A 56,280-nucleotide genomic window follows, 5' to 3' on the forward strand; every position below is an offset into this window, starting at 1 on the left:
AGGCGACCTACGCGCTCGCGTACGGGGCCCGTGTACGGCAGCTCAACGTACGGCCCCGCGGACTCCACTCCAGCCGATACAGCCACCCAACCCCCGGCGCGTCTACCTCACACGACCAGGTTCGACGGCAAAGAAGCCCGAACGACTGGGTTCACTGTCAAACGCCTCGCTTGGATGACAGCGGACAGCCGCTGCCCTTCCACTTGTATGAGGGGCAGCAGCCGGGGCCGTTTCGTCTCTGCCCCAGTTCACCTCATGGTTCTCACGTGCCTAACATGCCTTAACAGTGTGTGGGACGCTGACCTGCGGATCAGCTTGACAGCACTAGCTCCGAATGCCGTCCGAGCGCTCCTTGGCTCCAACCCTGGCCGTGGTGCGTGCCATCAACCAGGGAACCTGACCAAGGGAGGATCGCGGCCGCTGGACGCTGCTGTCCGCCGCCGTAGATATCGGGCCGCGCATGGGAACCTCCGTGGGGCCGGGGTGGCGGGCGAGCACCAGGTTTCCCCGTGAGTCGCACTATCGCGATCCATAGCATTCGATCGGGTGACCAGCGCGGCCACGCGACGCGACAGGCCGGCGTCGAGACTTATCCGGCGAGGCATGCGGGAGCCACGGCTGTGGCTACACCGGCTCGTACTCGAGGGCGGTGTCGGGGCAGGTGGTGGCGAGGTCGCGCAGGGCGTTGCGTTCGGTGTGGTCGACGGTGAGGTTCCATCTGTTGGCGCTCGGTGAAAATCCCCACCCCCTGCTCAGGGCTCCCCAGACCTGCTCCCCTTCCTTCCCCAGCCATGCGGGCTCGAGGTGGAACAAAGCGAGGATCGTGAGGTGAACGCTCGTCGTCAGGATGTTGACTGTCGCGTTGATGACGGTCTCGGGGACTGCGCGTGGCCTCTGGCAATCGGACCTCCGCGAACGGCCCCGACCGTGTCGGCGCGGGAGACAACGGAGGTATGCACTCCGGCCGAGGCCGTGGCGATGACTTCGCCCAGGACGTCGCGGGAGCGGATCAGGTCGGTGATCATTTGATTGATGCGGTCCAGTTCCGCAGTGAGTTCGTTGACCAGCCGTGGCGTGGCGATCTCGTTTGGGGCGCCGTCCGCGTCACGCATGCAAGGGAGCAGCTGCGCGATCTTCTTGCTGTTCAGCCCCGCGGCGTAGAGTGCCTGGATGCGGATGACCCGGTCGACCGCCCACTCGCCGTAGTGCCGTTGGCCACCCGGAGTACGCTCGGCGCTCAACAGCCCCTGCGTCTCGTAATAGCGCAGCGAACGCTCGCTCACCCCGCTGCGCCGAGCCAGTTCACCGATCCGCATTCCCCACCTCGCATGCCGACTCAGGACTTGAACCTGACACTGATGTCAGCTTCTACCGTACAGGCATGACGAACACACCAGTTGACTCCCGCCTCTTCGAACCCGCCCGCCTCGGCGCCCTGCGCCTGCCCAACCGCCTGGTGATGGCGCCAATGACCCGCAACCGCGCCGGGGCCGACGGTGTCCCGCAACCGATCATGGCCACCTACTACGCCCAGCGTGCCTCCGCGGGGCTGATCATCGCCGAGGCTTCCACACCGAACGCCGTGGGACAGACCTACCCCAACATCACCGCGATCTACAACGAGGCACACGTGGCCGGATGGCGACGCGTCACCGACGCCGTGCGCGATGCGGGCGGCCGGATGTTCCTACAGTTGCAGCACGGTGGCCGGGTCGGCCACCCCGACAACAGCGGGTTGACGCCGGTTGCGCCCTCGCCGGTCCCGCTCCCGGAGACGATCTTCACCCCCGGCGGGCACCAGCCCTCCGTCGTGCCGCGTGAGATGACCACCGACGAGATCCACTCCACCGTGGCCGACTTCGCGGCCGCCGCCCGCAACGCCATCGACGCGGGCTTTGCCGGAGTGGAGGTGCACAGCGCCAACGGCTACCTTCTGCACCAGTTCCTGGCGCGGGGAACCAACCACCGCACCGACGCCTACGGCGGCTCGGTGGCCGGCCGCATTCGGTTCACGGTCGAGGTGGTCCAAGCCGTCGCCGACGCGATCGGCCCGGAGCGGGTAGGCGTGCGGATCTCGCCCGGACTCACCGTCAACGGCATAGACGAGGGTGACACCGAGGACATCTACCCGGCGCTCATCGCTGCCCTGGCCGATGCCGGCCTTGCCTACCTGCACGTCGTCTTCGCGGATCCGGACCAGCCCCTCTTCCAGGAGATCCGGAAGACGTGGCCGGGCACGCTGGTCGCCAACCCGGTCCTCGGGAGGGGGAAACCGTTGCCGGCCGATGGCGGAAAGCACGAGGGCGAGCGGCTGCTCGCCGCAGGAGCCGAACTGATCTCGCTCGGCCGCCCGTTCCTTGCCAACCCCGACCTGGTGGAACGACTGCGCATCGGCGCACCGCTCAACCCGGTGCGAGACCAGGGCCTGATGTACACGGGCGGTGAGACCGGGTACACCGACTATCCGGTGCTGGCCGCCGCCGAGCACCGACCCGAGACACCCGAACCCCTCGGAACGTGACCACCGCGCGGTGCATCAGTGGGTTCGGTTGGAGCATGAGGGTGCTGTGCAAGCCGAAGAGCTTCGGCCGTGACATCGGCGTCGATCTGTGCCGGTGTTCTGTCGCTGTATTCGAGGGTGTCGTACTCGTCGTCCAGTTCGGCGAGTCGCTCGGCCAGGGGCAGCTCGTGCCCGAAGTGCTGGTGGGTCCGGAAGGCCAGCTCGCGTGGCGTCAGCTTGCCGGCAAGCATTCGGGCGGCAAGTGCTCGTGTGGCGGCTTCCTGTCCGGCAACGCTGCCCACTGGGTAGAAGGTGAGGCCCAGTTCGTCGAGTGCTGGGGGAAGGAGGTCGGGGACGTCGTACTCCGCCTCCGTGCGGGTGCACGCGGCCAAGATCCGCAGGGCAGGACTGTCGAGGCCGGCAGTGAGTGCATCACAGGCAGCAGTGACGACGTGGGTTGCGTGTGTCTCGCCAATACTCCTGAGAGCGGCACGGTCCTGAAGCTCGCGGGCTGCTGATTCGGTCGACGGCATCTGTCCATGGTCTCGTCACTGAGGTGAGCAGGTCGAGCGGGTTTCACTGCGATACCTGCTGCGACAACCGCTTCGACCTTTTCCAGGACCGCCGCGCCTACGTCTGGGACAACAACGGCGACACCGCCACCCTGCGCAACGACCACCACCGCATCGTCGACACCAAGAGCTGGGGCCGCCATGGCCACTGACCGCTGAACCGCTGGTGAGACCTGGTCACTCCCACCAGCCCTTGGTGCGCCGCAGCCCTGCGTCTGCGGCGCACCGCCATCTCGGGCCAGCTCTCGCCCGCATACGGTGATCGCTGTGACCGCACGTCATGCACGATCACGATCACACCACGGGCCGTCCGGCACCCGGGCGCCGAGCACAGACAGCAACTGCGGCGGCTCAACCGGGTCCGGCAGCGAGCCCAGGTCGGACCACGCGATCCAGGCGTCCGTATCCAGGTTGGTCTGCTCATGGGGAAGCAGGCCAGTCCGCACCAGCGATGGCTGCTCGTCGGTGAATCGAGCGACGAGGAAATGCTCCGTCCCGATGTACCGCTTGCCGTTCCACTGCACATCACGGTCGACTGGTACCGACCGATCAAGGACCGCATCCGGGTCGAGTCCGGTTTCCTCGGCCAGTTCGCATCGTGCCGCCACCAGCGGTGTCTCACCCGGCTCGATGCCGCCGCCGGGCGGCTCCCAGAGCCATGTTCCGTCGAACGGATCACGCCAGTGCAGGAGAAGCAGGCGGTGGGTAGCGTCCAAGCAGATGACCCGGGCGGCCGGCCGGTGCATAGAATCCACCGCCCTGACGCTAGGCGGTGCCCGAAATGTCGATCAAGGCTTTGGCTGTGTCGACCGAACCTCAAACACGACCTGGTACGAGGCACCGCTCAGGGGCAGCAAGAAAAACAGGCTGAGCTGTGGCATTTATATGGTCGGCTGGTTCTGTGGAAGCGATATGGACAAGTCTCGTAGCGGTTGCCGGCACGCTGTTGGGTTCCGTGATCACACATGTCTTCCAGCGGAATGCGTCGCAGCGCAGTGAGCTGTTCGCACGGTCCGAGGCGCTCCGGCAGGAGCGCACAACCGCGTACGGTGCGTTCGCTGCAGCAGCGGAGGACTACCGTTACGGTCAGGCGGCCCGCTGGTACCTCAAGTTGGACGAGCCGGATGGAGAGGCATTCCTCGTCGCCCGGGATGAAGCACACCGACTCCGGACAGTGGCACGGCAAGCGCTCTATCGGGTCAAACTGCTCACCGAGGATGGGGAAGTGACCCGCGCGGCCGAATCGGCCTACCAGTGCACGTGGGATCTGTCGAACGCCCAGGACCGAGCGGAGCGGGACAGACGGGACGCGCAAGCCAGGCTCGCCATCGAGGCGTTCATATCCCAAGCTTCGCTGCTGGTACGTTGAATGGGGAGCACCTGCTGTCACGTGGTCACGCCCTGCCGAGGCGGGGGACGGTGCCTTACATCTCGCACATTGCCTTTGGTCCTGCTCCAGGCGCCCAGCGCTCCTGCGACGTCCGGGGGCCCGTAGCCAGCGGGCCCCCGCCGTGCAGACGGAGTCGCTCAACCTCGATGGTTCAGGTCTAAAACCTTCGCAGAGCGGGAGACCGGAGCCGACGGTTATACCGGTTCGTACTCGAGGTCGGTGTCGGGGCAGGTGGTGGCGAGGTCGCGCAGGGCGTTGCGCTCGGTGTGGTCGATGGTGAGGTCCCAGCGGAGTTTGGTGGCGACCCAGTCGGCGACATAGGTGCAGTGGGCCTCGGCGGCCGGCGGCATCCACTCGGCCGGGTCCTGGTCGGCCTTGGAACGGTTGGTCTTGGCCGTGACCGCGACCAGGCTGCGTTCGGCGTCGAGGTCGTTGGCGTAGGCCGGGCGGCGGGCGGCGGTCCACTGGAAGGCACCCGAGTCCCAGGCCTCGGCCAGCGGCACCATGTGGTCGATGTCGAGGCCCTTGGGGTCGGTGACTGTCTGCTGGTCGGAGTAGCTGAACCATTCGCCGCCCAGGATCTTGCAGCCGGGTCCGATCTCGGCGGGGATACGGGATTCGGCGATAAGGACCTCAGCCCGGGTGTTGCAGCCGTCGCGGTCCGCGTCGACCCAGTGCTTGAACTTGGTGCGTTCATAGCCGTCGCGGCTCTCGGCGGCCTGGGGGAGGGATTCGATCGCATCGTGGAGGCTGAGTACCTGTTTTCTACGCTGGCGTGGTGTCCAAGGGCGCCGGACGGGCCGAGGAGCGGATCTGTCGGGCTTGTGGCGAACGGCTGAGGCCGGGGGTCCGGCCTGATGCCTCGTTCTGTTCCTCGGCGTGTCGTGCCAGGCAGTGGCGCACGGACCGGCGGTTGCCCAAGCGCCTGGCGGCCGTGCAGGACGGTGCGGGCGAGGTCGAGTGTCCCGAGTGCGGGGCCCGGTGGATCGCTGGCGTCGACCGGAGGTCGGCGGCCTTGTACTGCGACGCGGTGCAAGGTGAGGGCCTGGAGGCGCCGGAAGGAAACGTTCGGCGAATGGTCACAGTAACCGCATCGCGAACGCATCCTGAGTCCAATTCCGTCTCCGTCTGATACACCCCGAAATCACCATCGTCTGGGCCGACTCCGCCTATGCCGGAAGGCTCGTGACCTGGGGCAAACAGCACCTGAACCTCACGATCAAAACCGTCAGCCGCCCCAAGGACAGCTCCGGCTTCGTCGTGCTTCCGCGCAGGTGGGTCGTGGAACGGTCGCTCGCCTGGATAATGCACGCCTGCCGGCACGCACGGGACTACGAACGACTCGTCCAGCACTCCGAAACGTTGATCACGTGGGCCGCCATCACGCTCATGACCAGGCGGCTCACCCGCAAGGCAGCCCGTCAGGCCGGACCACCGGCAACCCGGCCAGACCAACTCGCGCGGGCCGCCTGATCTACTCACCGGGATCCTGCCGGGCCCTACCCTCGTGGGACTCTCCCAGCATCCGCCGCGGGAGCTGAGAAGATGACGGCGCCTCACTATCTACGTTGCAGGGAATTCCGTTCCTCTGACCAAGACAATCACGGTGAGAGATCAAATCCACAGGCGGGAGACGACCGGATGGCTGCATCGAGGGCCGCCCTCACTCGGGACAGCCTGCGAATGAAGATCACCGTCCAGCAGGTGCGACTCGGGGACGAGGAATACCGAGTGATCAGCCCATTCAAACCACTAAAGAACGGGGCCCTCTACAAATACAAATCTGACCAATACAACATGTATGTGGACCGGACGGACGGCCGACGCATTGGCGCCCTGTGGCTGCTCGCAGCGCGATCCCCGAGGTCCTTGGTCTACCTTCCGATGCGCACCCCTGCAAAGGAGCTCGGGGGCGTCCACGACGACGAGACGCCGCTCGACCTCGTGCTGGCCCACCGGGCATTACAGTTCCGGCCGTCCCGATGGAAGAAGCTGCGGGCGCACATTCGTGCAGGGAACGCTCCCCGCGACATACGAACCGCAAGGCTGCCCGAGGGAGACCTGCCGGCCGACACCTGCGAGATCAATTACGCGGCACCAAGCGATCCAGAGAACAGGAACCTGCTCCACCAGCACGTCCACGCCGAGACCCTGTTCCTGACAGGCAGTGCGACGGCGTTTCGGGAAGCGGCTCCGCACATATTCACCGTCACGAAGGAAGGCCCTCCCGCTGCCGCTACAGAGCTGTACATTTCAGGCGGATGTAACTACCACGTCTGCCGGAGCATCTACCACTGGCCAGATTTGCATGCACACGGGTGGGAACAAATCCACGTGGAGTTCTGCCCGCCATGGTCGAGATGATCAGACGCGGACTGACCAGGCAGGAAATCCACCCGAGGAGCCCACATTCGGATCGCCTGGTCACATGAAGAACGTCGGCTCGGCCCGGCTGTACCGGCCAGCCGCCGGGGAGGACGACACCTGGCCCCATCTGGCGCCGGTGCTGTCCACCAAGACGATCAACTGGGACCTGATCCGCCAGCAGTACGACCAGATCGTGAAGTACACCACCGCCCTGCGCCTGGGCACCGCCGAGGCCGAGCAGGTCCTGCGCCGCTTCACCCGCGGCGGCCCCAAGCACCCCACCTACCAGGCGATCGAGGAGCTGGGCCGCGCCGCACGCACGGCGTTCCTCTGCGACTACCTCACCGACGCCGACCGGCGGGCCCTGTCCCCGCTGTTCTGGACCCACGTGAACCCCTACGGCCGGTTCGAGCTGGACATGAACTCCCACCGCGACCTCGCCGCCGCCACGGCCACGGTGCCCGGCCCCCGCACCGCGCCCGAGGCGGAAAGCGCACAGTCGGCTGCGGACGGTGCGGCCGGGTCGGCATCCTGAAGCCCCGTCCGCCTGGCGTCGCTCCCTGGGGTGAAACGCCGGGCCGAGGAGGGCTTGGCCATGGGGTGAGGAGGGGATGGGCATGGCGCGTTCGTCAGGAGTGTCGCTGGCCGAGCGAGTGGGAAGGGTGCCGTGCAGGGCGGGGTCGCTGACGAGCACAGTGACGCCTGTACAGCTCCGGTGTCATACGTCGACCCGCTCGAAGATGTGCGGGTACGACACGATGTCGTCGGGGAACTCGGCCGCCATGCGCTGGAACTCCGGGCTGCCGAACGCCGTGGCGAGAGCCTCGGTCGACTCCCAGACCGCGACGTTCATCAGAAGTCGACTGCCCGCCGTTCCCTTGTGCATCTGCAGGGAGACGAATCCCGGCTGAGCCTTCATGAACTCCGCCTGCCTCCGAAAGAGGGTCAGGAACGCCTCGGTCCTCTCCTTCGGAACCAAGAAGGTGTTGGCCAGGACGATGGGCCCGGCCTCCTCCTTGAACTGCGCGAACACCGGCGTATTCGAGTCCAGGCTCTGCAGCTTGGCCATCTTCGGTACTTCCTCTCGCAATCGGTTGTCCCATGGCACCGAGGCCGGCCACCGCCGTACTGGCGGTTCAGGGATCAACGATGGTGGGACGGGGAGGGCCGGGACGGCGTCACACGGTGAAGACGCGCTCGACTTCGTCGCGCTGCGTGTGCAGGGCCCAGTAGAGGGGGGCGACCTCCTCGGCCGAGGCCGCCGGTACTCCGGGCGGGCCATCCGTGCCGATCCACACGCCGATGGCGACGTGCGCGGCCTGGACGCCGGTGTCGGCCAGTTCCTTGTGCAGGCTGAGTACCCAGTTGCGCAGCGCGGCCTGGGCGGCGTTGAGGTTGCCGAGCATCGGAGTGGGGTTGACCGAGCCGGCGCCGTTGGTGTAGAGCAGGGTGCCCGCGCCGGCCTCGCGCATTGCGGGCAGCACGGCCCGTGTGGCGGCGATGGCCCCGTAGAGCAGGAAGTCCATCGCCCACTGCACATCGGACGGGTTGGTCTCGGATGGAGCGGTGAGCGGCGTGGATTCGATGTTCCCGGCTGGGGAGTACTCCAGGACGTCGATGCCGCCGAAGCGGGTGACGGCGTCCTTGAGCGCCTGGGTGAGTGCGTCATGGTCGAGTACGTCCGCGGGGAATGCGGCGGCGGTGATGCCTTCGGCGTCGAGCCGGCCGGCCAGGTCGTTGAGCTTGTCGCGGTTGCGGGCGATGAGAGCGACGTCGAAGCCGCGGGAGCCGAAGGTACGGGCGATGGCCAGGCCCATACCGGGGCCGGCTCCGACGATGGCGATGCTGGGCACAGTGAATCCTTTGCTGGGAAACCCGTTGGGATAGGGGTGGATCGGGCGACGGTGAGCGCGATCTTGCCGAGGGTGCTGGCGCCGAACGTGGTGAACGCCTCGCCAGCCTGTTCCAGGTCGTAGGCGGAGTTCACCAACGCCTTGAGGGCCACTGCGGACGAAGTCGGCCTCCGGACCCGGCTCGGCGGTGGCGATCACGCACGGGAGCAGTTCTACGAGCGCATTCCAGGTAGTGGGGTGGGTCGGGGGCGGGGCGCGTGCCGTTGCCGGTGCCCTCACCGCTCGTGGTCGTCGACGAAGTGGTTGTCGTGGGCTTCGTGGAGCCGGCTCAGGCCCCGCTCGTTCACGGTGGCGAGCTGTGCGAAGTACTTCTCCCGCGGTACGCCTGGCGAGAGTGCCATAAGGAGGGTGGCAGGTTCGGCGCGCTCCTTCCGGAGGGCGTGGACGTCACCCACCGCGGCATGCGTGGTGTCGCCGGGCAGCAGTGTTCGCCAGGCCTGCCCATCGAAGTAGTCGACTTCACCTTCTTCAACGATGAAGGTCTCGCTGAAGGTCGTGTGAAAGTGCGGGGCAGGTCCCCGGCTGGAGGGCGACATGCGCCATCGGTAGATGCTCACGATCCCGTTGGTCTCCGCCGGGCCGGCGAGGACTTCGATGGTCGATCCGCCGGCGCCCAGCCGGATCGTTCGCGTCTGTTGGGCTCGCTGGGGTTGCTTGGAAAACCGGGCTATCGACTCCGTGTCGGTCATGAGCCGAGTCTCGGGGCTTCGCCGTTCTGCTCGCGCTCACTTCGGCGGTGGCCTAACAGTAGTGGAGTGATCCGCTACCGATTGGGCGTTGGTGCTGCGAGCGTGCGCTGGGCGATGTCGCCGATGCACGAAGTGGTCAGTCTTGCCCAGCTCTTGACCGAACCGCAGCGTCACCCGATGTTCCACCCGTGGCTTCGCCGTCGCCATCACCGTCTCTCGCTCCCGGACCTGCGGGCGCTCACGGTCTTCATGGCCGATGGCGCGTATCGACCCGACTTCCTTGACCCATCGCCGATGTCCAGCGAGTCAACGTTCGAGGAAGGCATGGATGCTCTCCTCGCCGCGCCGGCGGACCAGACGTACGCCGAGCTGGTCGACGCTACGAGGGGGCGTGGGGCGGAAATGGGCCGCCGATTGCTCGATGACCCGGACCGAGCCAGGTCCGAGGCCGCCGATGCGCTGCGCCGCCTCTGGAAGGCAGTTGTAGAACCGGAATGGCCGTCCATGCGGCAGGCGCTGCGTGCCGAGATGCTGGATCGGGCCATCCAGGTCAACCGCGAGGGGTTGCGCGCAGTCCTTCCGCGCCTGCACCCTTCCGCTGCGTGCGAGGGCGACACCATCACCGTCGAGAAGACCGTCGACATCGACGTCGACTGCCCTGAGGGACTCATTCTCGTTCCGTCGCTGTTCATCACCGACCGGATGCAGTGCACCACCTCGGACCACTGGACTCCGGCGATCTATTACCCGGCATCCGGGCGGTACCTCTGGGCGGCACCTCCCACTCCGAGGTCGCTTGACCGTCTTCTGGGGGTGACTCGATCGAGGATCCTGGCCGCGCTCGCCACTCCGCTGCAGACGACCGTTGTGGCCAGGCTGGTGAGCGTCACGCCCCCGACGGCCAGCGAACACCTGGCAATCCTGCGAGACGCCGGGTTGATCGACAGTAGCCGGGCCGGTCGCACGGCCACGCACGAGCTCACCAAGGCTGGACGTGCTCTCCTGGACGCGGCCTCGCCGCGGCCATGACACGTCGGGGAGCTGCTGGTGGCCAGTCAAGCGTGGCGCCTGGGGCCTGTCGTCAAACTCCCGCCTGCCCCGCGACGCCTGGCACGCCCGCTCGCTGCGTTGTCGGGCTCGCCCCGATACGCCCAGTATCGGGGCGACCCTCCGCCTTGCGATCGCGCTCGGCATCCGCTGGCTTTGTGGAGCCGAGACGGAGTGAGTGCAGCGAACGCAGTGCACCAGACGCCGCGGGGCCCGCCCTTCGGGCGAACGACGGGAGTTTGACGACAGGCCCTAGCGCAACCAACCCCCTCGGCGGCCCGCACGACGCCGTCGTCGACTGCAAGCCGCTGCCCGCGAAGCCTGAACAGATGACCCCAGCCGTCCCCGCCGACCACTGGTGATCTTCACCGAAGGCGAACAGGGGCCAGGGGTACACCCGGGGCTACTCTCACATCGTCGGGCCTGCGGGGCGGATTAGTGATACTGCGCCCGGTGACCATGGTGTCCGTATCGATTCCCGGGGCCGGGGGGGGGGACCGACCGCTGACCATCTACGCAGAAACCTTCCCCTGTCCAGTCCCGCTGGACCTTGGGGAGTGGGAGGACACTGTGGAGTTCACCCTGACCGGAAACGGGGGGCGGCTCTGGGCGGTGCCGGAGGAGGACTACCGCGGGGAGGAGGATCACGTCATGAGTGCGTTCCTGCCCGATCCGGCGCCCGGATGCCGGTGGCACGTCACAATGCAGACGCGGGGCCGGGACGGCGAGCGTGAGCAGGAAGAGTACCTGGTGAGTGTCTGGCTCGAGGCCTGAGCAGGCTGGCACGAGGGCGTGCCTGAGGCGGGACACAGGCTTCCCAGGGCCGTCCCCTGAGCCCATTGTGGCGTGGCTCCCAAGCGCTCAGGGCGGCATTGCCAACCGGCCGTAGCCGACAGTCCGGTCAGCGCGCTGTCCCGCGCCTGGTGCGCTGACTGTGGGGGCCGAATACACGTACCCCTTCCGGCGCGTCACGGTGCAGAACCGTGCTGTAGGACGTGCGGGGTTCGCTGGCCGTGTGAGATATCCCCCTCCCGTCGTCGTGGCGCTGGTGGTCTGGGGAGGTGACCATGTAGTGATGACCTCCTCGCCCCGCCCGCCGCACGTCGCCGGCCGACCGGATCCGATAGGCGGGACTACCGCACTCGGTGGAGAGCCCGCTCCCGCCCGCGGGTACCTGCTGGACAACGCGCGCGCCGAGGCGGGCGAGCGATTCGTTTGGCTGGCCGAGCTGTTCGACGGTGTGACGCGGGGGCACTTCGATCGACTGGGGGTCAGGGTTGGCTCGCGCTGCTGGGAGGTGGGGGCCGGTGGCCGCAGTATCCCGGAGGCGCTCGCGGCGGCCGTCGGTCCGACCGGGCACGTGCTGGCCACGGACATCAACCCGTCGTGGCTGAAGGCAGGCGGCGGGTACGAGGTGCGCCGGCACGACGTCGCCGCTGATCCGCCCCCGGAGCCGGGGACGTTCGATCTGGTGCACGCCCGGCTCGTGCTGGTCCATGTACCCGACCGGGCTCGGGCGTTGGCCACGATGGCGGCGGCGCTGCGGCCCGGCGGCTGGCTGCTGGTCGAGGACGCCGATACCGCTCTGCAGCCACTGGCATGCCTGGACGACAGCGGCCCGGCGCAGCGGCGGGCCAACCGGCTGCGAGACGCGGTCCGGGAGCTGCTGACGCGCCGCGGCGCGGACCTGCGCTACGGCCGGACACTGCCGCGGGGATTGCGTGAGGCCGGCTTGGTAGATGTCGCCGCGGCGGGCTCTTTCCCGGTCGGCGGGCCGGCCTGCGACCGGCTGGAGGCGGCGACCATCCGGCACGTGCGCGGCGAGCTGCTCGCGGCCGGCCTGGCCGACGACGCCGAGATCGACGCGCACTTGGCTGCCATCCACGCGGGCGAACTCGACCTGACACTAGCGCCGCTGATCTCGGCCTGGGGACGCCGTCCAGCCGAGGACCCGCCGGCACTCGGTTAGGTGCGGATCCAGGCGTTGTCCGACCTGCCCACAGCGCTGTTCGTCGAGGAGATTTTCGGGCCGCAGGAGTAGCCCCTTACTTCTTGATGGGGCCGCCCGTAGCTTCGGGGTCCCGCCGGTATTCCTCCTGGATTGAACGCTAAGGAATCGGGGCTATCCGGGTGCCTTCAGCGGCTGTGGCCGTCTGTTCGTCGTGCTCACGCAGCATCCGCATGACGGTGGCGGGTGAGGGGTGCCGGCCCTTCTTCTTGCCGGTGGTGATGACGAGCCGCTTGGCGATGTCTCGCAGGCTCATCTCCAGCTCGCGCAGGTGGAGGGCCATGGACAGCATGGACTCGTCAGTGACTCCCGCGCCGCCGATCGTCTTGCCGCGCTTGCGGGCGGACTCGTGGCCTTCCAGGGTGCGGTCGCGGATGTACTCACGTTCCATGCCTGACAGGGCGGCCAGCACGGTGAACACGACTCCGGAGGGGTCATGTGAGCCCTGGAGCTCACCGGTGAGAAACTCCAGGCCGACGTCGCTCGCCTTCAGTTCCTCGGCCAGAGTCGCCAGTTCGATGCCGCGGCCGAGCCGCTTGTGCTCGTGGACGACGAGTGTGACGCGCACCCTGGAGGCGCGTAGTTCGCCGGCGAGGGCGACGGCCTTGTCCAGTTCGGGGCGCTGGGTGGCGCGGGTGGAGATCTTCTCGGAGAAGATCCGGGTCACTCCGGCTTCGGTGAGAGAGTCGAGCTGGGAGTCGAGAGACTGCCGGGCCGTGGATGCACGGGCGTACCCCAGGCGGGCGTGCCCGACGGGTTCGGCGCCGGTGTACCTCGGCCGGGGCAGCTCGGCCCAGGCCGAGCCGGGCTTGCGCACGGCGGGGGTCGGTACGTTGAGGGCTTTGGCAAGTTGGGGCACGAGGCGGAAGCGGGCGGTGTGGTACTGGATGGCCACCTTGCCCTTGCCGGTGCGGCATGGCGAGCCCGCGGGGGCGCCGCAGGTGGGCATCGGACAGTCGTGCGATTCCACGCGCTTGAAGGCGTCGCTCACGAGTCCTGACTGGTTCATGAGTTGTTGCAAACTGTCGAGCCGTTAGCAACAACTCATGAAACACGGTTCGACCTGGACGCGTCTGCGCGGTGACGGTGTTTCACAGGCGAACACCTATGAAACGTCGGCTTCGCGCCCCCTGTGGCTGTCAGCTGCCGCGCTGGAACATCGCGGGGACCGTGACGGTGGCTACGTAGGCCTGCCTCACTCCTTAGCGGCGTTGAGCGTCTCCCGCACTCGCGTGACCTCCCACGGGACGTCCTCCACGGGCCAGCTCGTGCTCAGTTCCTCAAGCATGGCGCGATGGTCCTCGATGACCTCGTCCCACATCAGCCCCCATGCCGCAGCGGCTTGAACTTCCACCTCGGTACAGTGCGTCGCCCGGACGAGCGCGTGCACGGAGTTGGTCCCCGGAGACTCGTCCAGCAGTTCCAGTGCCCTGACGCGGTCATTCAACGGCACGCTCTCGTCGCAGGCGACATTCCCAAGCGCCTCGACGAGCCGTAGGTCAGCCTCCTCTGCGCCCTTGAACACCGTTTCCACCGCATCGAGAGCCCGCTCGCGAACGTGATCGCTCGCGGCGGCCTCCACGACCTCGGCCAGCAGGGACGGCTCTTGCGCTGCCACGACGTCCAGCGCCGACAGCGCGGTGAGGTGCTTGGCCTCGGGCCCGTACATGCGGCTGAGCTCGGCCGGTGAGGGGGGCCGCCGCAGAACCTCCCGGATGCGGTCCAGGACGAGTGCCCTCTCAGGTTCACGTGCTTCCTCGCCGCCCCGCTTCACGGCGCCGTCGGGACTCCACCAGTGGTCCAGGGCGATGCCCACGGCTGCTTGGTCGTCGCTTTCGAGCAGCGTGCGAAGCGCCCGGTGATACGACTCGTCCACCGTGGGAGCCCTCAGCCTCTTATGGGCGCGATACAGGTCCGGGTCCGCCAGCCGGTGTCCTTCCCAGTGGACGCTGTGCGGCTTGCCGAAGATCAGCTCAATGGGGTCCTGGCCCCAGGGGCGCTGGGGAGGCCGGTCGCCCCAGCTTTCGGCAACCTCCTCCAGGATGGCGCGGTGCCGATCCAGGCCTCCCGTCCTGACCAGGAAATAGGACGCGTGGGCCTGCACCTTCGGCTCACCCTCGCAAAGCGCCCGCAGGAGAATGCCGTCGGCGTCCGCGCCGAGGCTGTCGGCCAGGATGCGGATCGCTGTCTCCTTCGTGCCGACGGACGGGTTGAAGATCAGGTCGCCCAGGGCGGCGACGAGCCTCTCGTCCTTCACCTCGGCCTCGTCGAGCACGCCGTAGGCCATCCAGATGGCCTCCTCGCGCACCGCGTCCGAGTCCGTGCGCGTGAGAACGTCCAGCAGGAGGTCGGCGTCGCCGGGCTCGGCGTGCCGCTTCCCGATCATGTTCAGGGCGCTCACCTCGGCGGGAGACATCGGCCGCCGGAGCACCTCACGAGCGCGGTCCAGCACCTCGGACAGGTAGGCCTCGGCACGTTCCTCGTCCTCTACCAGGACGTAACGCAGCCCCTCCGAGGACTCGTAATGGTCGAGCGCGATGCCCACGGCGACCGGGTCCTCGCTGCGCAGCAGGGTGGCGAATGCTTGCAGGCATCCCACGTCGCTGAGCGGGAACCTCAGCTCGTCATGGGCCTTCCGGAGTACCGGATCGCCCAACTCGGTGCCTTTCCAATAGGTGCTGTGGAAGCCCTCGAGCGCTTCGCGAATGTGCGCGGCCTCCCAACCCGCGTCCTTGGGCCAGGACTTTGCGAGCCGCCTGACGCGGTCGCGGTGGAGGCGGAGCCGCAGGGGCGTCGCGAGACAGCCCGCTGCGCACACCTGGAGTTCCAGTTCGGACGACGCACTGAGACGGACGATGAGGTCCTCGACCTCCGGGAGATCGAGATCGTCCAGGGCTTGCATGGCGTTCTTGCGATCCCGCACATCGAGGCCCTCGTCCAGCACCATGGTGGTGATCAGCGCGAGCAGTCGCCGGTTCGGCTCCTCGCCCGCCGCGAGGGCGGTGCCGGCCGCGAGAAGCGCATCCTCCCGCACACCAGCGTCCGTGGCGCTTTCGAGGGCGTCGGCGATCAAGCCTGCGTCCTCCTCCTCGGCGAGATGCCACATCACGGTCAGAGCGCTCGCGTGGCTGCGGCCGGACGAAGGTTGCGCGAGGAGCTCTCGGGCGACGAAGCGCACCTCGTTGGCCAGCGGCCAGTAAGGGTTGTCCACGCCCCACCTGGTGGTCGCCTGTGCCGACCGGTAATCGTCCAGAGCCCCGCAGACGACGTCGATGTCGTCGCTCTCCAGCTGGGTGCTGAACTCCCCGAGGCGGGACTTCTCGTCGTCGCTCACGAGACCTCCTTCATAATCACCTCTTAAGGCTGGCAGAGCTGTCCGGCCGGCGCCCGGCCGGGTCCTAGATCCAGGCGAGGGGTCCGGCGAGCATCTCCAGGACCAGGCCGTGGGCGGTGAGGTGGTCGGCGAGCGCGGTGAGTTCGGCGGCGTCGCGGCCCGGCTGCTTCCTCTCATACACGGTCAGGGGACGCGGCAGAACGGGGTGCGCCTTGATCTCCCCGACGGTCGTGAGGGCGTTCTCGAAGCCCCTGGCCACCCCCGGTACGGGAAAGCAGCACCCGCCCAGGACCGGTGAGAGATCGGGCCAGGGTGCTCGCACCGTCGGCCCCGGCACCACACTGCTCGACGGGGATCGCGGGGGAACAGCTGGCTCTGGCGGCTGGTGGCCAGCGTCCGCTCCAGCTTCGGCAGGTCCAGCTTCGGCAGGAACTTCAGCGCCGAAGCAGCGGCCCTGCCTCTTCGACGCCTTGGATGTCGAGGTGTTTGGCGAGGCGCCGCAGTGGCTGGTTGAGGGTGCGGTAACGGGCAGTCAGCTCGGCGGCGAAGCTGTCCTCGGCCGGGCGGGCCGGCTCACCGACGGTGCGGGCTGCCTGGTGGGTGGCGGTGATATCGAGCAGGGCGAAGGCCGCGCGCACGTCCTGTTCCGGATCGGCGGCGGCGTGGGCGAGGGTGATCCACGCCTCGCGGAGCATCAGCGCCGCGCCGTCCAGGTCGTACAGGGTGCGCAGCCGGGCCTTCTCCGCCCGGTGTGCGGAAGAGCGGGTGAGGTCGGCCATCAGGATGTCGAACACGTCGATCGCCTCGTCCGCGGCGCGGGTGCGCATGGCGGCGGCGAAGGCCACCAGGGTGGCTATCTTCCGCGGGGAGGCGAGGTCGGCGACGGCCTGAGCACGCACCGAGGAGGCGTAGCAGGCCAGGGCCGTCAGTCGCCCGGCGGGGATGTCGGACAGGTCCCAGCTACAGGCGCCGAGTTTGTTGCTCTCGATGCACCGGTCGATGGCTTTCCCTGCCCCGGGCGCGGTGATCGCGCGCGGAGAGCGGCGTAGCCGGTCCGGTTTGGAGGTGCGGTGGCTGTTCTCGACCGGCAGCAGCCCTTCCCGCGCGGTGTACTGGGCTGGGTCGGGCAGGGCGGCCAGGATGCGCCAGGCGCGCTGGTTGGCGCGTTCGCGGATCGAGGTGATCAGGCGGTCGAGGACGGTGGCGCCAGGTAGCAGGACTTTGTCCTAGACCATCTGCAAGGTGGCGAGGTCGAACAGGGCGATCGGGCGCTCGTTGCCCGACCAGCAGCGCGCCCACAGCCGGCGGGCCGGCTTCCACCAGGCCAGGCCCTTCAAATCCTGGTAGCCGTATGCCTGTTTGATGGCGTTCTGGTGGTCCCAGCGGGTGCGCTCGCTGCCGTACCCGGCCAGCACGGTCGGGGGAGGCCGAGCCAGCCGGCGACGTAGGCGACGGCCTCGGCCGGCGCGTGCCCGGGATTGTCCAGGAAGGTGCCCAGGAACCGCACCGTGCCGAGCTGGACGCCGTACCCGAGCTGCGACCTCGCACCCCGGCAGGCCATCGCCCGCCGGCGGGCATCCCGGTCCAGCATGAAGTACCCGGCCAGCTCCCCCTCGTCGGGCACCGCGGTGAACGTCCCGAAGTTGCGACGCTGTTGGTCGGTCAGGAACGCCATCGGTCACCTGCCCTCGAGTCCTTCTGACGGCGATCACTGTAGGCCGCGTGATCGGGAGGCTGGAGGCCAAGGGCCGCGTTCCGGGCCCATGAGCGGCATCTCCCACGAGGTCGACTCGGCAAACTGCCTTGCATTCTCTGGCAGTTCGCGGGGTGGCGGTCATTGTCTGAGTTCGGTGAGGAGCAGGGTCTCGGCAAGGCAGGCGTGTTCAAAGTCGGCCAGGTGCAGGCTTTCGTTCACGCTGTGCGCGCGGGAGTCGCCGTCGGCTCCGGCAGAGGCGATCAGGATCGCTGCGTCGGGGTAGGCGTGGGCGAACGCGGCGATGAAGGGGATTGAGGCGCCGGAGCCGATGTCGAGGACATCGCTGCCGTAGGCTCGGCCGTAGGCCTTGCGAGCGGCGTCGAATGCCGGTCCTTGCGCGTCGATGACGAATGGTTGTCCGGCCTCGCCCTCGGTGACGGTGACGTGCAGTCCCCAGGGCGTGTGGTGCCGCAGATGGCGGGCGAGGGCTTGCCTTGCCACTACTGCATCGTCGCCTGGTGCGACCCGTAGTCCGACCTTCGCCCTGGCCATGGGGGTGAGCGTATTGGACGCGGCGTCCACTGGGGGCGCGTCGATCGCGAGGACGGTGGCCGCGGGCCTGGCCCAGAGCTGCTGGGCGATGCTGCTGCTTCCGAGGAGGTGAACGCCGTCGAGGAGACCGGCCTCGGCTCGGAATCCCGCCTCGGAGAGGCCGCCAGCAGGTGCCGTTGCGGTGCCGAGCCCTTCGACGGTGACGTTGCCCTGCTCGTCGTGGAGCGTGGCGAGGAGTCGGCACAACGCGGTCAGTGCGTCCGGGGCGGCTCCGCCGTAGGTGCCGGAGTGCACGCCGCGCTGTAGGGCGCGCAGTTCCACCACGCAGGAGGTGATCCCGCGCAGGCCGGTGGTCAGGCAGGGCGTGCCGGTGGTCAGGTTGTCGGCGTCGGCGAGCACGATGACGTCGGCGTTGAGTTTGTCCTGGTGGCGGTCGAGGAACGTGCTGAGGTTCGGTGATCCGATTTCTTCCTCACCTTCGACGAGCACGGTCACGCCGATGGGCGGCCGGCCGGAGTAGGCGCGCAGTGCGGCGAGGTGCGTGGCGATGCCGGCCTTGTCGTCGGCGGTGCCACGGCCATACAAACGCCCGTCGTGTTCGGTCGGTTGGAAGGGCGGGCTGGACCAGCCTGCGAGATTGCCGGCGGGCTGTACGTCATGGTGGGCGTAGAGCAAGACCGTGGGTTGACCGGGCGGGGCGGCGTAGCGTGCGAGAACTGCGGGCTGTCCGCCTTCGATGTCATCCAGGATCTCGACCTGCGGGGAGCCGATGTTCCGGAACAGGCGGGCTGTCAGTTCGGCGGAGCGGCGCACCTCGTCGAAGGAGCCGGGGTCGGCGCTGACCGAGGGGATCCGGACCAGTGCTTCGAGGTCTGCTCGGACCGTGGGTAGCACCCGGCGCACGGCCTGGCGAAGGTCATGATTCATGGTTGGTTTCCTTTCCTGCTGTGCGATCACGCCACGCGGGGACGATCGCGACGATGAGTACCAGCGCGGTCACAGCGAATCCGGCCGGGTAGCCCACTGGTCCGATCAGCAGGCCGAAGCCGACGGCTCCGATGCCGAAACCGCCGTCATAGGCGAGGTTCCATAGCGCACTGGCCTTGCCGAACTCGGTCGGTGAGACGCGCTCCAACATCAGCGCCAAGGTCGCGTTCTGGCCGATGCCGAACCCGATCCCGAACAGCGCCATCCCCGCGATCACCGCGAGCGGGCTTGCCACCCACACCAGCCCCGCCGTGCCGACGGCCGCGGTGAACACCGCGGGAACCAGAAGCGGTCCAGAGCCCCGGCGGTCGCCCAGGCGTCCTGCCGCCCAGCGCGCGAACGGCGTGACGGCGGTCTGCGCCAGGAGAGCGAGGGGAACCCAGGCATGGGCCTTGGCGGGCATGGCCAACGACAAGAATGTCTGCACAACGCCGGCCACCACCGTGAAGGCGGCGAAGACCACCGTGGGCCGGACGAGCCCACTGCCGCGAAGGCCGCCCAGCATCCCGTCATGGCGTTCGCTGCGACCCTGCTGAGCCGGCAGGCCGAGCGCGGCGACCAGGGTGGCAACAGATACTCCCGCGCTAGTCAGGAAGACGAGGTGAAAGCCGAGGTGGCCGCTGAGCCACATACCCAGCGGCAGCCCGATCACGGCGGGTACACCGACTACCACGCCATACAGGCCGAGTCCTTCACCTCGACGCTCCACGGGCACCAGTTCGGCGGTCAGTGCGGGGCCGACCACGGCCACGATCGCCAGGCCCGCTCCACAGAGCAGGCACACGGCGAGTACCAGCGGCATTCGCTCAGAGAGGGTGAGTGCGGCCGCCGAAGCGGCGAGCATCAGCAGGCCTGCTGATGCCACCGCCCGGTAGCCGAATTCCGCCACCAGGCGGGCCACCGCCAACTCCATCAGAACGGTGGCAAGCATCATGGCGCCGGTTGCGGCGCCGGCACCGCCGGCACCAGCCCCACCCGCGGCGACATACCGGGGAATGACCGAGAGCAGCAGGTAGAAGCCGATGAACGAGCCGAATGACACAAGCAAAAGCAAGATCATCTGGCGGCTGGCGATCGACCGGGACGTTGTAGCGCCCGAAAGGCCGGTATCAGAGACGGTCACGACCCGAGACTCTCCCCGGCCGGGGCGGCTCCGCATCGTAGGACTGCCTTATGCGAACGCCTTAGATCCTCACCGCGCGTGCTTACCGCGATCTGAAAAACTGGAGGCATGGCTACGACCAACGCTGTCTTGGCGGGGCGAGAGAAAGAACTGTCCGCGCTCACCGAGGCATTCCAACGCGCTGGCGGCGGCCAGCCGTCCGCCGTACTGATCGCCGGAGAGGCCGGCGTGGGCAAGTCCCGGCTGGTCAGTGAGTTCGCGGCACAGCTGCCAGCTTCAACCTGGCAGCTCACTGGCGCATGCCTGGAGATAGGCGAGACCGGCCTTCCGTTCGCCCCCTTCACCGCGATGTTGCGTGAGCTGGTCCGCACCATCGGCGTGGAAGAAGTCCGCCACCTGCTGCCGAACGGCGAGACGGGCGAGCTCGGACGGCTGCTGCCCAGCCTGGGCCGCCCGCACTCCGCGGACGAGAACGACCTCGCCCGCGCTCGCCTGTTCGAACAGTTCCTTGCGCTCCTGCAGGCCCTCGGACAACGCGCACCGGTGCTCCTCGTCGTCGAGGATGTTCACTGGGCGGATCGGTCCAGCTTGGACCTGCTCACGTTCATCATCCGCAACCAGCAGTCCGTTCCCGATGTGCTGGCAGCGGTGACCTGTCGCAGTGACCGGCTGAACCCGGCACACCCGGTGCGCCGGCAGCTCGCCGAGATGGAGCGCATGGCGTGGGCACAGCGAATCGACCTCGGCAGACTGACCAAGACCGAGGTCACCATGCAACTGCGTGGCCTGCTCGGACACCCGCCAACTCCCGAGCTCAGCGAAACGATCTACCGGCGAAGCGAAGGCAACCCACTGCTGGTGGAGGCACTGCTGACCTGTGGTGCCCGACCGGGTGCGCCACTGCCGGCATCGATCCGCGATCTGCTGGTTGCACCACTGGAGCGACTCGCCGGGCAGACCCAGAACGTGGTCCGTGCCGCCGCTGTCGGCGGCGTGCGCGTGGGTCATACGCTGCTCGCCGAGGTCACCGGCCTCGACGATCCAGCATTGTCCACCGCGCTGCGGCCCGCCGTGGCATCGCACCTGCTGGTTGTCGACGGCGACAGCTACGTCTTCCGGCACGCGCTGATCCGGGAAGTCATCGAGGGGGAGCTGCTGCCCGGTGAGCGGTCTGTCCTGCACGTACGGTATGGAGAGGCGTTGGAGCGCCATCCCCACCTTGCTCCCCCCGGCCGTGGCGCACTTGCACTTGAGCTGGCCCACCATTGGCACGCCGTGGCCAAGCAACACCCGCAACGAGCATTCGCGGCCGCGTGGGACGCCGCCGAGAGCGCCGAGGCATCACTGGCCTACGCCGAACAGTCGCGCATACTGGAGACGGTCCTGGATCTGTGGGATCACGCGCCCGGTGTGGCACGACGGCTCGGAATCGACCGAAGGTCCGTGCTGGACAAGGCCATCGAGGCGGCGATGCTGTCCGGCGAAGGTGATCACGGCATGAAACTGATCGCCATCGCACTCGCCGACGTCGATCCTGCCGCCGATCCCGCGCGCGCCGCGCAGCTGTTCCGCCACCGAGGAGAGCTGCGTCAGGCCCTGGGACAGCCCGGCGCCGTCGATGATCTGCGGACAGCGGCGCGGATCATGCCACCGCAACACCCGGACCGGCCACGCGTCCTGAACACCTTGACTCATCGCCTGCTCACCATGCCGTGTGACGAGGAAGGAATCGCCATCGCCACGGAGGCGATCCGGGCGGCGCACGCTGCCGGCGACATCCAGGCCGAGGTCTTCGCCTCGATCAACCTCGCCTACGCGCAGGCCCGTACCCGCGACCTGGACCGGCAGCTGCCGCACCTGGCCACAGCACGGGCAACAGCACAACGCATCGATGACCATGCCGCGTTGATGCACGCGTTCCGATGCGAGGCCGACGTACTCCAAGGCGCCGGTCGATACGAGCAGGCCGCCGAAATCGCGCAGCGCGGCCTCGCCGCAGCGAGCCGTGCCGGACTCTCGCGCACCTTCGGGCCCACGCACGCCGCCAACGTGGCCGAGGCCCTGATCGCGACAGGACACTGGGACGAAGCGACCGAGATTCTCGACCATTCACTCGAGCTCGCCCCCGCACCCAGCTTCCGCGCCTATCTCCTGGTCCTGCGCGGCTCGATCGCCTTGGCCCGAGGCGATATCCCGCTGGCCGAATCCGCTGCCGACTTCGCCCACGGCGTGTTCAGCTGGGGCATCTCCGACGCCCAAGACCTCCTCCCGCTGATCTGCTTCGCATCGGATCTGGCGCTCGCCAAGGGCAACGAAGCACAAGCCGTTGCGAATGTGGAGCAAACACTGGCCAGGAACGAGGCCATATCAACTCCACGCTACCTGTGGCCGTTGCTCGTCCTCGGTGCGCGAGTCGCCCACGCGAGCCCCACGCTGCCGGCCGCCCTGTGCGAGCTCGCCGCCGAGCTACCCGTCATCGGGCCGGTCCAACAAGCGCAGCGGTTGACCTTCACCGCCGAAATCACGCGGGTCAGTAGATCGTCCCAGCCGTCGGCCTGGGACCGCTGCGCGACCGCCTGGGGCGAGCTACACCAGCCCTATCAACAAGGCCTGGCGCTCCTGCGAGCCGCGGAGGCAGCAGCCGAGAACGGCGACCGGCAAGCGGCGGCCGACCGTCTTCGAACCGCCCGCCACAACGCCGATCTTCTCGGCGCTCGCGCCCTGCTGACAGCCGTCGAGCAGCTGGCCAGGCTGGCCCGACTTCCCCTGAACTCCCCGCCCCGCGAATACCGCTCTCCAGGCCGGCACCCTCGGCTTACCCCCCGTGAGCACGACGTGCTCCACCTGGTCGCCAACGGCCGCACCAACCGAGAGATCGCAGAGGAGTTGTACATCTCCACCAAGACAGCCAGCGTCCATGTCTCCAACATCCTCGCCAAGCTCGGCGTCTCCAGCCGAGTCCAGGCCGCCACCGCCGCCTACCGCCTCGGGCTTGTCTCACCAGAATGACGATCATGGATCTGCGCAGCGATAGTCCAGCACAGCCCACCCCCTCCACCCCACCCATGAGGGCTCTGAAGAGCCAATCAACCCTCTGGTGTGACCCGAAGAACGGCAACACTCTCGCGGTGCTTGCGTAGCTCCCGGTACAGCGTGGAGCGGCTGATACCGAGTTCAGCGGCGACCTGCTCGGGGTGTGAGGTTCGGTCGTGGTGTCACTGGGGTGTTCGGTTGTGTATGTCACTGATCTGTAGGTGTATCGGTGCTGTTCAAGGGCAGTTGGACCGGTCGGTCATGGTGGCAGTTCCTGGGACGTTGCGGTGACGTGAAGCCGTATCGGCCGGTGTCGTGTGTGCCGTATCTCCTTTGTCTTCCTGGCCTTCATGAGCTGACGTCGGTGCCGGTGTCGCGGGGTCTGGTGCTGGTCCAGATTCCCGTGGTAGTTCCGAGGGGTATTAGCACGTGCGCCTATCGAACTGGCGGGAATGTTCTGCTGCCACCCGCCCGGGTGGGCGGCCGGGCGGGAAGCGCACGTGCAGGTCATAGCCTCGCATCAGACGCACCCGTCGCACACTTGCGTCTGGTTTAACTGCCCTGTATGCAACCGCCGTTGGACGTTGTACGTGAGTACCGCGCCGTTATCCGTCTGCCTGCGTCGCGGGTGCCGGCACCGGTGACAAGGCTGGACGGTGCCTCGGAGTCTGCGGAGGCGGGCTTGGGGCGGCATCGGGACGAGTTGCGGCCCGCAGCGGTGGCTCAGCTCCTGCGGCTGCGGGCGGTGGGGGAGTTGAGGACTGCGCACGTACGGTTGGTCGCTGAGTCCGTGGGTGTGAGTGTGCGGACGGTGTGGCGCCGGTTGGCGCAGGCCGAGGAGACCGGCAGCACGGAGAAACCCGATCGCCGGCGTTTTCGGATCACTGACGAGATCATTGATGTCCTCGCCGACTATCAGGGCAACGTCAGGCGCGCCCACGAGCACCTGACCCGCCTCGCTTTGGCGGCGGGGGAGGAGTCGGTGGGCTGACGACGCTGCACGACGCCATCGCCCGTGATCTCGACCCTGGTTTCATGGCGGGTCTGCGTCAGGGCGTTCCGGCTGCCCGTGGTTTCGATCCCGCGTTCCAGCGTCCTGCGGTGGCCCGCAATCAGGTGTGGGAGGGGGATCACAAGCAGCCCCCGCTGGTGGTGATGATGCCCGACAAGAAGCTGTCGAAGGTGTGGGTGACGTGGTTCGAGGACCGCGGTACCGGTCATGTGATGGGCTGGGCGGTCACCGCCGGCTCCGCGCACCGGGGGTCGGTGCTGGCGGCCGTGCGGGCGTCGGTGTTGCGGGAAGACCCATACGGGCCGGCCGGGGGGCTGCCGGAGCTGGTACGGGTCGACGGTGGCGCCGACTTCCTGTCCCGGACGGTGCGGCGGGCGTTCGGGCTGATGGGGGTGCCGGTGCACCGGGTCCGCAGTGCCCGTCACAAGGGCGGCATCGAGCGGCTGAACCGCACGAGCATGACCCGCTTCTTCGCCGATCTGCCCCGCTACACCAAAGCGCCCCGGCTCGATCATCACCGCCACCTCGGCGACCAGGATCCGCCGCTGACCTTCGAGGCGTTTGTCGGCCTGCTGCGCACCTGGGTCACCGAGCACAACACCCAGTACGTCATCAACCGCACCGGCATGACGCCGCTTCAGGCGTGGCAGGCCGATTCCGTCGAGATCCGGCTCGAGCCCAGCCCCCAGGAATTACGCGCCCTGATGCTGGAGAGTGACCACAAGGTACGTAAGATCACCAGCCACGGGGTGGAGTTCGCGGGGCGCTGCTACATGCCCGAGAACGGGGTGGGCCGTATCGGGTGTGAGGTCCGTGTGCGGTGGATGCCCCACCACCATCACGAGATCGACCTGTACACCTTCCGCGGCAATCGCTATCTCGGCCGGGCCTTCCTCAGCAACGAAGCTGACGACGCCCTGCGCGACAAGGTCCTGAGAACTCCTCACAAAAGTGGTGGACTTGACCTAGTCAGAGGTCGGTGTCGCGCACGAGGCCGCCGGGTATCGGGACGCAGTCAGCCGAGTAATCGCATGCGATAAACCCGGCGACATCGGCGATCATCCCCGGGATACTGGTCGCCCATGGATGAGGTCAAAGTCGTCGTCGCCCATTCCGAGCGCGCGACCCTGCGCGTCGGCGACGTGTTCCTGAAGGTGGACGCCGATCAGGCGCGCATCGACGTCGAGGTCGAGGCAATGTCCCTCGCGCCGGTCCCGACCCCAGAGGTCCTGTGGCGCAAGCCGCCCGTGCTCGCGATCGCCGCACTCCCGGGGACGACGCTTGGGCGCCTCGGCGGGCCGTCGACCGGGTCGTCGGCGGCGTGGGCCGCGGCGGGCGCCGCCATCCGGAAGCTGCACGACGCGCCGCTGCCGCCCCTGCCCGGCCGGGCCGGCCGGAGCATCGTCGCGCTGGCGGCGGAACTCGACGACGAGTGCGAGTTGCTCGTGACGAACGGCCTCCTGCCCGCTGACCTGGTCACCCACAACCGCCAGGTCGCCGAGGCTGCACTCCGGCCGTGGACTCCGGCGTTCACGCACGGCGACCTGCAGATCGCGCACGTCTTCGTCGACGGCGACGAGGTCACAGGCATCATCGACTGGTCCGAGGCGGGCCAGGGCGATGCCCTGTACGACCTCGCCACCTTCACGCTCGGACACGAGGAGCACCTCGACGACGTCCTCGCCGGCTATGGCACCGACATCGACCTCGACGTGATCCACGCGTGGTGGTCGTTGCGAAGCCTGCTGGCAGTTCGCTGGCTGATCGAGCACGGCTTCGACCCGTTCGCGCCGGGCTGTGAGGTCGACGTGCTGAGATCCCGGATGTGAGGCTGCGCGGGCCCGACTGCTACGAATGCGCTCCGACGCATCGAGCAGGCCATCCCCTGGGCTGATCGCCCGCTTTACTCTCGACAAAGTACGGTGCGCAGTCGTCGCCAGCAGATGACAGCGCAGCCGAGGGTGACGAACGCGTGGTGGATGCCATCGCGGATCTCCCAGCGGATACGCAGGCGGCGGAACCAGTGCAGCAGCGCGATCGCTCCTTCCACGACCCAGCGGTACACGCCCGGACCGGAGCCGCAGCCGACGCCTTCCACGCCCACTGGAAACACACCAGAAGCCAGGTGGAGAAGGCGCTGCCGCAGTTCGAAACCGTGGCGCATCAGTTGGACAGCACCGCCGGTGCCATCCAGAAGGCCAACGACGAGGTCCACCGTGTGCTCGAGGAGATTGCCGCGACGGTGGCGATCGGCATCGGCCTGACGGTGCTGACCGCGGGCTTCTCCGACGCCATCGCGGCGGGCGCGGCCTCGGCGCGGGTCGCCAAGGCCGCGGGCGAGGTCACCAAGCTCGGAAAGTTCCTGATCGGTGCCGCCAGGGCGATCGAGGCAGCGAAGAAGGCGATGGAGACCAACAAGCTGCTCAAGTTCATGATCGAATTCGGGAAGGGGACGGGCGCCAACTTCATCGGTAACGTCGGCGGACAGGCCCTCACCGGACAGAAGATCACCTGGGGGCAGGACCTCCAGGATGCCGCCATAGCCTCTGGGGTGGGCACGGGCCTCGGCGGGTGCCGGGAAGCTTGGGGAGAAAATCGGGAGCTGGGCGCGCAGTTCCGGGGAACACGGAGCGGACTGGGCCCCCGGCAAGGCCATCGGCGAGGGGCTGGAGAGCAAGAACCTTCTCGGCAGGATGACGGTGGAGGGCGCGGGTGGTGCCGCCGGGCAGGCGGCGGCGGACGGGGGAGAAATGTTGATCGAAGGCGAAGACAGGAGCGTTGGGCGGGACATGCTTTTCGGCGGCGCCGGCGGGGCCGCTGGTGGGGCCGCGAACCACGCAGGGGACAAGGCCTTCGAGTCCCATCAGCGGCGCGCACCGCAAGGGCGGTCCTGCCCATTTCCCCGCCTTTCAGCAGATTGCCGTCGACGGCCTCATCTACGGCAACGCCAACAAACTCAACACTGATACAGCATCGGATGATTGATCAATCGTGTTCGAGGTTCGCAAAAGCATCAAACGATTCCGGGAAGACCCGGCCTGGACGTACCGCAAGCGTGGCCGGAAGCATGGCCCGGACCACCTCGAAAACTTCGACCGCCTCGGCTATCCGTTCAGCCTCGGCCCCGATGGCAGCGCAGCGGCAAGGCCAGCGTCGCGAGTACCTATTCCGCGACCACGTCTCAAGCCCACACCGCCCTGACCACGGCGTGGCCTGCTGTAGCCGCCTGCCCGTAGAACCCTTGGAGGCGCCTGTGATAGTCGAGGAACTCCTGCCTGACCTGCGCCTCGTCCCAGCCGGACCAGACGAGCTTGGCACTGGCAACGTTCCACAGCTCGTCGAAAGAGACACTCGCGAGGAAGCCTGCGGCCTGTGACACCCCAGGCGGTTCCAGAATCCCCAGGGGCGGGTTGGAGGGGTCGGCATCGGTGCTGTGTGCCACGGGGCGCCCGCCGTAAATCGGCAACGTCCAGAGCTTGCCGGCATCCGCATCGAGGACATCGGCAGCGGCGTAGAGGTCATTGACGGCAGCCCAGACCTTCTCGATCGAGACGGCGATGCCCACTGCGTACTCGGCGGGTAGGTTCTCCCAAGCCTCCCACATGAACGCCGCAAGCCAGGTGTGGTCGTCCCGGATCTCGGATTCCGCGACGGCCCGCATGTGCATGTGCATGCTCACAGCGACGAGTCCTCGAGTTCGGCGGCCCGCCTGTCGGGCCGAACGGACAGAACTTACTCGACGGCACTGACGGCGAGATGCCCGTCTTTTAGAGGTCGCTCGATCGGTACGCCCGGCCTGGGGGCTATGGTCCTGTAGCCAGGTCCGGGGACCTGCCATGATCGTCTCGACGTGTTCCATGGTGGGAGGCAAGAGATGGCGATACAGCTGCCCGATGGGCTGGCCACGCCGGCGCTCGTGGTCGATCCAGATGTTCTGGACAGAAACATCTCGCGGATGGCTGAGGCTTCGCGGTCCAAAGGGTTCGCTCTGCGTCCGCACGCTAAGAGCCACAAGTGCGCGCAGATCGCCGACCGCCAGCTTCGGGCCGGCGCGCACGGGCTGTCGGTGGCCACGATCAGCGAGGCCGAGGCCTTCGCCCGGACCGGTGTGGACGACCTGTTCATCGCGTACCCCGTGTGGCTCGACGCGGACAAGGCGCAGCGGATGCGCCGGTTGGCGGATGAGGTTGCCCTGCGAGTCGGCGTCGAGTCAGTTGAAGGTGCGCAGCGGCTGGGAGATGCCGTGGGACGCAGCGCACGACCGGTCGAGGTGCTCATCGAGGTCGACAGCGGGAACCACCGGACCGGAGTGCCGCCTTGCGCCGCTGGTGAGGTGGGGAAGGCGGCGGCCGACGCGGGACTGCATGTGGTCGGTGTGTTCACGTTTCCGGGACACGGCTACGGTCACGACGCGCAGGCGCGCGAGCGCGCCGCGCGTGACGAAGAGCACGCGTTGGGCGAAGCCGCGCAGACCCTGCGGGACCTTGGGATCGATATCCATGTGGTCAGTGGCGGGTCGACTCCGACGGTGGGGCAGTGGCAGCCGGGCGCAGTCAACGAGTTGCGGCCCGGTGTCTACGTTTTCAATGACGCCACCCAATTGGCTATTGGCACCAGCAGGGTGGAGGACCTTGCGTTGGTCGCCGCGGCCACGGTAATCAGCGTTCCCGCCCCTGACCGCTTCGTGCTGGACGTCGGCAGCAAGGTCCTCGGCTCCGACCGGTCATCATGGGTGAGGGGCCACGGCTACCTGCCCCAGTTCCCGCAAGGAACCATCACAGGGCTGTGGGAGCACCATGCCGTGGTCCGCCTTCCGGACGGCGTACAAGGGCCACGCTTGGGGTCGGTGGTCGCTGTCGTCCCCAACCACATTTGCACGCCGGTAAATCTCGCCGATGAGCTGTTGGTCGTCCGGCACCGCGAGGTGATCGACCGCTGGCGCGTGTCGGCACGAGGTACCAATACCTGAGCACCACCTCAGCAGGGGAGTCGGCGGTAGCAGATCAGGGCGGCCGCTACCCGGCGAAGGCAAGGAAGTGTTCGGCCTTGCGCTCGTAACGGCGGTGCAGGCGGCGGCAGCCTGCCAGCCACGCCACCGTTCTTTCCACGGTCCAGCGGTGGCGGCTCAGTCGCTGGGAGGACTCGAGGCCCCTGCGGGCGATGCGCGGGGTGATGTTCCGGGAGCGGAGCCAGATGCGCAGGCGGTCGAAGTCGTAGCCCTTGTCAGCATGGAGTTTGGCGGGCCGGCGCCGACGTGGTCCGCGGCGGGAGCGGATGGGCGGGATGCCGCGTACCAGGGATTCGAGTGCCTGGCTGTCGTGGGTGTTCGCGGCAGAGATCCCGATGGAGAGGGCAGACCGGTCGGTTCGGTGATCAAGTGGATCTTTGAGCCCTTCTTCCCTCGATCTACGGGATTCGGACCCCGTAGCGCTTCAGAATGGATTCACATCCCTTGACCTGGTGTTTTGTCATGCGATCAGCTTGCTTCGCGGTACTCGTTGATGAGGTCAGCAACGGCTTGCCGGCGTTTGATCGTGGCCGCTGGCAGGGGGATGACGTTGGGGTCATCGTGAGGCGCGAGCTGGTTTCGTCCTTGATGGGGCCGGTGGGCGTTGAAGTGCCCCTCGTAGTCGTAAAGGATCTTCTCGGCGTGGCCACGGTCGAGAAGCAGGATGCGGGCAGTGCATTCCTCGCGTACCGAGCGCACGAAGCGTTCCGCATGCGGGTTGCAGTTGGGGCTGTGTGGAGGAATCTTGATGACGGTGATGCCCTCACTGGCGAAGACGGCGTCGAATGCCGCGGTGAACTTGGTGTCACGGTCCCTGATGAGGTGGTGGAATCGGCTTGCGCGGTCGCCGATCTCCCACAGGAGTTGGCGTGCCAGCTGGGTGGCCCAGGCGGCTGTGGGATGGGCGGTGACGCCTAGGATGTGCACGGTGCGGGTGTGCACTTCCATGACGAACAGGGCGTACAGTCGCTGTAGCCCGATGGTGTCCACGTGAAAGAAGTCGGTGGCGAGCAGGCCGCTGGCGTGGGCCTTGAGGAAGGTAGCCCACTCGCGGCGCGCCTGGTGACGGCGCGGTGCAGGCCCGATGCCGGAGGCGCGTAGAACGCGGCGGACGGTGGCTGCGCTGACCTTGTGCCCAAGGCGACGCAGTTCGCCGTGTACGCGGCGAGCGCCCCACCGGTGGTTTTCGCTACCGAGCCGGATGATCAGATCGTGGAGCTCGTCAGGAAGCGGCGGGCGGCCTGGGGACGGCGGTTGGGTCCACTTCCGCTTGATCAGGTGCTGGTGCCAGGCGAGCAAGGTGCGCGGGGAGACGACCCGATGGCTGCGGAGCGGCCGGGGCAGAAGCCGGGCGAGCGCGGCCAGCAGTGCCCGGTCCGGCCAACCGGGCTTCGGCGCGGCGACTTGTCGGCGCAGTACTGCGACCTCGTGCCGCAGGATCAGTATCTCCGCGTTCTTCGCCGTGGTAGATCGGCTCAGCAGAGTGAGCCACGCGAAGATCCGCGTGGCGAACAGGTGGATCATCCGTACCAGCACGAGGACTGATCATGCCCGACCATTGGTCGGGCGCGTCGTCCGAAGTCAACAGCGGTGAAGCGATTTTGAAGCGCTACGGGTGTTTCCTGGGGGGTGAAGCTCATGTTGTCCGGTAGCGCGTCACAGAGGTGTGACCCCGCGTGACAGCCTGCCGGGCGGCCGCGTTTGGTTACCTGATGGCCGCGTAATGTGATCCAGGGCGGGCTGCGATGCTTCGCAGTACAATAAAAATGGCCTTGGGTTGGGCTTCGAACAAGGCCGGGGCGATCGCTACTGGCGGCCCACCAGTTCACAACCAGACACAGCTTGTCTCTGTCCTCCTCTTACCCGGCTTCTCCAGTCGTGGTGGACGCCGTGCGCCCTCGCGACGGGCGAAGCGCGCTTCGTGTGAGGAGCCTGAAATGAACGGCAAATTTCCGAACGTCGAAGCAGGGCATCTTCCAGCCGCTGCCGACTGTCCCGGTCGCGGACCGCGTCAAGGAATGGGACACGGGCCCGCCTCGGTCGCGGTGGCTCCGGCGGCCGGCGACTGGACAAAGGTCGGAACCGACGACCGCATGCGTTACTGCATGAGGCAACTCGTCGACCGGTACGGCTATCCGCCCGCAGGCGCCGCCGGGATCGTCGGGAACTTGTGGGCAGAGTCGGCCATTCTGCCGAATCGCATCGAGGGCAGCTCGCCGTCCACCCCGATGCGAGCGAAGAACTTCGCCGGAGTAACCACGGATTTCACAGCCGCCCAAATCATGGATCGGAAATCACCTCATCAAGGGCCTAAACTACCCGGCGTCGGCCTCGCCCAGTGGACTTCGTCCCCTCGGCGGTCGGGGCTTTTCAGGCACGTTTACAACGGAGCTGCGCTCGGGGCGGATGTCCTGTTCAACATGGATGCCCAACTGGACCATCTCAACCACGAATTGCGTACGAGCTACTCCGGAGTCCATCGGGTCCTTTCCAGCCAGGTGGTGTCGGTTGAGGCTGCAAGCGACGAAGTCGTTTACAACTACGAGGTCCCGGGGGCCATTCTCGGCGGCCACACCAAACTGCCACGCGCCGATGCCCGCGTGCAGACGGTCTTCAAGCAACGCCGCTCACCATCGAACAGGGCACTGACCGCCTACCAGTCAGGGGGCGGCCCCGCCGGCCCCGCCAACTTCGAGCCGTTCCCTGGTGCGTCGTTCTTCCACACCGGACGGAAATCGCCGATCGTCGCCGCAATGCACCATCGGCTCGTCGCCGAAGGCTGCAATCGTTACCAGTCGAGCGCCAACGCCGACGTATGGGGCCCGGGCGATGTGAAGTCCTACGCCGCCTGGCAGGAGAAGCTCGGCTTCGAAGGTGACGATGCCAACGGCATCCCGGGCAAGACCAGTTGGGACAAGCTGCAGGTCCCCAACGTCTGACCGTCCTCGCTGAAGAGCCGTCACGAGCTCATCGCACTCACCGCCAACTATGTACGAGCTCGTTAGCTGGGGTTGCGCTCCGACGATACGCGCGTCGGCGGATCTGGAGGGTTCTCGTCGAAAGATGGCGCCATCGCCAGCCGCCAACCACCCTGCCAGGATCACGAGTTGCTGAACGTGGGCAGCGTCGCATCGGCACGGAGAGACCAATGACAGGGGACCGGGAGACCATGGCGCTCAATACGGATGGCATCGAGCAACTCGTCCATGACGGCGTCTGCAACAAGGTCTACCCCTGAGCCGTCTGGGCTGTCGGCGACGCCAACGGCATTCAGGTCAGCGGTGCCACGGGATTTCTTGCCCCCGACGATCTCGACCATCCGATGAGGCTCGACACCCTCTTCGACGTCGCCCACCTCAGCAAAATCCTGACCGTCTGGTCCTGGATCGGTGCTGTCGTCGAAGACGGAATTCTCCAGCTCGATGAACGCCTGACGGTGTCCCGCACACGAGGCGAAGCCGCGCGATGGTCGCCTGCCTCAACGACCGCGGAATCATGCACAACCGAGACGATGATCTCCAAGGCTTGGTCGAGGCGCTGGAGTCCACGTTCACATCCCAGGTGGTCAAACCCTCCGCATCCGCCTGGGCTTGGAGCTCGGTGACGATCCTGGCCCACGTGCCATCGCGCTGCCAGCGCCGGAACAGGTCGTAGACCCGGCCCCCACGGCCGGTAGCGCTGGTGCCACTCGGTCATCAGGTTGCTGGACCAGGCACCGAACTTGCGGCTGTCAGAGGCACACGCGGTACCGGTGCCCCACCACATCTCGTCCCGGACGGCGAAGTGGCGTTCACCAGCTTTGTCACGGGAGGCGCTGGCGAAGCTCGACCGGCCGCTGCTGGCCTGGATGCAGGACACCGAGTTCCACACGTTCGACTCGGCAGCTCACTACGCCGAGTACGAGGACGAACCGGGCGGCCTGTCCCGGCTGGAGCGGAAGATCGCGAAGCTGCCGCCGCGCCCGGAATGGGCGATGGAACGGATCTGGACGCCGGACGAGGAGACCGACGAGGCGTACGACGCCGCATACGAGAAGGCGTGCGTGACGATCGGAGACCGCCGGCTGCATCCCCACGATCTCGACGCATACACCACCATCGCCTACGAGCTCGCCGATCTCGCCGATCAGGACGACGACTTTGACCCGAACGACGTGGAGAGCGAGGCTGATCTCGTCCGCGGCGACCTGGAGGCCGCGCTGTCCTGGGCTGCCGCCGGGGTCTGCGTCCTGCAGCAATCCCTTCCCTATCCCTTCCGCGACGTCCTGCCTTACGGCGAGATCGACAACCGGCCCGCTCACCGCACGGTGTACGCCTACGCGAATCTGCTGCAGCTGAAGCACCCGCGCAAGGCCGCTGCCTGGTTCACGGCGATGGTCTACTTCAGCCCGATGGACAACATGGGCGCCCGCTTCCTCGCCCCAGGAGGGCCCTCGGACCGCTAGCACCCGCAGGGCCGCTCGGGTACTCGGTGGTTGTCACGGGCGCCTCACGCGCGTGCGGCGATGTTGGTCAGACCGTCGTTGATCCGGACGGACTGCACGCCGTCCGCGCAGTTGAGGAACTCTGTCCAGGTGGCCAGGGCCGTCTCGGTGTTGCCGCGCTTGAGCTGGACGTGGCCGAGGTCGGCGAGCACGATTGCCCGGGTGCGCTTGCAGCCCGGCTCCGCGAGCGCGCGGACGTCATCGACAAACGCGCCGTCCACACCCCGCAACCGGTCGGGGACCGACTGCGGGCCAACGCTGGCACGCTCCGCGCCATCGCCGATCATCACGACCGCACCCGCATCACACTCCAGGAGAGTGCTGCATGACCCCCGCCCTCGACGAGCGCGATCGCATCCGAAAGGCGATGGAACGGATCCTCAGTGGCGCCGCGGAGTCCTCGAACGGCGCCCTCACGATCGTCGCGTTGGCCCAGGAAGCCGGCGTCCCGAGAAATGCCCTGACCCAGCGCCACCTCGACCTGAAGAACGAATTCTATGAACGGGTCAAAGAGCGCGGGGCGACTCCGGACGTCGAAGCCCGCCTTCGGCGGAACATCGTGAAACTCAAAGAGACGATCGATAACAAGAACAAGGAACTCGATCAGCTCCGAGTAGATGTCCCTGCCCTCGTCCGAGCCCTCAACCTGCTCACTCTGGAGAACCAACAACTGCGAGAAGCACTCGCTCAGCCGGACCCGAATGTCATCCCGATCCGCGGCAGGCGATCACCCCACCCGGACGAGTGACAGTGCCACTCAGGGATCTCCGGGCAGGGGCACCTTCGGCGCGCCCGTGGGCACCTCGATGCTCGCTAATTTCGTTGAGCCCGCACCCTGCAATCGTGTTGGCTAGCGGCACCGAACTGTCAGTACCGCAGGTGTCCGCTTGGCTGTAGCAGGGAGTTAAACGTGCAGGACATTGTTGTCGACCCCGTTGCCCACAATCGGGCAGCCTGGGACAAGTGTGTCCAAGAGGGCAACGAGTGGTCGAGGCCGGTGAGTGCTGAGGATGTCGAGCGCGCCCGCATGGGCGACTGGTCGATTGTTCTCATCGGGCGTGAGCCAGTCGACCGCTCCTGGCTGCCGACGGACCTGACCGGCAAGGACGTGTTGTGCCTGGCCTCCGGCGGTGGCCAGCAGGGTCCGATCCTCGCCGCCGCAGGGGCGCGGGTCACCGTATTCGACAACTCACCCCGCCAGCTCGGCCAGGACCAGATGGTGGCGGCGCGCGACGGACTCGAGCTGCGCACCGTCCTAGGCGACATGCGCGACCTCAGCGCTTTCGGCGACGCAACATTCGACGTCGTATTCCATCCGGTCTCTAACCTATTCGTACCAGACTTGGCACCGGTGTGGCGTGAGTGCTTCCGCGTCCTGCGACCGGGCGGAACTCTGCTCGTGGGCTTCCTCAACCCTGATGTGTACTTGTTCGACCACGAGGCGCTCGACGAGCGCGGCGAGCTGATCGTCGTGCACAAGCTGCCCTACAGCGATGTCACGCAGTACTCCGCCGAGGAACGCGCCACGAAGTTCGGCGCGGATGCCCCTCTTGAATACAGCCACACCCTCACCGACCAGATCGGCGGGCAACTCGCCGCGGGGTTCGTCCTCACCGGCTTCGCGGAAGCGCCGCACCAATCCAACGCATCCGCTCAATACATGTCGAACTATTTTGCCACGCTGGCGGTCAAGCCGGGCTGACCCAGCCGTGGGGCCGGCCGAGACGGCCGTGTCTCCGAATGGCCAAGTGGAGCGCTGTGCCAGCCTGACCCCCACTAACTTCGCTGAGCCCCAACAGTCGGGCCCCTCGGGCCCTTCGAGATCTCAACACGCTGACTTGACAGGGAAGTCGAGGGCCAGGTGCAGGTGTTCCTCGGCGGCGGTGAGGTCGCCCATCTGCGCGTGGATCATGCCGGACTCGTGCGCCCACCGGCCGTGGCTGTAGTGGGACGCCCACGACTGGCCGGGCAGGGCCGGGGCGTTCTCGATCGCGCTCTGGGAGAAGGTCAGCAGCTTCCCGGCAGTGGTGCGGTCGCCGTCGGCGGCAGCCGCGCGGGCGAACGTGTTCCGGTAGTACGCCAGCGCCTTGGGGTTGTTCAGCTTCCGGCCGCGCTGCTCGCACGCTTCGGCGAGCCGGACGGCGGTCGGGATGTGACCGAGGTCGATGGCCTGGTCCGCGAGCCCGCGCAGGGCGGTCGCGGCGAGCTCGTTCTCGCCGGCCTCGGCGGCCAGACGGAAGCTGTAGACGTTGTATTTCTGGCTCAGCCCCTGGTTGCCCTCGTCCCGGGGCATCCAGCCGATCAGGTGGACCAGTTCGCTGGTGGCGGCGAACAGCTCGCGCCCGACCGTGTCGGTGTAGCGGCCGTCCAGCCAGCGTTTGACGTCGACGGTCAGGTAGCGCACGGCCAGGTGGCGGGCGTGTCCGCCGCCGAGCTCGGAGGCGGCGTCCCCGAGCGTGGTGGTCATGGTGCGGACCGCGGCGACTTCGCCCATCCCGACCGCGACCGGTCCGGGCCGGTTCGCGCGGCGGGTGACGGCCTCGGCGTCAGGGAGGTCGAGGGCGGCCAGGCCAACGGCAGCGGATGCTGTGAGGAACTGCCGTCGGTCCACGTCGCTGCCTCCCAAGCGCATGACTGAGGTCACGGTATCGGTGAACTGGGCCTCATTGACCCCGGACAGATCAAGGTGCAGGACCTGTTCGATGAACGGCAGCCACTCCTTGGGCACCCGCCGTCCGGTCTCCCACCGGTAGACCTGCTGCCGGTCGAGAAATCCTGCTTCCCCCAGCGCGCCACCGAAAGCTCGTCAGCGAGCCTCGCCTGGCTGCATCTGGGGCGCTGTGCTTCGCGTGCCGCGCGGATGCGCTCCCTGATAGTCATGTCCGGCCGACTCCAAATCCCCACCGTCGACGGCCGGCTGCTTGGCGAGGCCGAGCAGCTGATGCGCACGTACATGGGTCACAAACTCGGACTCACCGACTGCGTCAACGCTGCTCTGGCCTGGAGGCTGCACCGTCCGGTCATCCTGACCATGGACCATCACTACACGGATGTCTGTGCGCCTCGCACCCGCAGTGAATCCCGACTTGAAGTCATCCCTGGCCCGTCTTCGCACCTTGGTCGTTGAGCCGGGCCATCGCGTGCGGGACCGCCGTGTTCCCGCTCACAGCCTCGCAAAGGGTGCCCGTTGAACTCAAGAGGGGAAGACTTGCGGTCACATGCCGACGCATAGGGGAGGGGGCGGTGTCCGTGGCCGCAGCATGTGGTGCGGATTCGGCGCTCAAGCGGGCCCGGCTGGCGCGGAACATGACGTTGGAGGAGGCTGCTGATGCTCTGAACGCGATCACCGGGCTGGCTGCGGACGCCAGTCTGCTCAGCGCGTGGGAGTCCGGGCGGCGCCGGACGGGAAAGCGGAACCGGGCAGGACTGTGCCAGCTGTACCGGGAGCGGTCGGAGGTGCTGTTCGCCCACCAAGACGGGGAGGCCACCAGCGTGCTGGAGGCCTCCGGCACGGCGGTGGTCGTCAAGGTGTTCACGCGCTGGACGGACTTGGTCGAGGCGATGGTCGCCGTTGCGGCTGGCGCCCGCGAGCGGTTGGTGGTCACGGGGAGCCGGAGCCGGGAGAAGGCGTATCTGGCGGCGATTGAGACGGCGGTGGCTCAGCATCCGGACCTGGTGCACTACCGGGTGCTGTACGGCCCGCCGCGTCACCGCGCGCTCGCGGACCACCTGGTGCGGCTGCTGGAGTTGCGTGACCCGTCCGCACGCCGCAACGGGGTCAAGACACTGCACATCGGGATGGTCGAGCCGGCGGAGGCGTTGGAACGCTTTTTCGTGGCCTCGGAGACGCAGGCGGTTGTTCCGCTTCCGTCCTTTCACGGGGCGGAGGGGTTTGACTGCGGCGTCTTACTCAGTCGCGAGGCTGCGGTGGGGCTGGTCCACCATGGGCGGGAGGCGTGCGCGTCCGCGCGGCTGGTGGAGACGATTGAGGCGGTCCGCGCGCTGCCGGTCCGGCACAGCTGACACATGGTGGGGAGAAGCGTGAGTGAGAACCTTCAGCAGGCCGCCGAGGCCCGCATGGTGTCCGTGGTCGAGCTCGCCCAGGAACTGATCCGGCGGCCGAGCCGGGGTGGGATCGACGACTACGGGCCCGTTCTTGGGGTATTGGAGGGCTGGCTCGCTGCCCGAGACCTGCCGCACCGCCGTCTGCACGACGACGCCGGGAGCCTGGTGGGGCTGCTGGTGGAGATCCCCGGGGGTCGGCCGGGCCTGTGGTGGGCGCTGGACGCCTGCGTGGACACCGCCTCATACGGCGATGAGGCCGCCTGGTCCTTTTCCCCGGCCAGTGGGGCGGTGATGGACGGTTGGTTGCTTGGCAGGGGCAGTGCCGACTCCAAGCTGGCCGCTGCGATGTTCTGCCACATCGCTGCGGAGCTTCACAGCCGCGCCGCTGACCTGCACGGCGGGCTCGCCGTGCTGCTGGACGTCGACGAGCACACCGGCGGCTTCGGCGGCGCCCGTGCCTACCTCGCCGACGAGGTCGCGGCTCGCCCGGCCGGGGTGATGATCGGCTACCCCGGGCTGGACGAGGTCGTGGTTGGCGGCCGGGGCCTGTGGCGGGCCTCCATCGCGGTGCACGCGCCCTCCGGGCACTCCGGATCGAGTAGAACCGTGGTCGGCGCGATTTCCCGCGCCGTCCACCTCGTACGGCTGCTGGACGCTACTGAACTGCCCGGCGTGGAGGAGGGGCCCGGGTTTCCGCTGCCACCGAAATTGTCGGTGACGTCCTTCCACGGCGGTCAGGGCTTCTCGGTCATCCCCGACCTGTGCGAGCTGAATGTCGACGTACGGACCACACCCAGCTTCGACGCGCACGACGCGGAGACCCTGGTACGCAAGGCCGTCGCCGAGCTGGACGCGGAATTGCCAACTCCCCGTCCCACCGAGATCACTCCGGTGGCCAGCTGGCCACCCTTCCGCGTGGAAGACCACGAGCAGCCCGCCGCCGCGCTCTTGGGCGCTGCCGCCGAGGCCGGGCTTGCGGTGCGGGCAAAGACCGCAGGCCCCTCGAACATCGGCAACCTCCTCGCCGGGGAGGGCATCCCGGCCACCGCCGGCTTCGGCCTGCCGTACGAGGGGCTGCACGGCATCGACGAGCGCGCCCACCTCGCCGAATTGCCCCAGGTCTATGCCGTCTACCAGCGGGCGGTTCTCGGCCTCCTCCAGGCGGACTGACACGTCCCAAGCGTGTCCCAGGTTCCTCCCAGATCCGCTCCCAGCAAGTCCCCAACTCCGTCTCTGGGAACAGATCTTCGATCGCGGTGACATAGAGGCAGCACCACCTCACAACCACCGATGACAAGGGAGGCCAGCCATGGCCGAGCAGACCGCCACCACCAAGCCCGTCGAGGACAAGCCCGCCCCGGCGCCGAGCACGAACGGCTTCGCGCCGCAGATCAGCACCCACCCGGTGGCCACCCTCACCCTGGGCCGCCAGGTGTTCAACGACTCGGACAAGTCCAACTACTTCGAGGGCTGACAAGCCCAGGACCTCACCGAGCACCCCGGGGGCCGGCCGCACGACGGCCGGCCCCCGGGCGCGTCACAGGACTGATCACAGGGGAGGCAAGCAGATGGAGTGGCTGACCGGCGGCATTGCTGCCGTGGACGGAACAGAAGTAGACGGGCTCGGCGACCTTCGCCACGCGCCCGACGCGCGAGTGCGGGCGGTCGCCAAGGGGCCGGACGGCATCGTGGTGGTGGGCGACTGCCGGGTCACCAGGCAGGATCTGATGGCCGCCCTTTCAGCGGTGCGGGCGGGCCGATGGTCCGAGCTCACCCGGTGGCCGGGCTCGTACTGGGTGGTCGCCGACAACGGGCGGCAGCGGTTCGTGTGCGGCGACCTGGCCGGCATCCGGGCCGTCTACTACATGCTGCGCGGTGAGGGGACCGCGTGGGCGACTGAGGCCCGCCTCCTGGAGCATCCGCTCGTGCCGGACCTGCCGTTGCTGGCGGCCCGGCTCACTGTAGGCGAGCACCACTGGCCCCACCGCACGCCATACGAACAGATCCGCATGGTGCCCGGCGGGTTCGGGCTGCTGCTCGCCACCGGGGCGCCGCCGCAGTTCATCGACGTCACCAACGTCGATCCCGTCGATGAACTGCGGCAAGGCGCCGCCCGATTCGGGCAAGCGCTCACCGACGCCGTCTGCCGCCGCGTCCGCGTCGCCGACGGCATGGTGGGCGCCGATCTGTCGGGCGGGCTGGACTCCTCGGCGGCCGTCGTGCTCGCGGCCGACGCCGGGGGCGTGCACGCGGTGACGTACACCGACGGCTACACCAGCGGTGAGGACATGGCGTTCGCCTCCCGCATCACCCAGCACACCGGCATCGCGCACACCGTCGCCACCGGAGGTGACAAGCAGCTGCCGTTCGGCTTCCCCACCACGCAGCCGGCCGGGGCGGAGCCGGTGCTGGAGGCGGCGATGTACGCCATGGACGCCGCCTACCTGGGGCCGGTGGCCGGACTTCCGCTCCATCTGACCGGGCATGGCGGGGACATCGTCCTCGACGCCTCCAGTTCCTGCTGGGTCAGACTCCTGCAGGACGGCCAGCGGCGCGAGGCCCACCGCCAGGTGGTGGCATTCGCCCGGTTGCGCAACACCGCTCCGGGCCCGTACTGGAAAGCCCTCAAACAGGCCGCTGACCTCGGCCGGAGCGGCGCCCTGGAACGTGCCGCCGAGGCCCTGGAGCACGAGCCGGTCACGCCAGAGCCGGCGGTCAGTGGGTGGTCGTGGTGCCGTCTGGGGGCCGCGGCCTCCTGGCTGACCGCCCAGGGCCGCCATCAGGTCGCCGCGCTGCTGCGGCATGCCGCCCGCGACCAGCAGACGGAGCAGGCGGACGAGTTCGACCAGTGGGCCGCCCTGCGCTCGGTGGGCGCCTCGGCCCGCGGCTGGGCCCCCTACGGTCACACCCTCGGCATCCGGCCGGTGTACCCGTACCTGGACAACCAGGTCGTCCGCGCCGCGTTCGCCGTCCCCGCCCTCGCGCGCAGGGGCCTGGTGGCGTACAAGCCGCTGTTGCGGGCCGCGCTGCCGCAACTGCCTGACTGGCTGACCTCCCGCCGCTCAAAGGGCTCGTTCACCGCCCAGCGGATCACCGGGCTTGCCCGGCACCGCGCTCGGCTCGACGAGCTGATCGTCGCCAGTCCCTTGGCGGCGTCCGGGCTCATCGACCCCGCGGCCGTCCACGTCGTCCTCGCGCAGGCAGCACGCGGACAGAGCGCCACAGCCATCGCCGACCTGCACCAACTGCTCGTGACGTGCTGGTGGCTGACCGGCCAACCCTCCGGGCTGGAGGCGCCGTGCTGACCCCTGCCCGTCACGTCCACCACGCCACCTCCCAGCACGGCACGGCGGTGCTCGACGTGCGACGCGGGCGATGGCTGATGCTCGACGCCGACGCCTCCCGGATCTGGCACGCCGTCACCGTCCGCGGCGGCACCGCCGGCCTCGCCGACGAGATCGCCATCCCCACCGGCCAGGACCCACAGGCCGTCGGCAGCCAGATCGCCGCATTCGTCCACGGCCTCGTGGAACGCGGTCTGCTCATCGACACCGACCGGCCTCGGCAAACGCGACAGTGGTGGCGCCGATGACACTCATGGTCCCCACCGCCCGGCCCACCGCACCGTGGCGCGACCGCCTGGTGGCCGCCGTCGCGCTCGCCCTCTCCCTGGCGATGAGTCAACTGCCTCTGCGCTGGCAGATCGCCACCGTCCGTCTGCTCCGCGGACTGCCGTACGCGCGCCTCGCCCGCGTCGAGGCCCTGTACACGGCGGTACGGGCGGTGACCCCGTCGTGGTGGCCGGGCCGGATCGCCTGCATGGAGATCAGCCTCGCCACGGTCATCGCGACCGCCCTCACCGGCCGCCAGGCCCGCTGGGTCCTCGGCGCCCGCTTCCTGCCCGACGCCGCACACGCCTGGGCCGAGGTCCCTGAAGGAGCAGTCGGCCGCGACATCGGCGACGCTGGCGACCGGCCCTGGATACCGGTCCTGGCCGTCCCGTAAGGGCGCTCTGGCTGCCGTGGTCCGGGGCCGGTCCAAGCCTCCCCGCCGCCGGGCCGCGGCTTCACCCGATCGAATGAAATGCTCACGGTGCGGCTGACGGGCGAGGCCGGTCGACCAGCGGCAACGCCGGTCCGGCAGAACAATCCCGTTGCCCGACCGCCTCGCCCAGCTCCTTGATGGGGCGCGTGAGTTCTTCCACATCCTCTCTGCCCGTCGCCGCTGCGGGCCAGCCGCCGGTCATGCGCCTGGCCTCCGACCGGCACTTCGAGGCGAGCGTCAACCTGTCCACCACCGCGATAGCGCGCCGTCTGCCCCGCACCCTCGGCCAGGCCGCCCGGCTCGGCTGGCGTACCGACCCCCGCGCCGTTGTGGCCTTGCTCGCCTGCCAGATCGGCGCCGCCGCGCTCACCGCGACTGCGCTCGCGGCCACCACCCGCGTGCTGGCCTCCCTGTTCACCGGCCCCGACATCGCCGCCGGCCTGCGCGACAACCTGACCGCCGTGGTGGTCCTCGCCATCGCCGCAGCCGGTCGTTACCTGCTGGATGCCGCCGCCCGCGCGTCCGCCGCCCGGCTCGCGCCGAAGGCGGTGCGCGAGGCCGACCTTGAGGTCATCACCGCTGCCACCGCCGCCGAGCTCGCCGCGTACGAGGACCCCAACTTCGAGGACGCCCACGCCGCCGCCTCCGACGGTGCGGAGAAGACCGGCGACCTTCTCCGCGATGCCCAGCTCCTCACGTCCGCCGCGGCCCAGATGGCCGCCGCTGCGACGGTCGTCACCGTGCTGCATCCGGTGATGTTGCCCTTGCTTGTCTCCTCGGTCATTCCCTGTGCGTGGGGCGCCGTGCGCGGGGCCCGGATCGAGCACGCCGCCCACCACCAGGGTCTCGCCGACTCCCGCCTGCGCAATGTCTTCCGCTCGTACACCACCGAGCGGAACACCGCCGATGAGGTCCGCGCGGGCACGATGGCCAGCTTCCTGATCCGTCAGTACCGCATCGTCTCCAGCCGTTTGGAGGCCGAACAGCTCAAGGCCACCCGGCAGGCACTGGTGGTGCAGGGCATCGGCGACGCGCTCACCGCCGTGGGCACCGCCGCGACCTGGGGCGTGCTGGTGCTGCTGGTGGCGACCGGCCGAATGGAGCTGGCCGCCGCAGGTACCGCGGTCCTGGCGGTGCGGGCCTCCGGGGCCGCGCTGGCGACAGCGGTGCGGGCCGGGGCCCGGCTGTTCAGGACCTCGCTGTCCCTGGACGACTGGGCCCGGTTCCTCGCGGTGGCCAAGCCGTGGACAGCCCGCCGCGGCGCCGCCCAGGTCGCCACCGACGGGCCGCAGGTCATCACCGCGGCCAATGTCTCCTTCACCTACCCAGGCGCCGGCGCCCCCGCGCTGGACGGCATCAGCCTGGACCTCAAGCGTGGCGAGGTGATCGCGCTGGTCGGCGAGAACGGCGCCGGCAAGAGCACCCTTGCCCGGGTGCTGACCGGTCTGTTCCTCCCCACCACGGGCTCGGTGACGTGGGACGGGGTGGACCTGGCCGACGCGGACCCGGCCGGGGTGCTGTCAAAGGTGGCGCTCGTCCCGCAGGACTACACCCGTTGGCCGCTGGCCGCTCGGGAGAACATCACCCTCGGCCAGCCCCGGCCCGAAGGCGACGCGGCCGTGCACGCTGCCGCCGAGGCGGCTGGCGCCGACAGTGTCATTGCCGCGCTGCCTCACGGGCTCGACACCTCGCTGGCCCGCTCCTGGTGGGGAGGCCACGACCTGTCCGGGGGGCAGTGGCAGCGCATTGCGGTCGCCCGCGCCTTCCATCGCGACTCCCCCGTGCTGGTGATGGACGAGCCGACCGCCGCGCTCGACGCCCGTGCCGAGCACCGGGTTTACATGCGACTCAGGGCGCTCGCCGCGGGGCGGGCCACCGTGTTCATCACCCACCGTCTGGCCAACACCCGCCTCGCCGACCGCATCATCGTTCTTGACCAGGGCCGCATCTCCGAGATGGGCACATACGAGGAGCTGATCGACCAGGCCGGAGGCTTCTTCGAGATGCTGAAGTTGCAGGAAGACCGGGACTGATCAGGCCACTCGCTGGTGAACCCAGGAGAAAGCAAGACCGCTCCGGCCCGGCGGCGCCCGCTGTGTCGATGCTGCGTCGCCGGATATCCGGACAGGACAACCGGCGAGGAGCCGGCCGACGTCAGCCTGTGCACCCCGGCCTACATGCCAGACGGCCCCGGCCCCGCCAACCGGCAGGGCACGGAAGGGAAATCCGCATGACCAGTCCGCACATCCTCCTGTCCGGTGACCGCCTCGCCCTGGGCCAGCCCCGCCACGAGATGCTCGCCAAGTACCACACGTGGGAGAACGACCCCGGCACCATCCTCGGCTACGGCAACCAGTTCCCCCAGTCCTGGGAAGTCCGCGAAGCCGGGTGGACAGGCCAGCGCGGCAACTACAACTACCCCTAGTTCGAGGTCGTACGACTCGAGGACAGGACGCCGGTCGGGATGACCATCCTGACCGTCAACCAGTTCGTCCGCACCGCCGAATTCGTCATGGTCCTCGCCCCCGAGGCCCGCGGGAAGGGGTACGCGGCCGAGGCGGCCCTCCTCACCCTCGACTGGGGTTTCCACCTCGGCGCCCTGCGCATGATCTGGCTGAAGGTCCTCGAACCCAACCAGGCCGGCATCGCCGCATACGAGAAGGCTGGCTTCCGACCGGCCGGGCGACTGCGGCATTCCGGCTACTGGCTCGGCCAACCCGTCGACGAACTCATCATGGACGCCCTGCCCGCCGACTTCCGCGGCCCCTCCGCTGTCCAGACCGCCCTGCATGCCGACCGCCCCTGACCGGACAGCCGGTTCCCACAACGGCGGAGAGTGCCCGGCGGTCTTCGCCGGGCACTCACGGGGCGGTGAAGACCCTGTGCACGGGAACCCCGTCAGCTGGGCAATATCGACCTTTGGTGACGCTGTCCTGTCGAAGTTCATCTGGCAGCCAGTGGGCTGCTGACTCGCTGGGGTGCCATGTCGTCTGAGAACGCTGGCCCATGGTGTTCCCAAACGACATGGACTTCACGGAATTCGCGTTCGCTGTGCCGTCGCTTGGGGCATCCGCGTAGCGCGAATCCTCACTTCAGGTCGTACTTGCACATCTTGTCGGACTTGCCACCCTTGTTGTCCGCGACCTTCTTCCCGTCGACTGTGATGACGCAGGCCGCCGCGCGCAGTGTGCCATCGGCGTTGTACACGGAGCCGGGGACGACGGAGACCGTTGTGCCGATCCTCTTCTCAGCGTCCGTCGTCAAGGTGACGGTCGAGGTCTTCTTCCAGGGAAGCTTCACCTTCTCGAACTTGTTGGTGTTGAGGTTGTAGTACACCTGCGATGTGCCGTGGCCAAGAACTTCGAGGGTGACCTCGTGCTTGACCTCACCGCTCCCGCTCCCGCTGTCCGGCTTCGGCTTCACGCTCGCGTTCGCAGGCTTGTCGGCCGTCGGCGGGCCGTCGCCGCTGCCGCAACCGGTCAGTAGAGCCGCAGTCAGGACCAGAGCCGTCCCATTGATGATCTTGCGCATACTTCCCCCCTTGCAGATGAGTAAGTGATCTTAGTTCGGCGTACTGCTGCCACGCGTACCAGCTCTGGTCTACCGACCTCATGGGCGTGGTCATAAAGCGCGGAGGGGGTATGAGTGCAAACCCCACGAACGAAGCAAACGTCGTCGCTCAGGACACGACGCAATGAGAATCCGCCACCACGAACGAGAACAAGTGAGAATCCGACAGCTTCACTTCGACAGGGCAGGCGCTTGCCCCGCGACGTTTCCGAGATGTGGCGTCCCAGCGACAAAACGCTGAGACAACGGCATCTCTGATGAAAACCTACGAACCTCTATCCGACGCGTCGAATGTCCCAGGCGTACTGCTCCCAGTACCCGGCCAGGCTGATGACTTCGACTGATTTTCCGGGTCTGGGTGCGTCGATCATGCGGTTTCCGCCGGCGTAGATCCCGACGTGTCCCCAGTTGTGCTTGTTGAAGACGATGAGGTCGCCGGGCTGCATCTCGTCGCGCGGGACGGACGTCCCGACGTGGCGCTGTTCCTGTGAAGTCCGCGGCAAGGCGACCTTGTGGCCGGTGCCTTGGTAGACCGCGTACGACGTCAGGCCGCTGCAGTCGAAGCCTCCGCCGGATTTCCCGTTGATGGTGCCGCCGCCCCAGACGTAGGGGACGCCGAGCTGGGTCATCGCACTCTGCACGATCGGGCTGGAGGACATCCCGATGTTTTCATCCGGGCCGGCCGGAGCCGCGCCGGCGTATTCCTTGGCTTGAGCCAAGACCTTTTTCACGTACCAGTCGGCGTGGTTGTAGGAGTAGATCGCCTTGTACAGGCCGTCGCTGGTGCCGGATTTGGCGCCGTTGGCGCACAGCATCCGCGCCGCGGCATACACCGCGTCCGCCGGGTCCCACGGGCTGGGCGGCGTGGCGCCACCCGGTGGTACTGGATATGCGTACCCCTTGAAGGTCGACGGCAGGAACTGCATTGGACCGACCGCTCCGGCCGAGCTGCGCATGGTGGGGTGACGTCCGTGGTCGGTCTCGATCTTGCCGATGGCGGCGAGTACCGACCAGTCCAGTCCGGGGCAGGTGGGCGCGGCCTGCTGGTAGAGCGTCAGCGTCTTGGGCGGGATGTCGGCGTCCTGGCCGCCTGGTGCCGATGCCGGGACTACTGCGTCGCCCTGCTCGGCGTCCTGGTCGGCGGCCGCGGCCGCGATGAACAGCACCAGGACCCCCACCAGCGCGAGCGGGAGCATGCCGATACCCGCTATGGCGGCGAGGTGCTTGCCTTTCACGAGCCGCTCCCGGGCCGGGCGGCGCGGCTGCGGATGCGGTGCAGCCGCTGCTGTAGGCGTGCCTGCTGGCCGGAGGCCGGCGGGGTGATCGGTCGGGGCACGACCATCTGTGCCCGGCGGCTGCGCCGTGGTGCGGCTGCGGGCGACGGTGTGACGGGCCGTCCGGGGCTGCGGCGTTGCTGCGGGGCGGGCGGGCGCCGCACAGGCCGGCTTGAGGGGCGGGGCGGGATGGGCGGCTGCCCCCGGCGGGTCCGGATACGGTTGCTGACCCAGCGGCCTCCGATGCCGCGCCAGTACTCGTCTGCGAAGTCGCGTACCTGAGGCTCGAGGGCGTTGCGGGTTGTCTCCAGGCGCTCGCGTAGCTGGGTTGCGGCGGTGGTGACCTGGCCGGGTACGGACTGTGCCGCGGCTGCCGTGTGGCGCATGGCGCGCGGTCCGTAGACCGGCAGTCCCACCGTAGAGCGCAGTCCGACGCGGCCCATGCGCACTCCGGTACGTCCTGTGGCGCGCACGGTGCGCTCCGCGCCGCGGGCGAGACGGCTGGCGCCCCGTGCCAGCCCGGTCAGCGTGCGGGCACTGCCGGCCCGGCCCAGGCCGCCGCCGACCGCTGCGGCGGTGCCGCCGGTGGCGGCCATCATGCCGAGCATCAGTGCAGCGCCGCCGACCTTGCCGAGCGTGCCGAGCCGTCGGCCGCCCTTCGAGCTGCCGAGGTCGGAGGGGGAGGCGGCGCCGCCGAACCTGGAAGCACCGAGGCGGCCCTTGACGCGGGCGGCCGCCTGGCGCGAGGCGCCCATCAGTCGTTTGCGGAAGACGAGAGCGGCGAGGCACAGCAGGTCGAGGACGACGAAGCGAGCGACGATGCCGCCGGGAATGGCCTTGGGTGAGGCCCCCAGGACGGAGGTGATGACCACGATGAACGCACCGAGGCCCACCACGATCAGGACGAGCAGCGCCAGGCCGCGGGCGACGGCCGTGGCGCGTGACCACAGCCAGGCGCGGCCGGGTCCGGGCAGCGTGCCGGCGATGAGGGCGCAGCGCGCGATGGCGGCCTCGGCGGCCAGCCAGGCCTGGGTGATCAGGTAGCTGGCGGCGATCGCGATGACCAGGAGGCACACCAGCAGTGCGCCGAGCAGCATGCACGCGGCGCCGGCAAGTTTGTCGCCGGAGGCCTTCTTCAGGGCTGCGGCGTTACCGTGGACGCACCGTTTCTCGAATTCCTTGTCCGGCGAGGTGCCGAAGGTCTCGGTGGCCCACTGCATGGCCTTGCCGCGGACCAGACGGTCGACCTGGCCGCCGACGCCCGGGTAGAGGAGGTCCCCGGCGCTCGGGCCGTCCTGCAGAGACTTCGTCTTCTCGTCGACTTGCTTCTCGTACAGCGCCTGGGTGGCACGGGACTTGATGTAGCTGGTGGCGCAGTGCTTCTTCTTGTCGTCGTCGGTGAAGACCTGGCCGTAGGACAGCAGCATCGCGGGCTGGACGACGAAAGCGTTGACGAGTTTGTCGCTGATCGGCCGGGCGATGTTCTCCTGGGCGGACTGGGCCGCGTCACCCTTGGTCGGGTCAGCGTCACCCATGACGACGGCGGCAACCGCAACGCCGAGCGCTTTCGCCTTGCCGACGGCGCCCTCGCGCTCACCCAGCAGCATCTGCGGGGGCGAGGCAAGCGCCGTGGCGGCCAGCGCGGAGATCAGCAGTGAGGCGGTGATCTCGCCCCAGCCGCGCGAGCGGTCACCGAACCACCAGTGCCACGCGGCGACAACACCGCTGAACGTCAGGAACAGGCCGGGCAGGCCGAGCTGGACCAGAACGCTGGAGTACAGCGAGTCCGAAACGGTCAGCACCGGCTTGAGGAGCAGCGACGCCAGTTTGAAGCTGATGGCCCAGGTGACCAGCCAGGCGGCGAAGGCCACCAGCCACTTGATACACATGAACAGCAGACTCGTCAGCCACTGGTCGACCTTGAGGTCCCAGTCCGTCATACCGCCGCTGTCGGAGGCCACGGTGAACGCGCTGACGGGGATCCCGTTCGCGTCCGTCACTCCGAAGTTGTCCAGGATGTCGCCGGACCCGATCCCGTCCTTCTTCATCAGCTTGAGCAGCTTCTCCTGCTGTTGTCGCTGAATCTCCTTCTTCTCCTTCTTCTCCGTCTTCTTGGGGACGTCAGCCCTTCCCGGCTTCGGCGAGGCAGAGGAGGTGGGATGCGCCCCGGGCGACGGCTGAGGAACAGGATCAGCGGCGGCGCGTGAGGCGAGCAGCAGCGAGCCGCACAGGGCAACGGCGACGACCAGCACCGTCCAGCCGGCCCGCCACCTCGCCGTCGGCCCGGCCAGGCGCAGCCGCCTCATGCCGACATCGCCGGGTCGGAATGGATCGCGGTGGCGGCCTGCGGGTCGGCGGGGATGATGACCTGCATGCCGCCGATGCGCCCGTACAGATCCCGGTGCAGGCACTCACCCGCACGCTGCGCCCGGACCTCATCGGCCACGTCCATGGGGGACAGCCCGGTGGTCACGAGCTCCACCAGGTCCGCATCGTCTGGGTCGAGGTCGAGGAACTGCAGGCCCCTTTTGGCGAGGGCGACATCGGTCTGCCGGAACAGGAACTTGCGGGGGAAGAGACCGCGGATGACCTGCCCGGTGGCGGATGCCTCCGGGCCGATGTCCTCACCGTCGTGGCTGCCCGCCAGCACGCCGGCGTTGTGCTTGCGGCCGTCGCGGACCAGTTCCAGGAGCAGGCCCATGCCTTCCGGGGAGGAGGTCAGCCACCAGCACTCGTCCCATACCGCCACGCAGAACTCATGAGAATTGGCGAAGCAGACTTCCCGGCACAGCGCCGCGATGAGATACAGCGCTGCCCGGCCGAAGACCTTCTCGAACTCCAGCGTCGGCAGCCGGTCGGCTGCCAGCTCGTGTTCCTTGGGGAGGGCCAGGTTGGCGGTGGCGAAGACGATCGAATCGGCGCGCGTGGTGTCCACCACTGGCAAGGCCGGGTCGAAGATGGTGCGGGCCAGGTCCTTGCGGGCCACCGAAGTGAGCTTGCGTGCAACCGCGTTCGAGGTCGCGTCGCGCTTGCCGCGCGCCTGCAGTTCGCCCACCAGCGCTGCCATGGACGGCGCCGGCCCGGCCAGCGTTGCCTCGATCGCCTCCGACAACGCGATGCCCTGGTCGCTCATGGGGCCGATGCCCAGCAGCAGCGTCAGGAACGACTCCGTACGGCGCTGCGCCTGCGAGCGGTCGCGGATGGTGCGCAGCGGATCGAGGGAGACCTGAGCTTGGTCGTCGATGGTGATGACCCGGGTGGTGCCAGGGCACGCCTTGGCGAAGCGGACCCATTCCTGCTGCGGCGTGCGGTCAACGATGACCGCCCGACCCCGGCTTCCCGGCTGTCCCGTCTTGTGGCCGGCGGCGAGGATGGCGTAGACGGCGGCCTTCATCGCGACGCTCTTGCCACCGCCGAGCTCACCGATGAACGCCGCTGACGCGGAAGCGGACTTCTGCGGGCCCAGCGACCAGTCGGTGAGCACCGGCCTGGTGCCGCCGCCGGCCAGCTGCAGCCCGTACAGCGGGCCCTTGGCATCGCCGAGCGCGCTGCCGGCGAACGCACCGGCCATCGCGAAGTCTTTCGCGAGGAGCACCTGCGCGTAGGAGGCCATGACCTTCGGAGTGCGGGCGCCCGGAAGCATCCCGTACCAGAGGTTTTCCTGTTCGCCGAGCGGGCGGGTGAAGGTGTAGTCGTTGCCGGCGAAGTGCGTTTGCAGGTCGGCTGCGCGGGCCTCGGCCTCGGCCGGGGTCGCGCCCCAGACACACAGCGCGCCCATCGCCTGGACCTCGACCTCGGTTTTCGAGCTGGTGATGGCGGTGCGGTATTCGTCCATCCCGTCCGCGGCTTCCAGCACCCGCGAGGGGACACCGGCCGTCTCGCCCTCGTACTCCCCGGCCTGGCCGGCCAACTCGCGTGCCTGCCGACGGGCCTTGGCCTCGGCGACATCGCCGGGTGTGACCTTGATGCGCATCGCCCAGTCCACGGGGAAGGCGAACTCGTCCAAGGCCGCGAGGTACTCACTGCCCGGGAAGACGAACCGCTCGGGCATCTCCGACAGCGCCAGGACCGTTTGGTAGGACTCGCCCCACTCGGTGCTCACCTGCAGCCAGCGCCGCCTGAACCGGCCCCGGTGCGCGTCGGCATCGTCGCCGTCGTCGGAGGGGAGGGCGCCCTCGGCCAGAACTACCTGCCCCAGCGCCGCTGCACCGCGGCCGCGCCCGGTGGACTGCTCCGGGTCGGGCAGCAGGGGCTCCAGCACACCGCGTCGGGCACTGTGCCCGTAGATCCACAGAATCTCGGACTCGGTCGCCGGCCGCAGCGCCACCGTCGAGGGCCAGGTCGCCGCGAGGTCCTGCGCCTGCCGCAGCCGGCGCACTTCCTCCCGGGCGCTGACCGGCGCGGGCAGCAGGCCCAGTTGCTGGGCCATCTCCGCGCGGGCCGCATCGATCGCCATGCCGGCCGCCTGCTTCTTGTTGCCGGCGGGCAGCGGGACGGCAAGCCAGTCCGCGCGGCTGGTCAGCTCCAAGTGCTCCAGCTGGTCCCACACCCGCGTCGCCAGCTGCGCGTATCGCTCGCAGGAAGCCAGGTCCACGCCGTCGGTCATCTTGCGCACCACGGAGGCCGGGTCGACCTGCGGGCACAGGCTCAGCAGCATGGCCTCGCCGTGCAGCTGCTTGACCAGAGATTCCAGGGCGCGCAGTCGGCGTTCCTTGACGGTGCGGGAGGACTGCGCGTGTCCGCTGCCGTCCACGCGCCACAGCGCCCAGCAGGTGCCGTGGCGGGTCCAGATGACGTTTCCGGCGACGTGCCGTACGGGAATGCGCATTACTGCCCCTGCTCGTTCGTGTTCGTCGTCGCGGCCCGTGCCGCGAGCAGCGCGCCGACGCCGGACGCCACCCGCACCACGGGGGCGTCGGCCGTCGGCCGATCGGCGGCCGGCCTGTTCTCCGGGACGGTCGGCGCGGGTGCCGGGCGTCCCGGCTTGGCGAGGGCCTCCGCCCGTGGTGCTGCCGCGCAGCCGGGTTCGTTCGGCGGCTGCCAGGTGAGAGTGCAGACGCCCACCAGCGCGCCACTTCGGCGCCGGCGCACGGGACGGCCGTCCATCCGGCCCGAGCCGCCGCTCGCGGCAAGGCCCAGCGCACTGGCGGCGACGGACAGAGGATTGCGGCCATCGACGTGGATCCGCCCCACGACCAACGCCAGGGCGTACGGCACTCCGACCAGCGGCAGGACATCGACCAGGCCGTGGTGCGCCCACAGTCCACGGGTGAGGAAGGCCGCTGCGAAGGTCGCTGCGGCGACGATGATCTGCGGGACCGTGTAGGGGCCGCCCCAGATACGGCCGCCGCCGGGCCAGTGCCCCACCACGAGGGTGTGCCTACGTGCCTTGGTGAAGCAGCGGCCGATCAGCGGCTCCGTGGAAGCAGTTGCGGTGCTCATCGCCTGCCGCCGTCCAGCGGGTCAATGTGGTCGAGGACGCGGACCGCAGCGGCAGCGTTCGTCTTGCCGGAGGGGTTCTTGATGTCCTCGCCGATCTTGTCCCGCAGCACGGTCATATTGACGACGACGGCCAGGACCACCGCACCACCGATAGCCGCAACCCCAGCCTTCAGCACGCTCTTGGTCTGACCCCACACAAAGGCGATCGAGACGACATACATCAGCCCCAGCACGCCCACGAGGAAGAAGTTCTTGAGCTGGCTCACGAGGCTGTTGGCATCGGAGATGGCCCCTGCCATCTGAACGAGCTCGTTCATGAGCCCTGTCCTTCCTGAGAGTTCGGATTCGTGCCGGGCGTCGCGAGGGCGGGCGCGGCTTCAAGGGAGGCGACCTCCCACCGGCCGTCCCGGGCGCGCAGTTCGATCGCGTACGTCATCGGCCGGCTGCTCGTGTGCTTGCCTTCGCCTTCGACGTCGACCAGGAGCCGGCGCTGGACACCGTCGGGCGGCGTCTGGGCTTCGGCGCCTTCGGCCGGACCTTGGCCGTGGTCGGCGATCTGCGTGAGCGTCACCGCCGTGTACGGAGCCGGCCGCACCGCGTGCAGCGTCGTGCCGGGGGAGAGGTAGCGGTCCAGCTCACCCCGCCCCGTCAGGTACGCCGCCAAGAAGCCCTGGACCGTTTGCACCGCCGGATCGGATTTCAGTGGCGCGTGCGCTGCGCCGTACGACAGCTCAGGTGCTGCGCCCTTGGAGCCGGTCGGGGCCGCGACCTCGGCGGGCAGCGCCGTCGCAGTCCAGCCCGAGGCCCCGCGGCCGCCGGTGGCTTGGACGGGGACCTGGAAGTACCGGACGCGGCCGCTGTCGGAGACCTTCGACGAGCCGGTGATCCGCGCGGCCACGGTCACCGACCAGTAGCCGGCCGAGATCTGCCGCACGTGGACGGCCGACGCCGACTCAGCACGCTCCGCCCCGCCCTCGGTCGTCCACGACATCGAACGGGCCGCCGGGTAGAAGGCCGTGAGCTCCTCCGTGTCCGCGTCACTGTCGCCGGCCTTCACGTAGGCGGCGACGTACACCTCGGCAAAGCCTGCCGGCGCCACCGCATCCGACGACGCCGGCTGCGCCCGCGGCGCCTCCGCCCGCGTGGGTACGGCCACGGGTTGGGCGGTGGAGGCCAGCGCCAATCCGCCGAGCAGCGGCCCCGTCAGCAGCAGGCCCCAGGCGCTCCAGCGCACCACGGCCGTCCAGTTCGCCATGGCACCCGTCGACGTGGTGGCCCACCCGGTGTCCGGCTGGGCGGACTCCTCCACCGGCGGCGTGGTCTGCTCTTCCTTACGGCGCCACTTCATGACCGCGGCCCCTTCCCCAGCAGATGCCCCCAGGTACGCGTCGGGTCCAGGACCCAGATGCGCCGACCGTCGCGGCGAGCAGCCGCCGCCTGGTCCTTGATTGCCGTCTTCAGGGCCTGGCTCTTGCCGTAGCCCGCAGGGCCGAACGTCGCCTTCACGCCGTCACCTCGCCCTGCACGGTCTTGGACCGAGTCAGCTCGGCGATCCGCTCGCGCAGCCGCGCCGGCGGAAGCGCCAGCACCTCCCGCACGAGCACCTGCGCTTCATTGGCGTCCCGCTCCACGTACGACTGCAACTGCGCGTGGGTGTCGGCCGAGAACGGCTCCGTCACCAACGCGACCGCCAGCTGCGTCGCCCGGCGCCGAATCGCCACCAACCGCAACTCCTCCGCCTTCAGCTCCATCGCTTCTCCCTCATGTCCCAGCCCCTCGTTCACGACGGCTCCCTCCGCTGTGTCGGTGCGCGGAATCCCCCCGCACACACAGAGAAGGGAGCGGGATCGGCCCTGATGTGACACAGCACCCGGAAAACTTCTGACGGCCTTCAGGCCGCCTCGACCCACTGCGGCACCGCCTGCCGAAGCCGCGCCACCGCACGGCTCCGCCGCCGACGCAGCGCCACTGGGCTCACCCCCCACGCCGACGCCGCCTCGTCATCCTGCGGCGCGTCCTCGCGGTAGCGATCGCAGATCCCCGACGCCGCCTCTGTCGTGAGCACCTCGCACTCCAGCGCCCACACCAGGAGCGCCACCATCTCGCCGCGAGCCCCCTCCAACTCCTCCACCGCACTCGCTGCTGCCTGAAGGCTGGCCTCCTCGGCGGCTCGCGCCAGCAGCACCGGCTCGACAGCGTCCGCAGGCTCGACACCACCCGGAAGCGCCGCCGCCCACGTCTCATCCAGGGGCTCAGAAGGCGCCAGCTCCCGCTTGAGCTCACGCGAAACGCGGTGCCACAACTCCATGCGCAGACCCGTCGCGACCCTCCGGGGCCGCCGCGCAATCGGGTAGGTGCGCACCGCCTCCCACAGGGAGGCGATCACCACCTGCGCCACGTCCTCGCTGCTCTCGCCGCTGCGCACGCAGCCGCGAAGCATGCGGCAGGCAAGCGGGAGCATCGCCTGGACCAGCATGCGGGCGGCCAGTTCTGCGTCCCGCCCGTCGCCGGCACTCACCCGGCGCAGCAGGACCCCCATCCAGGCGTCGCTGAATTCCGTCCCGTCACGCTTAGCGCGCTTCCGCAGAAGAGTGCACAGCTCCCCTAGGTCGTCGGGGGCCTGGTCGGTGTCCAGCACCCCGGCGCTGAGCATCCAAGAACGCACGCGGTCTGAGCTGCCGCGGTCGGCGCACAGCCACTTCCATTCGGTGTTCAGACGTGTGACCAGCGTCGGCTGTAGGGCGTCCACGGCAGGCTCCTTTCGGATCGACTGCCGTGAACTCTGCTCAGCGCCCCTTACCAAACTGCTTGCCCCAAAGAGGGAAAGGCGCAGGTCAATTGGGGTATCCCGCGGGGTAACCAGTGGGGTATCCGCACCCCGAGCAGGGGTATCTGCGTGCGGGTGCCTTCTGGAGCGCGGTCGATGGCTTCTCCGGCTGCCGGTGCGGCCGCCAACGGGACCGGCCACAACCGGGCCGAGCGGCCCTCAGGCTCAGTGTCATCAGGCGCTGGCGCAGCACCACGTCCCTGTCACGTGTGGCCCGGCGCTGCCATTTCCCGGTGCGGCCCTGCGGTAGGCGATCGGCGGCGCCGGGGCGAGCCGTGGCTGCGCAGTTGGAGGGGACGGTCTCGGCTGCTGCCTGTAGCTGTGGCTTCTGGCCGGGCGCCGGAATGGCCGGGGCCGCTCGGAGCAGGCCTGGGCCGGTACCACCGTAGGTACCACCGTGGGTACCACGGTGCGTTCCGCCGTACGTTCCACCGTGGGTACCACCGTGCGTACCAGGTCGTTTTGGAACCCAGGTGCATCCGTGCAGGTCAGGTCGTATGGGTATGCGGTCCCCGCTGCTGACACCTCTTCCTCAGGAGGAGGAAGAGGCCCCTTTTCTCTTCGTTTGGACCGCGTGGCGCGGTGCGTGGTCCAGCGGGACTGCGTCAGCTTCTGGTGCGGCCCAGCCTGCGAGGCGCCGCATCGTTGACCCTGCCCGTATCTGGCGTGTGTTCTGTGGGCCGGATCCGCGCTCGTCGCGTGGCGGGAGGTGGAACGTGCCCGAGGCACCACACGCCATGGCGACCGGCTGCGGACCCGGCCCGACGGCCATCTGCAGCGTCCGCTCCGGCGGCGCCGCCGGCCGCGCAGACGCCCGGCGGGTGGCTTCCCACTGCTCCACCTCGGCTATCCGCCGGCGCACGTGCTCCAGCTCCAGCTGAAGATACGTAGAAGTTACGTGGAATCAACTCGGGCGATCATGTCTTCCGAGCAGCCACGGACCGGGGAGGCGCCTTGGAGAGCACAAGTATCGGGCGGAAGTGGCCGGTGTTGGCCCGTCATGATCACGCAGCGAGTTGGCTCCAGGTCTGGAGCGACCTCGGACGGGCGCCCCGGACGATCGACGCATATGCGCGGGGGCTGGCGGAGTACCTCCTGCTCTGCGAACGGGAGCAGATTGACCCGGTGGCCGCGAAACGTTCCCACGTGGCCGTGTATGTGCGGGAACTTTCCGCACGACCGCACCACCGAGGGGCGAACGTCATCTCACTCGACTCAGGGTCCGGGCTGGCGAATGCGACGATCCAGCAGCGTCTGGTGCCGGTCCGTCTCTTCTACGACTTCCTTGTGGAAGAGGGGGTGCGCCAGTCCAATCCGGTCGGACGTGGACGCTACGTCCCTGGC

At 68.4% G+C, this 56,280-nt stretch carries 52 protein-coding genes and 10 pseudogenes (1 of these 62 only partly in view); 30 read left to right on the forward strand and 32 right to left on the reverse strand.

The features are described 5' to 3' along the window. Positions 1-624: 624 nt before the first annotated feature. On the reverse strand, positions 625-813 hold the full coding sequence (locus ACZ4S3_RS38045; RefSeq protein ID WP_467943131.1) for a hypothetical protein: 189 nt from the start codon (positions 811-813) through the stop codon (positions 625-627). A gap of 152 nt (positions 814-965) precedes the next feature. Next, positions 966-1,316 (reverse strand): annotated as a pseudogene (locus tag ACZ4S3_RS38050) (MerR family transcriptional regulator); the annotation flags it as partial. A gap of 65 nt (positions 1,317-1,381) precedes the next feature. On the opposite strand from ACZ4S3_RS38050, the gene ACZ4S3_RS38055 reads away from it, so the two are divergent. The 3 genes and pseudogenes from ACZ4S3_RS38055 to ACZ4S3_RS38065 form a co-directional block, all read left to right on the forward strand. Next, positions 1,382-2,521, forward strand: coding sequence for an alkene reductase (locus ACZ4S3_RS38055; RefSeq protein WP_467943133.1), 1,140 nt, complete (start codon positions 1,382-1,384; stop codon positions 2,519-2,521). A 35-nt stretch (positions 2,522-2,556) separates the two neighbouring features. Then, positions 2,557-3,018, forward strand: coding sequence for a hypothetical protein (locus tag ACZ4S3_RS38060; protein ID WP_467943134.1), 462 nt, complete (start codon positions 2,557-2,559; stop codon positions 3,016-3,018). 77 nt (positions 3,019-3,095) lie between these two features. Next, positions 3,096-3,224: pseudogene (locus ACZ4S3_RS38065) on the forward strand (lamin tail domain-containing protein); the annotation flags it as partial. Positions 3,225-3,350: 126 nt separating this feature from the next. Here ACZ4S3_RS38065 and ACZ4S3_RS38070 read toward each other — a convergent pair. Next, positions 3,351-3,818, reverse strand: coding sequence for an NUDIX domain-containing protein (locus tag ACZ4S3_RS38070; RefSeq protein WP_467943135.1), 468 nt, complete (start codon positions 3,816-3,818; stop codon positions 3,351-3,353). A 209-nt stretch (positions 3,819-4,027) separates the two neighbouring features. Here ACZ4S3_RS38070 and ACZ4S3_RS38075 point away from each other — a divergent pair, with 209 nt between their 5' ends. After that, positions 4,028-4,441 carry a hypothetical protein gene (locus tag ACZ4S3_RS38075; protein ID WP_467943136.1) on the forward strand — a complete coding sequence of 138 codons (414 nt, stop codon included), beginning with the start codon at positions 4,028-4,030 and terminating at the stop codon, positions 4,439-4,441. A 215-nt stretch (positions 4,442-4,656) separates the two neighbouring features. Here the strand turns inward: ACZ4S3_RS38075 and ACZ4S3_RS38080 are convergent. Then, positions 4,657-5,217: pseudogene (locus tag ACZ4S3_RS38080) on the reverse strand (HNH endonuclease family protein); the annotation flags it as partial. A 355-nt stretch (positions 5,218-5,572) separates the two neighbouring features. Here ACZ4S3_RS38080 and ACZ4S3_RS38085 point away from each other — a divergent pair. From ACZ4S3_RS38085 to ACZ4S3_RS38095, 3 genes and pseudogenes are all read left to right on the forward strand, one after another. After that, positions 5,573-5,872: pseudogene (locus tag ACZ4S3_RS38085) on the forward strand (transposase); the annotation flags it as partial. A 273-nt stretch (positions 5,873-6,145) separates the two neighbouring features. Next, entirely contained in the window at positions 6,146-6,826 is a 681-nt protein-coding gene (locus ACZ4S3_RS38090; protein ID WP_467943138.1) for a hypothetical protein, read from the forward strand. Positions 6,827-6,890: 64 nt separating this feature from the next. Then, positions 6,891-7,364, forward strand: coding sequence for a Tn3 family transposase (locus ACZ4S3_RS38095; protein ID WP_467943139.1), 474 nt, complete (start codon positions 6,891-6,893; stop codon positions 7,362-7,364). A 183-nt stretch (positions 7,365-7,547) separates the two neighbouring features. Here ACZ4S3_RS38095 and ACZ4S3_RS38100 read toward each other — a convergent pair whose 3' ends face one another. The 3 genes from ACZ4S3_RS38100 to ACZ4S3_RS38110 form a co-directional block, all read right to left on the reverse strand. Continuing rightward, positions 7,548-7,898, reverse strand: coding sequence for an antibiotic biosynthesis monooxygenase family protein (locus tag ACZ4S3_RS38100; RefSeq protein WP_467943140.1), 351 nt, complete (start codon positions 7,896-7,898; stop codon positions 7,548-7,550). A 109-nt stretch (positions 7,899-8,007) separates the two neighbouring features. Then, positions 8,008-8,682 carry an SDR family NAD(P)-dependent oxidoreductase gene (locus tag ACZ4S3_RS38105; RefSeq protein WP_467943142.1) on the reverse strand — a complete coding sequence of 225 codons (675 nt, stop codon included), beginning with the start codon at positions 8,680-8,682 and terminating at the stop codon, positions 8,008-8,010. A gap of 275 nt (positions 8,683-8,957) precedes the next feature. Continuing rightward, positions 8,958-9,431, reverse strand: a complete 474-nt coding sequence (locus tag ACZ4S3_RS38110; RefSeq protein ID WP_467943143.1) for a cupin domain-containing protein — start codon at positions 9,429-9,431, stop codon at positions 8,958-8,960. Between the two features lie 66 nt (positions 9,432-9,497). On the opposite strand from ACZ4S3_RS38110, the gene ACZ4S3_RS38115 reads away from it, so the two are divergent. The 3 genes from ACZ4S3_RS38115 (at position 9,498) to ACZ4S3_RS38125 (ending at position 12,447) form a co-directional block, all read left to right on the forward strand. After that, entirely contained in the window at positions 9,498-10,460 is a 963-nt protein-coding gene (locus ACZ4S3_RS38115; protein ID WP_467943144.1) for a DUF5937 family protein, read from the forward strand. Between the two features lie 588 nt (positions 10,461-11,048). Then, positions 11,049-11,252, forward strand: a complete 204-nt coding sequence (locus tag ACZ4S3_RS38120) for a hypothetical protein (protein WP_467943146.1) — start codon at positions 11,049-11,051, stop codon at positions 11,250-11,252. A 301-nt stretch (positions 11,253-11,553) separates the two neighbouring features. Then, positions 11,554-12,447 (forward strand): methyltransferase domain-containing protein, encoded by an 894-nt coding sequence (locus ACZ4S3_RS38125; protein WP_467943148.1) that lies wholly within the window; start codon positions 11,554-11,556, stop codon positions 12,445-12,447. A 139-nt stretch (positions 12,448-12,586) separates the two neighbouring features. Here the strand turns inward: ACZ4S3_RS38125 and ACZ4S3_RS38130 are convergent, their stop codons facing one another. From ACZ4S3_RS38130 to ACZ4S3_RS38160, 7 genes and pseudogenes are all read right to left on the reverse strand, one after another. Continuing rightward, positions 12,587-13,495 (reverse strand): recombinase family protein, encoded by a 909-nt coding sequence (locus ACZ4S3_RS38130; RefSeq protein ID WP_467943150.1) that lies wholly within the window; start codon positions 13,493-13,495, stop codon positions 12,587-12,589. 186 nt (positions 13,496-13,681) lie between these two features. Further along, entirely contained in the window at positions 13,682-15,820 is a 2,139-nt protein-coding gene (locus ACZ4S3_RS38135) for a hypothetical protein (protein WP_467943151.1), read from the reverse strand. Positions 15,821-15,884: 64 nt separating this feature from the next. Then, positions 15,885-16,079 carry a hypothetical protein gene (locus tag ACZ4S3_RS38140; protein WP_467943152.1) on the reverse strand — a complete coding sequence of 65 codons (195 nt, stop codon included), beginning with the start codon at positions 16,077-16,079 and terminating at the stop codon, positions 15,885-15,887. A 175-nt stretch (positions 16,080-16,254) separates the two neighbouring features. Then, positions 16,255-16,719: a hypothetical protein gene (locus ACZ4S3_RS38145; protein ID WP_467943154.1), complete on the reverse strand. Its 465-nt coding sequence runs from the start codon at positions 16,717-16,719 to the stop codon at positions 16,255-16,257. A gap of 327 nt (positions 16,720-17,046) precedes the next feature. Further along, positions 17,047-17,495: pseudogene (locus ACZ4S3_RS38150) on the reverse strand (DUF4158 domain-containing protein). Positions 17,496-17,654: 159 nt separating this feature from the next. Further along, positions 17,655-18,995: a M20/M25/M40 family metallo-hydrolase gene (locus ACZ4S3_RS38155; RefSeq protein WP_467943155.1), complete on the reverse strand. Its 1,341-nt coding sequence runs from the start codon at positions 18,993-18,995 to the stop codon at positions 17,655-17,657. Continuing rightward, positions 18,985-20,178, reverse strand: a complete 1,194-nt coding sequence (locus ACZ4S3_RS38160; protein ID WP_467943157.1) for an MFS transporter — start codon at positions 20,176-20,178, stop codon at positions 18,985-18,987. Before ACZ4S3_RS38160 ends, ACZ4S3_RS38155 begins: the two co-directional genes overlap by 11 nt. 108 nt (positions 20,179-20,286) lie before the next feature. On the opposite strand from ACZ4S3_RS38160, the gene ACZ4S3_RS38165 reads away from it, so the two are divergent. Then, a complete protein-coding gene (locus ACZ4S3_RS38165) occupies positions 20,287-23,187 on the forward strand; it encodes a helix-turn-helix transcriptional regulator (protein ID WP_467943158.1) in 2,901 nt (966 codons plus the stop codon). A 77-nt stretch (positions 23,188-23,264) separates the two neighbouring features. On the opposite strand, the pseudogene ACZ4S3_RS38170 reads toward ACZ4S3_RS38165, so the two are convergent. After that, positions 23,265-23,366 (reverse strand): annotated as a pseudogene (locus tag ACZ4S3_RS38170) (helix-turn-helix domain-containing protein); the annotation flags it as partial. A 668-nt stretch (positions 23,367-24,034) separates the two neighbouring features. On the opposite strand from ACZ4S3_RS38170, the gene ACZ4S3_RS38175 reads away from it, so the two are divergent. The 3 genes from ACZ4S3_RS38175 to ACZ4S3_RS38185 are packed head-to-tail and all read left to right on the forward strand — an operon-like array spanning position 24,035 to position 26,052. After that, the gene (locus ACZ4S3_RS38175; RefSeq protein WP_467943160.1) at positions 24,035-24,202 is read left to right on the forward strand and encodes a hypothetical protein; all 168 of its coding nucleotides are present in this window, start codon (positions 24,035-24,037) and stop codon (positions 24,200-24,202) included. A gap of 44 nt (positions 24,203-24,246) precedes the next feature. Further along, on the forward strand, positions 24,247-25,263 hold the full coding sequence (locus tag ACZ4S3_RS38180; RefSeq protein WP_467943162.1) for a Mu transposase C-terminal domain-containing protein: 1,017 nt from the start codon (positions 24,247-24,249) through the stop codon (positions 25,261-25,263). A gap of 42 nt (positions 25,264-25,305) precedes the next feature. Further along, the gene (locus ACZ4S3_RS38185; protein ID WP_143943641.1) at positions 25,306-26,052 is read left to right on the forward strand and encodes a phosphotransferase family protein; all 747 of its coding nucleotides are present in this window, start codon (positions 25,306-25,308) and stop codon (positions 26,050-26,052) included. 74 nt (positions 26,053-26,126) lie between these two features. Here ACZ4S3_RS38185 and ACZ4S3_RS38190 read toward each other — a convergent pair whose 3' ends face one another. Further along, positions 26,127-26,900, reverse strand: coding sequence for a hypothetical protein (locus ACZ4S3_RS38190; RefSeq protein WP_467943163.1), 774 nt, complete (start codon positions 26,898-26,900; stop codon positions 26,127-26,129). Positions 26,901-27,404: 504 nt separating this feature from the next. Further along, positions 27,405-27,896, reverse strand: a complete 492-nt coding sequence (locus ACZ4S3_RS38195; RefSeq protein ID WP_467943208.1) for a DUF1877 family protein — start codon at positions 27,894-27,896, stop codon at positions 27,405-27,407. Between the two features lie 201 nt (positions 27,897-28,097). On the opposite strand from ACZ4S3_RS38195, the gene ACZ4S3_RS38200 reads away from it, so the two are divergent. Further along, positions 28,098-29,192 carry an alanine racemase gene (locus ACZ4S3_RS38200; protein ID WP_467943165.1) on the forward strand — a complete coding sequence of 365 codons (1,095 nt, stop codon included), beginning with the start codon at positions 28,098-28,100 and terminating at the stop codon, positions 29,190-29,192. An 8-nt stretch (positions 29,193-29,200) separates the two neighbouring features. Here ACZ4S3_RS38200 and ACZ4S3_RS38205 read toward each other — a convergent pair. After that, positions 29,201-29,645: pseudogene (locus ACZ4S3_RS38205) on the reverse strand (IS5 family transposase); the annotation flags it as partial. A gap of 54 nt (positions 29,646-29,699) precedes the next feature. Then, positions 29,700-30,767, reverse strand: coding sequence for a transposase (locus tag ACZ4S3_RS38210; protein WP_467943166.1), 1,068 nt, complete (start codon positions 30,765-30,767; stop codon positions 29,700-29,702). Positions 30,768-31,168: 401 nt separating this feature from the next. On the opposite strand from ACZ4S3_RS38210, the gene ACZ4S3_RS38215 reads away from it, so the two are divergent. Continuing rightward, positions 31,169-32,170 carry a phage tail tip lysozyme gene (locus ACZ4S3_RS38215; RefSeq protein WP_467943168.1) on the forward strand — a complete coding sequence of 334 codons (1,002 nt, stop codon included), beginning with the start codon at positions 31,169-31,171 and terminating at the stop codon, positions 32,168-32,170. Positions 32,171-32,886: 716 nt separating this feature from the next. On the opposite strand, the pseudogene ACZ4S3_RS38220 reads toward ACZ4S3_RS38215, so the two are convergent. Next, a pseudogene (locus tag ACZ4S3_RS38220) lies at positions 32,887-32,990 on the reverse strand (Tn3 family transposase); the annotation flags it as partial. On the opposite strand from ACZ4S3_RS38220, the gene ACZ4S3_RS38225 reads away from it, so the two are divergent. Further along, on the forward strand, positions 32,983-33,675 hold the full coding sequence (locus ACZ4S3_RS38225) for a hypothetical protein (protein WP_467943210.1): 693 nt from the start codon (positions 32,983-32,985) through the stop codon (positions 33,673-33,675). The pseudogene ACZ4S3_RS38220 and the gene ACZ4S3_RS38225 sit on opposite strands and share 8 nt — an antisense overlap. A gap of 50 nt (positions 33,676-33,725) precedes the next feature. Here ACZ4S3_RS38225 and ACZ4S3_RS38230 read toward each other — a convergent pair. Further along, positions 33,726-33,884 (reverse strand): annotated as a pseudogene (locus ACZ4S3_RS38230) (tetratricopeptide repeat protein); the annotation flags it as partial. 155 nt (positions 33,885-34,039) lie between these two features. On the opposite strand from ACZ4S3_RS38230, the gene ACZ4S3_RS38235 reads away from it, so the two are divergent. After that, complete coding sequence (locus ACZ4S3_RS38235) at positions 34,040-34,462, forward strand: hypothetical protein (protein WP_467943170.1); 423 nt, start codon at positions 34,040-34,042, stop codon at positions 34,460-34,462. Positions 34,463-34,624: 162 nt separating this feature from the next. Further along, positions 34,625-35,416: a class I SAM-dependent methyltransferase gene (locus tag ACZ4S3_RS38240; protein WP_351201255.1), complete on the forward strand. Its 792-nt coding sequence runs from the start codon at positions 34,625-34,627 to the stop codon at positions 35,414-35,416. 123 nt (positions 35,417-35,539) lie between these two features. On the opposite strand, the gene ACZ4S3_RS38245 is transcribed toward ACZ4S3_RS38240, so the two are convergent. Further along, complete coding sequence (locus ACZ4S3_RS38245; RefSeq protein ID WP_467943171.1) at positions 35,540-36,325, reverse strand: tetratricopeptide repeat protein; 786 nt, start codon at positions 36,323-36,325, stop codon at positions 35,540-35,542. 75 nt (positions 36,326-36,400) lie between these two features. Between ACZ4S3_RS38245 and ACZ4S3_RS38250 the strand changes: the two genes are divergently transcribed. The 10 genes and pseudogenes from ACZ4S3_RS38250 to ACZ4S3_RS38295 form a co-directional block, all read left to right on the forward strand. Beyond that, a complete protein-coding gene (locus tag ACZ4S3_RS38250; RefSeq protein WP_467943173.1) occupies positions 36,401-36,841 on the forward strand; it encodes a hypothetical protein in 441 nt (146 codons plus the stop codon). Positions 36,842-37,020: 179 nt separating this feature from the next. Beyond that, positions 37,021-37,737 (forward strand): XRE family transcriptional regulator, encoded by a 717-nt coding sequence (locus ACZ4S3_RS38255; protein WP_467943174.1) that lies wholly within the window; start codon positions 37,021-37,023, stop codon positions 37,735-37,737. 18 nt (positions 37,738-37,755) lie between these two features. Further along, positions 37,756-38,949, forward strand: coding sequence for a M20 family metallopeptidase (locus ACZ4S3_RS38260; RefSeq protein WP_467943175.1), 1,194 nt, complete (start codon positions 37,756-37,758; stop codon positions 38,947-38,949). Positions 38,950-39,088: 139 nt separating this feature from the next. After that, the gene (locus ACZ4S3_RS38265) at positions 39,089-39,253 is read left to right on the forward strand and encodes a hypothetical protein (protein WP_467943176.1); all 165 of its coding nucleotides are present in this window, start codon (positions 39,089-39,091) and stop codon (positions 39,251-39,253) included. Positions 39,254-39,347: 94 nt separating this feature from the next. Beyond that, positions 39,348-41,084, forward strand: coding sequence for an asparagine synthase-related protein (locus ACZ4S3_RS38270; RefSeq protein ID WP_467943178.1), 1,737 nt, complete (start codon positions 39,348-39,350; stop codon positions 41,082-41,084). Further along, on the forward strand, positions 41,078-41,371 hold the full coding sequence (locus ACZ4S3_RS38275; RefSeq protein WP_467943179.1) for a PqqD family protein: 294 nt from the start codon (positions 41,078-41,080) through the stop codon (positions 41,369-41,371). Before ACZ4S3_RS38270 ends, ACZ4S3_RS38275 begins: the two co-directional genes overlap by 7 nt. Then, a complete protein-coding gene (locus ACZ4S3_RS38280) occupies positions 41,368-41,784 on the forward strand; it encodes a lasso peptide biosynthesis B2 protein (RefSeq protein WP_467943181.1) in 417 nt (138 codons plus the stop codon). Before ACZ4S3_RS38275 ends, ACZ4S3_RS38280 begins: the two co-directional genes overlap by 4 nt. Positions 41,785-41,969: 185 nt before the next feature. Beyond that, complete coding sequence (locus ACZ4S3_RS38285) at positions 41,970-43,856, forward strand: ATP-binding cassette domain-containing protein (protein ID WP_467943182.1); 1,887 nt, start codon at positions 41,970-41,972, stop codon at positions 43,854-43,856. A 197-nt stretch (positions 43,857-44,053) separates the two neighbouring features. Continuing rightward, complete coding sequence (locus ACZ4S3_RS38290; RefSeq protein ID WP_467943184.1) at positions 44,054-44,248, forward strand: hypothetical protein; 195 nt, start codon at positions 44,054-44,056, stop codon at positions 44,246-44,248. Between the two features lie 21 nt (positions 44,249-44,269). After that, positions 44,270-44,629: pseudogene (locus ACZ4S3_RS38295) on the forward strand (GNAT family N-acetyltransferase); the annotation flags it as partial. Between the two features lie 281 nt (positions 44,630-44,910). On the opposite strand, the gene ACZ4S3_RS38300 reads toward ACZ4S3_RS38295, so the two are convergent. The 10 genes from ACZ4S3_RS38300 to ACZ4S3_RS38345 form a co-directional block, all read right to left on the reverse strand. Next, a complete protein-coding gene (locus ACZ4S3_RS38300) occupies positions 44,911-45,354 on the reverse strand; it encodes an LptM family lipoprotein (RefSeq protein WP_467943185.1) in 444 nt (147 codons plus the stop codon). 314 nt (positions 45,355-45,668) lie between these two features. Continuing rightward, positions 45,669-46,628 (reverse strand): C40 family peptidase, encoded by a 960-nt coding sequence (locus tag ACZ4S3_RS38305; protein ID WP_467943187.1) that lies wholly within the window; start codon positions 46,626-46,628, stop codon positions 45,669-45,671. After that, positions 46,625-48,973: a hypothetical protein gene (locus ACZ4S3_RS38310; RefSeq protein ID WP_467943189.1), complete on the reverse strand. Its 2,349-nt coding sequence runs from the start codon at positions 48,971-48,973 to the stop codon at positions 46,625-46,627. Before ACZ4S3_RS38310 ends, ACZ4S3_RS38305 begins: the two co-directional genes overlap by 4 nt. Beyond that, the gene (locus ACZ4S3_RS38315) at positions 48,970-51,495 is read right to left on the reverse strand and encodes an ATP-binding protein (RefSeq protein WP_467943190.1); all 2,526 of its coding nucleotides are present in this window, start codon (positions 51,493-51,495) and stop codon (positions 48,970-48,972) included. The genes ACZ4S3_RS38310 and ACZ4S3_RS38315 overlap by 4 nt, the downstream gene beginning before the upstream one ends. Further along, a complete protein-coding gene (locus ACZ4S3_RS38320) occupies positions 51,495-52,109 on the reverse strand; it encodes a hypothetical protein (protein WP_467943191.1) in 615 nt (204 codons plus the stop codon). Before ACZ4S3_RS38320 ends, ACZ4S3_RS38315 begins: the two co-directional genes overlap by 1 nt. Next, positions 52,106-52,426, reverse strand: a complete 321-nt coding sequence (locus ACZ4S3_RS38325; protein WP_467943193.1) for a hypothetical protein — start codon at positions 52,424-52,426, stop codon at positions 52,106-52,108. The genes ACZ4S3_RS38320 and ACZ4S3_RS38325 overlap by 4 nt, the downstream gene beginning before the upstream one ends. Further along, positions 52,423-53,457 (reverse strand): conjugal transfer protein, encoded by a 1,035-nt coding sequence (locus ACZ4S3_RS38330; RefSeq protein WP_467943195.1) that lies wholly within the window; start codon positions 53,455-53,457, stop codon positions 52,423-52,425. The genes ACZ4S3_RS38325 and ACZ4S3_RS38330 overlap by 4 nt, the downstream gene beginning before the upstream one ends. Continuing rightward, entirely contained in the window at positions 53,454-53,615 is a 162-nt protein-coding gene (locus ACZ4S3_RS38335; RefSeq protein WP_467943196.1) for a hypothetical protein, read from the reverse strand. Before ACZ4S3_RS38335 ends, ACZ4S3_RS38330 begins: the two co-directional genes overlap by 4 nt. Next, on the reverse strand, positions 53,612-53,893 hold the full coding sequence (locus ACZ4S3_RS38340; RefSeq protein WP_467943197.1) for a hypothetical protein: 282 nt from the start codon (positions 53,891-53,893) through the stop codon (positions 53,612-53,614). The genes ACZ4S3_RS38335 and ACZ4S3_RS38340 overlap by 4 nt, the downstream gene beginning before the upstream one ends. Before the next feature lie 107 nt (positions 53,894-54,000). After that, positions 54,001-54,858 (reverse strand): RNA polymerase sigma factor, encoded by an 858-nt coding sequence (locus ACZ4S3_RS38345; RefSeq protein WP_467943199.1) that lies wholly within the window; start codon positions 54,856-54,858, stop codon positions 54,001-54,003. 1,203 nt (positions 54,859-56,061) lie between these two features. Here ACZ4S3_RS38345 and ACZ4S3_RS38350 point away from each other — a divergent pair. Then, on the forward strand, positions 56,062-56,280 hold the 5' portion of the coding sequence (locus ACZ4S3_RS38350) for a tyrosine-type recombinase/integrase (RefSeq protein ID WP_467943201.1). Its footprint extends 687 nt past the window's final position; 219 of the gene's 906 nt are visible here — the first part of the coding sequence; the start codon lies at positions 56,062-56,064; its stop codon lies beyond the right edge, outside the window.

It is taken from the genome of Streptomyces sp. NPDC028368, assembly GCF_055565615.1.

Excerpts from the sequence above, each read along its gene's own strand:
- ACZ4S3_RS38200 (WP_467943165.1), top strand. The coding sequence starts at position 28,098 with ATGGCGATACAGCTGCCCGATGGGCTGGCCACGCCGGCGCTCGTGGTC.
- ACZ4S3_RS38310 (WP_467943189.1), bottom strand. The coding sequence starts at position 48,973 with ATGAGGCGGCTGCGCCTGGCCGGGCCGACGGCGAGGTGGCGGGCCGGC.
- ACZ4S3_RS38280 (WP_467943181.1), top strand. The coding sequence starts at position 41,368 with ATGACACTCATGGTCCCCACCGCCCGGCCCACCGCACCGTGGCGCGAC.
- ACZ4S3_RS38290 (WP_467943184.1), top strand. The coding sequence starts at position 44,054 with ATGACCAGTCCGCACATCCTCCTGTCCGGTGACCGCCTCGCCCTGGGC.
- ACZ4S3_RS38215 (WP_467943168.1), top strand. The coding sequence starts at position 31,169 with ATGAACGGCAAATTTCCGAACGTCGAAGCAGGGCATCTTCCAGCCGCT.
- ACZ4S3_RS38265 (WP_467943176.1), top strand. The coding sequence starts at position 39,089 with ATGGCCGAGCAGACCGCCACCACCAAGCCCGTCGAGGACAAGCCCGCC.
- ACZ4S3_RS38330 (WP_467943195.1), bottom strand. The coding sequence starts at position 53,457 with ATGAAGTGGCGCCGTAAGGAAGAGCAGACCACGCCGCCGGTGGAGGAG.
- ACZ4S3_RS38165 (WP_467943158.1), top strand. The coding sequence starts at position 20,287 with ATGGCTACGACCAACGCTGTCTTGGCGGGGCGAGAGAAAGAACTGTCC.
- ACZ4S3_RS38060 (WP_467943134.1), top strand. The coding sequence starts at position 2,557 with ATGAGGGTGCTGTGCAAGCCGAAGAGCTTCGGCCGTGACATCGGCGTC.
- ACZ4S3_RS38270 (WP_467943178.1), top strand. The coding sequence starts at position 39,348 with ATGGAGTGGCTGACCGGCGGCATTGCTGCCGTGGACGGAACAGAAGTA.
- ACZ4S3_RS38235 (WP_467943170.1), top strand. The coding sequence starts at position 34,040 with ATGACCCCCGCCCTCGACGAGCGCGATCGCATCCGAAAGGCGATGGAA.
- ACZ4S3_RS38185 (WP_143943641.1), top strand. The coding sequence starts at position 25,306 with ATGGATGAGGTCAAAGTCGTCGTCGCCCATTCCGAGCGCGCGACCCTG.
- ACZ4S3_RS38320 (WP_467943191.1), bottom strand. The coding sequence starts at position 52,109 with ATGAGCACCGCAACTGCTTCCACGGAGCCGCTGATCGGCCGCTGCTTC.
- ACZ4S3_RS38155 (WP_467943155.1), bottom strand. The coding sequence starts at position 18,995 with ATGAATCATGACCTTCGCCAGGCCGTGCGCCGGGTGCTACCCACGGTC.
- ACZ4S3_RS38255 (WP_467943174.1), top strand. The coding sequence starts at position 37,021 with ATGACGTTGGAGGAGGCTGCTGATGCTCTGAACGCGATCACCGGGCTG.
- ACZ4S3_RS38070 (WP_467943135.1), bottom strand. The coding sequence starts at position 3,818 with ATGCACCGGCCGGCCGCCCGGGTCATCTGCTTGGACGCTACCCACCGC.
- ACZ4S3_RS38090 (WP_467943138.1), top strand. The coding sequence starts at position 6,146 with ATGAAGATCACCGTCCAGCAGGTGCGACTCGGGGACGAGGAATACCGA.
- ACZ4S3_RS38055 (WP_467943133.1), top strand. The coding sequence starts at position 1,382 with ATGACGAACACACCAGTTGACTCCCGCCTCTTCGAACCCGCCCGCCTC.
- ACZ4S3_RS38300 (WP_467943185.1), bottom strand. The coding sequence starts at position 45,354 with ATGCGCAAGATCATCAATGGGACGGCTCTGGTCCTGACTGCGGCTCTA.
- ACZ4S3_RS38195 (WP_467943208.1), bottom strand. The coding sequence starts at position 27,896 with ATGCACATGCACATGCGGGCCGTCGCGGAATCCGAGATCCGGGACGAC.
- ACZ4S3_RS38110 (WP_467943143.1), bottom strand. The coding sequence starts at position 9,431 with ATGACCGACACGGAGTCGATAGCCCGGTTTTCCAAGCAACCCCAGCGA.
- ACZ4S3_RS38325 (WP_467943193.1), bottom strand. The coding sequence starts at position 52,426 with ATGAACGAGCTCGTTCAGATGGCAGGGGCCATCTCCGATGCCAACAGC.
- ACZ4S3_RS38180 (WP_467943162.1), top strand. The coding sequence starts at position 24,247 with ATGGCGGGTCTGCGTCAGGGCGTTCCGGCTGCCCGTGGTTTCGATCCC.
- ACZ4S3_RS38125 (WP_467943148.1), top strand. The coding sequence starts at position 11,554 with ATGACCTCCTCGCCCCGCCCGCCGCACGTCGCCGGCCGACCGGATCCG.
- ACZ4S3_RS38315 (WP_467943190.1), bottom strand. The coding sequence starts at position 51,495 with ATGCGCATTCCCGTACGGCACGTCGCCGGAAACGTCATCTGGACCCGC.
- ACZ4S3_RS38095 (WP_467943139.1), top strand. The coding sequence starts at position 6,891 with ATGAAGAACGTCGGCTCGGCCCGGCTGTACCGGCCAGCCGCCGGGGAG.
- ACZ4S3_RS38100 (WP_467943140.1), bottom strand. The coding sequence starts at position 7,898 with ATGGCCAAGCTGCAGAGCCTGGACTCGAATACGCCGGTGTTCGCGCAG.
- ACZ4S3_RS38130 (WP_467943150.1), bottom strand. The coding sequence starts at position 13,495 with ATGAACCAGTCAGGACTCGTGAGCGACGCCTTCAAGCGCGTGGAATCG.